The organism is Nostoc sp. CCY 9925, from assembly GCF_963920935.1.
GTDB lineage: Bacteria > Cyanobacteriota > Cyanobacteriia > Cyanobacteriales > Nostocaceae > Nostoc.
Window position 1 is genome coordinate 1 of record NZ_CAWUDO010000044.1, and the last position, 57,671, is coordinate 57,671.

47 protein-coding genes, 1 tRNA gene and 1 pseudogene (1 of these 49 running past the window's edge) are annotated in these 57,671 nt (G+C 40.6%); 20 read left to right on the plus strand and 29 right to left on the minus strand.

Annotated features, from left to right (window positions below):
- The coding region (locus tag ACM0OY_RS21270) for a leucine-rich repeat domain-containing protein (protein ID WP_414570834.1) at window positions 1–382 on the minus strand (382 nt) is incomplete at its 3' end.
- 252 nt (window positions 383–634) lie between these two features.
- On the opposite strand from ACM0OY_RS21270, the gene ACM0OY_RS21275 reads away from it, so the two are divergent.
- Window positions 635–970, plus strand: a complete 336-nt coding sequence (locus ACM0OY_RS21275; RefSeq protein ID WP_414570835.1) for a hypothetical protein — start codon at window positions 635–637, stop codon at window positions 968–970.
- A gap of 208 nt (window positions 971–1,178) precedes the next feature.
- A complete protein-coding gene (locus tag ACM0OY_RS21280; protein ID WP_414570836.1) occupies window positions 1,179–1,922 on the plus strand; it encodes a toll/interleukin-1 receptor domain-containing protein in 744 nt (247 codons plus the stop codon).
- A 25-nt stretch (window positions 1,923–1,947) separates the two neighbouring features.
- Here the strand turns inward: ACM0OY_RS21280 and ACM0OY_RS21285 are convergent.
- Both ACM0OY_RS21285 and ACM0OY_RS21290 read right to left on the minus strand, forming a co-directional pair.
- Window positions 1,948–2,019, minus strand: a tRNA-Gly gene (locus tag ACM0OY_RS21285).
- A 218-nt stretch (window positions 2,020–2,237) separates the two neighbouring features.
- Window positions 2,238–2,879: a sporulation/spore germination protein gene (locus ACM0OY_RS21290; protein ID WP_414570837.1), complete on the minus strand. Its 642-nt coding sequence runs from the start codon at window positions 2,877–2,879 to the stop codon at window positions 2,238–2,240.
- 414 nt (window positions 2,880–3,293) lie between these two features.
- On the opposite strand from ACM0OY_RS21290, the gene ACM0OY_RS21295 reads away from it, so the two are divergent.
- Window positions 3,294–3,491: a hypothetical protein gene (locus tag ACM0OY_RS21295; protein ID WP_414570838.1), complete on the plus strand. Its 198-nt coding sequence runs from the start codon at window positions 3,294–3,296 to the stop codon at window positions 3,489–3,491.
- A gap of 123 nt (window positions 3,492–3,614) precedes the next feature.
- Here ACM0OY_RS21295 and ACM0OY_RS21300 read toward each other — a convergent pair whose 3' ends face one another.
- On the minus strand, window positions 3,615–4,298 hold the full coding sequence (locus ACM0OY_RS21300) for a helix-turn-helix transcriptional regulator (RefSeq protein WP_414570839.1): 684 nt from the start codon (window positions 4,296–4,298) through the stop codon (window positions 3,615–3,617).
- Window positions 4,299–4,388: 90 nt separating this feature from the next.
- On the opposite strand from ACM0OY_RS21300, the gene ACM0OY_RS21305 reads away from it, so the two are divergent.
- The 7 genes from ACM0OY_RS21305 (at window position 4,389) to ACM0OY_RS21335 (ending at window position 12,514) form a co-directional block, all read left to right on the plus strand.
- Complete coding sequence (locus ACM0OY_RS21305) at window positions 4,389–5,219, plus strand: sulfurtransferase (protein ID WP_414570840.1); 831 nt, start codon at window positions 4,389–4,391, stop codon at window positions 5,217–5,219.
- 282 nt (window positions 5,220–5,501) lie between these two features.
- The gene (locus ACM0OY_RS21310; RefSeq protein WP_414570841.1) at window positions 5,502–7,676 is read left to right on the plus strand and encodes a PAS domain S-box protein; all 2,175 of its coding nucleotides are present in this window, start codon (window positions 5,502–5,504) and stop codon (window positions 7,674–7,676) included.
- Window positions 7,677–8,518: 842 nt separating this feature from the next.
- Complete coding sequence (locus tag ACM0OY_RS21315; protein WP_414570842.1) at window positions 8,519–8,929, plus strand: heavy metal-responsive transcriptional regulator; 411 nt, start codon at window positions 8,519–8,521, stop codon at window positions 8,927–8,929.
- Window positions 8,930–9,080: 151 nt separating this feature from the next.
- Complete coding sequence (locus ACM0OY_RS21320; RefSeq protein ID WP_414570843.1) at window positions 9,081–9,371, plus strand: hypothetical protein; 291 nt, start codon at window positions 9,081–9,083, stop codon at window positions 9,369–9,371.
- A 240-nt stretch (window positions 9,372–9,611) separates the two neighbouring features.
- A complete protein-coding gene (locus tag ACM0OY_RS21325) occupies window positions 9,612–10,697 on the plus strand; it encodes an ABC transporter substrate-binding protein (RefSeq protein WP_414570844.1) in 1,086 nt (361 codons plus the stop codon).
- Window positions 10,698–10,858: 161 nt separating this feature from the next.
- The gene (locus tag ACM0OY_RS21330) at window positions 10,859–11,755 is read left to right on the plus strand and encodes an ABC transporter permease (RefSeq protein WP_414570845.1); all 897 of its coding nucleotides are present in this window, start codon (window positions 10,859–10,861) and stop codon (window positions 11,753–11,755) included.
- A gap of 54 nt (window positions 11,756–11,809) precedes the next feature.
- A complete protein-coding gene (locus ACM0OY_RS21335; RefSeq protein ID WP_414570846.1) occupies window positions 11,810–12,514 on the plus strand; it encodes a Uma2 family endonuclease in 705 nt (234 codons plus the stop codon).
- 127 nt (window positions 12,515–12,641) lie between these two features.
- Here the strand turns inward: ACM0OY_RS21335 and ACM0OY_RS21340 are convergent, their stop codons facing one another.
- The 7 genes from ACM0OY_RS21340 to ACM0OY_RS21370 all read right to left on the minus strand — a co-directional run bounded on the left by ACM0OY_RS21340 (window position 12,642) and on the right by ACM0OY_RS21370 (window position 25,014).
- The gene (locus tag ACM0OY_RS21340) at window positions 12,642–16,247 is read right to left on the minus strand and encodes a response regulator (protein WP_414570847.1); all 3,606 of its coding nucleotides are present in this window, start codon (window positions 16,245–16,247) and stop codon (window positions 12,642–12,644) included.
- Between the two features lie 130 nt (window positions 16,248–16,377).
- Window positions 16,378–19,686: a GAF domain-containing protein gene (locus ACM0OY_RS21345; protein ID WP_414570848.1), complete on the minus strand. Its 3,309-nt coding sequence runs from the start codon at window positions 19,684–19,686 to the stop codon at window positions 16,378–16,380.
- A gap of 84 nt (window positions 19,687–19,770) precedes the next feature.
- Window positions 19,771–20,244 (minus strand): chemotaxis protein CheW, encoded by a 474-nt coding sequence (locus ACM0OY_RS21350; protein WP_414570849.1) that lies wholly within the window; start codon window positions 20,242–20,244, stop codon window positions 19,771–19,773.
- Window positions 20,245–20,362: 118 nt separating this feature from the next.
- Window positions 20,363–20,728, minus strand: coding sequence for a response regulator transcription factor (locus ACM0OY_RS21355; protein ID WP_414570850.1), 366 nt, complete (start codon window positions 20,726–20,728; stop codon window positions 20,363–20,365).
- Between the two features lie 1,009 nt (window positions 20,729–21,737).
- Window positions 21,738–22,961, minus strand: a complete 1,224-nt coding sequence (locus ACM0OY_RS21360; protein WP_414570851.1) for a response regulator — start codon at window positions 22,959–22,961, stop codon at window positions 21,738–21,740.
- A 636-nt stretch (window positions 22,962–23,597) separates the two neighbouring features.
- Complete coding sequence (murQ, locus tag ACM0OY_RS21365) at window positions 23,598–24,524, minus strand: N-acetylmuramic acid 6-phosphate etherase (protein WP_414570852.1); 927 nt, start codon at window positions 24,522–24,524, stop codon at window positions 23,598–23,600.
- 43 nt (window positions 24,525–24,567) lie between these two features.
- Window positions 24,568–25,014: a DUF3110 domain-containing protein gene (locus ACM0OY_RS21370; protein ID WP_414570883.1), complete on the minus strand. Its 447-nt coding sequence runs from the start codon at window positions 25,012–25,014 to the stop codon at window positions 24,568–24,570.
- Between the two features lie 267 nt (window positions 25,015–25,281).
- On the opposite strand from ACM0OY_RS21370, the gene ACM0OY_RS21375 reads away from it, so the two are divergent.
- Entirely contained in the window at window positions 25,282–31,290 is a 6,009-nt protein-coding gene (locus ACM0OY_RS21375; RefSeq protein ID WP_414570853.1) for a translocation/assembly module TamB domain-containing protein, read from the plus strand.
- Window positions 31,291–31,422: 132 nt separating this feature from the next.
- Here the strand turns inward: ACM0OY_RS21375 and ACM0OY_RS21380 are convergent, their stop codons facing one another.
- The gene (locus ACM0OY_RS21380) at window positions 31,423–32,352 is read right to left on the minus strand and encodes a carbohydrate ABC transporter permease (RefSeq protein WP_414570854.1); all 930 of its coding nucleotides are present in this window, start codon (window positions 32,350–32,352) and stop codon (window positions 31,423–31,425) included.
- Between the two features lie 476 nt (window positions 32,353–32,828).
- On the opposite strand from ACM0OY_RS21380, the gene ACM0OY_RS21385 reads away from it, so the two are divergent.
- A complete protein-coding gene (locus ACM0OY_RS21385) occupies window positions 32,829–32,972 on the plus strand; it encodes a hypothetical protein (RefSeq protein WP_414570855.1) in 144 nt (47 codons plus the stop codon).
- Window positions 32,973–33,567: 595 nt separating this feature from the next.
- On the opposite strand, the gene ACM0OY_RS21390 is transcribed toward ACM0OY_RS21385, so the two are convergent.
- The 3 genes from ACM0OY_RS21390 to ACM0OY_RS21400 form a co-directional block, all read right to left on the minus strand.
- Window positions 33,568–34,548, minus strand: coding sequence for an aldo/keto reductase (locus tag ACM0OY_RS21390; RefSeq protein ID WP_414570856.1), 981 nt, complete (start codon window positions 34,546–34,548; stop codon window positions 33,568–33,570).
- A gap of 102 nt (window positions 34,549–34,650) precedes the next feature.
- Window positions 34,651–34,836, minus strand: a complete 186-nt coding sequence (rpsU, locus tag ACM0OY_RS21395) for a 30S ribosomal protein S21 (protein WP_414570857.1) — start codon at window positions 34,834–34,836, stop codon at window positions 34,651–34,653.
- Window positions 34,837–34,950: 114 nt separating this feature from the next.
- Complete coding sequence (locus ACM0OY_RS21400; protein WP_414570858.1) at window positions 34,951–35,262, minus strand: RNA recognition motif domain-containing protein; 312 nt, start codon at window positions 35,260–35,262, stop codon at window positions 34,951–34,953.
- A gap of 373 nt (window positions 35,263–35,635) precedes the next feature.
- Between ACM0OY_RS21400 and ilvA the strand changes: the two genes are divergently transcribed.
- Window positions 35,636–37,147: a threonine ammonia-lyase, biosynthetic gene (gene ilvA / locus ACM0OY_RS21405; protein WP_414570859.1), complete on the plus strand. Its 1,512-nt coding sequence runs from the start codon at window positions 35,636–35,638 to the stop codon at window positions 37,145–37,147.
- A gap of 111 nt (window positions 37,148–37,258) precedes the next feature.
- Here ilvA and ACM0OY_RS21410 read toward each other — a convergent pair whose 3' ends face one another.
- The 5 genes and pseudogenes from ACM0OY_RS21410 to ACM0OY_RS21430 form a co-directional block, all read right to left on the minus strand.
- Window positions 37,259–38,296, minus strand: coding sequence for a hypothetical protein (locus ACM0OY_RS21410; RefSeq protein WP_414570860.1), 1,038 nt, complete (start codon window positions 38,294–38,296; stop codon window positions 37,259–37,261).
- 10 nt (window positions 38,297–38,306) lie between these two features.
- Window positions 38,307–38,552, minus strand: coding sequence for a hypothetical protein (locus ACM0OY_RS21415; protein WP_414570861.1), 246 nt, complete (start codon window positions 38,550–38,552; stop codon window positions 38,307–38,309).
- 824 nt (window positions 38,553–39,376) lie between these two features.
- Window positions 39,377–39,667, minus strand: a pseudogene (locus ACM0OY_RS21420) (Hsp70 family protein); the annotation flags it as partial.
- A 53-nt stretch (window positions 39,668–39,720) separates the two neighbouring features.
- Window positions 39,721–40,215, minus strand: a complete 495-nt coding sequence (locus ACM0OY_RS21425) for an Hsp20/alpha crystallin family protein (RefSeq protein WP_414570862.1) — start codon at window positions 40,213–40,215, stop codon at window positions 39,721–39,723.
- Between the two features lie 356 nt (window positions 40,216–40,571).
- On the minus strand, window positions 40,572–42,002 hold the full coding sequence (locus ACM0OY_RS21430) for an energy transducer TonB (protein WP_414570863.1): 1,431 nt from the start codon (window positions 42,000–42,002) through the stop codon (window positions 40,572–40,574).
- A 488-nt stretch (window positions 42,003–42,490) separates the two neighbouring features.
- Between ACM0OY_RS21430 and ACM0OY_RS21435 the strand changes: the two genes are divergently transcribed.
- Complete coding sequence (locus ACM0OY_RS21435; protein WP_414570864.1) at window positions 42,491–43,147, plus strand: MotA/TolQ/ExbB proton channel family protein; 657 nt, start codon at window positions 42,491–42,493, stop codon at window positions 43,145–43,147.
- Complete coding sequence (locus ACM0OY_RS21440) at window positions 43,131–43,535, plus strand: ExbD/TolR family protein (protein WP_414570865.1); 405 nt, start codon at window positions 43,131–43,133, stop codon at window positions 43,533–43,535. The genes ACM0OY_RS21435 and ACM0OY_RS21440 overlap by 17 nt, the downstream gene beginning before the upstream one ends.
- Before the next feature lie 64 nt (window positions 43,536–43,599).
- Here ACM0OY_RS21440 and ACM0OY_RS21445 read toward each other — a convergent pair whose 3' ends face one another.
- The 3 genes from ACM0OY_RS21445 to ACM0OY_RS21455 all read right to left on the minus strand — a co-directional run bounded on the left by ACM0OY_RS21445 (window position 43,600) and on the right by ACM0OY_RS21455 (window position 45,577).
- Window positions 43,600–44,346 carry a thioesterase II family protein gene (locus ACM0OY_RS21445; protein ID WP_414570866.1) on the minus strand — a complete coding sequence of 249 codons (747 nt, stop codon included), beginning with the start codon at window positions 44,344–44,346 and terminating at the stop codon, window positions 43,600–43,602.
- A 557-nt stretch (window positions 44,347–44,903) separates the two neighbouring features.
- Window positions 44,904–45,101: a hypothetical protein gene (locus ACM0OY_RS21450; RefSeq protein ID WP_414570867.1), complete on the minus strand. Its 198-nt coding sequence runs from the start codon at window positions 45,099–45,101 to the stop codon at window positions 44,904–44,906.
- Window positions 45,102–45,118: 17 nt separating this feature from the next.
- The gene (locus tag ACM0OY_RS21455; RefSeq protein ID WP_414570868.1) at window positions 45,119–45,577 is read right to left on the minus strand and encodes a globin domain-containing protein; all 459 of its coding nucleotides are present in this window, start codon (window positions 45,575–45,577) and stop codon (window positions 45,119–45,121) included.
- 193 nt (window positions 45,578–45,770) lie between these two features.
- Between ACM0OY_RS21455 and ACM0OY_RS21460 the strand changes: the two genes are divergently transcribed.
- From ACM0OY_RS21460 to ACM0OY_RS21470, 3 genes are all read left to right on the plus strand, one after another.
- The gene (locus ACM0OY_RS21460) at window positions 45,771–47,207 is read left to right on the plus strand and encodes a carotenoid oxygenase family protein (protein WP_414570869.1); all 1,437 of its coding nucleotides are present in this window, start codon (window positions 45,771–45,773) and stop codon (window positions 47,205–47,207) included.
- A 252-nt stretch (window positions 47,208–47,459) separates the two neighbouring features.
- Window positions 47,460–48,689 carry a DUF4336 domain-containing protein gene (locus tag ACM0OY_RS21465; protein ID WP_414570870.1) on the plus strand — a complete coding sequence of 410 codons (1,230 nt, stop codon included), beginning with the start codon at window positions 47,460–47,462 and terminating at the stop codon, window positions 48,687–48,689.
- A 167-nt stretch (window positions 48,690–48,856) separates the two neighbouring features.
- The gene (locus tag ACM0OY_RS21470) at window positions 48,857–50,464 is read left to right on the plus strand and encodes a B12-binding domain-containing radical SAM protein (RefSeq protein ID WP_414570871.1); all 1,608 of its coding nucleotides are present in this window, start codon (window positions 48,857–48,859) and stop codon (window positions 50,462–50,464) included.
- Between the two features lie 93 nt (window positions 50,465–50,557).
- Here ACM0OY_RS21470 and ACM0OY_RS21475 read toward each other — a convergent pair whose 3' ends face one another.
- From ACM0OY_RS21475 to ACM0OY_RS21500, 6 genes are all read right to left on the minus strand, one after another.
- The gene (locus ACM0OY_RS21475; RefSeq protein ID WP_414570872.1) at window positions 50,558–51,640 is read right to left on the minus strand and encodes a hypothetical protein; all 1,083 of its coding nucleotides are present in this window, start codon (window positions 51,638–51,640) and stop codon (window positions 50,558–50,560) included.
- Between the two features lie 189 nt (window positions 51,641–51,829).
- Complete coding sequence (locus ACM0OY_RS21480; RefSeq protein WP_414570873.1) at window positions 51,830–52,681, minus strand: 2-isopropylmalate synthase; 852 nt, start codon at window positions 52,679–52,681, stop codon at window positions 51,830–51,832.
- Window positions 52,682–52,736: 55 nt separating this feature from the next.
- Complete coding sequence (locus ACM0OY_RS21485; RefSeq protein WP_414570874.1) at window positions 52,737–54,797, minus strand: ribonuclease catalytic domain-containing protein; 2,061 nt, start codon at window positions 54,795–54,797, stop codon at window positions 52,737–52,739.
- A 223-nt stretch (window positions 54,798–55,020) separates the two neighbouring features.
- Window positions 55,021–55,236, minus strand: a complete 216-nt coding sequence (gene rpsR / locus ACM0OY_RS21490; protein ID WP_073639644.1) for a 30S ribosomal protein S18 — start codon at window positions 55,234–55,236, stop codon at window positions 55,021–55,023.
- A 2-nt stretch (window positions 55,237–55,238) separates the two neighbouring features.
- Complete coding sequence (gene rpmG, locus ACM0OY_RS21495; RefSeq protein ID WP_073639643.1) at window positions 55,239–55,433, minus strand: 50S ribosomal protein L33; 195 nt, start codon at window positions 55,431–55,433, stop codon at window positions 55,239–55,241.
- Window positions 55,434–55,476: 43 nt separating this feature from the next.
- Complete coding sequence (locus ACM0OY_RS21500) at window positions 55,477–56,034, minus strand: RDD family protein (protein WP_414570875.1); 558 nt, start codon at window positions 56,032–56,034, stop codon at window positions 55,477–55,479.
- A gap of 693 nt (window positions 56,035–56,727) precedes the next feature.
- On the opposite strand from ACM0OY_RS21500, the gene ACM0OY_RS21505 reads away from it, so the two are divergent.
- Together ACM0OY_RS21505 and ACM0OY_RS21510 are read left to right on the plus strand one after the other, a co-directional pair.
- On the plus strand, window positions 56,728–57,243 hold the full coding sequence (locus ACM0OY_RS21505) for a HugZ family protein (protein WP_414570876.1): 516 nt from the start codon (window positions 56,728–56,730) through the stop codon (window positions 57,241–57,243).
- Window positions 57,244–57,413: 170 nt separating this feature from the next.
- Window positions 57,414–57,671 carry the 5' end (the start) of an alpha/beta fold hydrolase gene (locus ACM0OY_RS21510; RefSeq protein WP_414570877.1) on the plus strand. Its footprint extends 630 nt past the window's final position, so only the first 258 of its 888 coding nucleotides appear in the window; the start codon lies at window positions 57,414–57,416; its stop codon lies beyond the right edge, outside the window.

Below are 57,671 nucleotides of genomic sequence, written 5' to 3' on the forward strand. Positions count from 1 at the left end.
CAATTTCCCCTGGCAGAGTGCTCAGTTGATTGAAGCTGAGGTCGAGGGATTGCAGGTTGGTGAGTTGTCCAATTTCCCCTGGCAGAGTGCTCAGTTGATTGAAGCTGAGGTCGAGGGATTGCAGGTTGGTGAGTTGTCCAATTTCCCCTGGCAGAGTGCTCAGTTGATTGAAGCTGAGGTCGAGGGATTGCAGGTTGGTGAGTTGTCCAATTTCCCCTGGCAGAGTGCTCAGTTGATTGTAGCTGAGGTCGAGGGATTGCAGGTTGGTGAGTTGTCCAATTTCCCCTGGCAGTGTGGTTAAGCCTTTGCCAAAAAGGTCTAATTTTGTTACCTTGTCTTTGGCAGCTTGTTTAATAATTTGCAGCAGTTCTTCGTTAGTCATTTGGGGTTTTACAGAGGTGATGCCTGACGACAAGTTGCAGCTTGGACGCGCAGCAGAGAAATTGAGTTAATTAATAATGTAGCCTGTATCAAGAATTGCATTGAGGCAATGTACGTTAGCGTACCTCGTCGTAGACATCGCCCCCTCCTGCTTCTCTAAACTCCACCTCAAAACCCGGCCATTCCGTCTCTAAACTCGAAGCTTGCACGTTTGAACGCCAACTGTTGAGTTAAAACAGCCACTGCTTGACCTTTGATCCTCGCGGTTGCACCTTTTATCCTCGCGGTTGCACCTTTTATCCTCGTGGTTGCACCTTTTATCCTCGCGGTTGCACCTTTTATCCTCGAAGTTGCACCTTTGATCCTCGCGGTTGCACCTTTTATCCTCGAAGTTGCACCTTTGATCCTCGCGATTGCACCTTTGATCCTCGTGGTTGCACCTTTGATCCTCGAAGTTGCACCTTTTATCCTCGCGGTTGCACCTTTTATCCTCGAAGTTGCACCTTTGAATGTCAATTGTCGAGTTCAAAAAGCAAAGGCGTATCCCGTCACAGAAATCGGTTTGTTTATTTTGAGAATTGGTGAATAGCGATGCCTGGGTTGGGCTGCGCCTACGCCTACTGTTGATGATGCAATACCACAAATTTCGTAATCATCTTATAGTAGTTGTAAAAATATAAAAAGTACTTAGTGATTATCTTCAACTTGATATTTTGGTAGTCTTTTGTTTAGGCTTTGATTTTCGGAAATTAACTTAATACTCCTATACAGCTATTTAATCAAGTAAATTCAAGAATATGTCTAATCCAGTTAAAGTATTTTTTTCCTACTCTCATAAAGATGAAGCATTGCGAGACGAGTTGGCAACTCATTTGATCCTGATGAAACGTCAAGGAATTATCGAAGCTTGGCACGATCGCGAAATTAGTGCTGGTACTGAATGGGCAAATGCGATCGATGACAATCTTGAAGTTGCAGACATCATTCTTTTACTGGTGAGTGCTAACTTTCTGGCTTCAGATTACTGCTATGACAAAGAAATGACACGAGCAATGGAGCGACACGAAACGCGACAAGCTCGTGTTATTCCTATTATTCTTAAGCCAACAGACTGGAATGGTGCGTCTTTTGGTAAGCTGCAAGCACTTCCTAAAAATGCTAAACCTGTGACAACCTGGCAAAACCAAGATGAGGCTTTTTTAAATGTCGCTCAAGGAATTCGCGCAGTAGTTGAAGAAATGGCGAAATCAAAAACTTCTTCCTCACCTGCTTCTCAAAATAGTACACCTACAACTTCCAACCCTCCTCAAACAAGTGGAGGATTAACAGATCGCCAACGTCGGAGATTGGAGCAAGAACGGGATTCAGTCCAAGAACAGTATGACCTTGTGAGCAAAAAATTAGGACTGCTGCGCCAAGCACGCGTCATTGAAACCGATGTCGCTACAAAATTCAAGCTAGAAGCGCAAATTCAGGAAAACGAAACAGAACAGAATAGATTAGATCGGCAGCTTGAGGAAATCGAGCAAAAGCTTTTGTAGTTTTCTTTTGTACAACATCGACAGAAGCGGGCGATGGGACTCGAACCCACGACGTTCACCTTGGGAAGGTGACATTCTACCACTGAATTACACCCGCGAGTACGTATTAGCAATCAACTTAATATTAACCTAGAGCATACCATTATTTATAGCTGTTTTCAATTGACTAAGATATACACTGTTTTCGCAACTGGCGATCGCTCTCAAAGCTCAGCAAAGCCGGAGACGCTTTGCCTCTGGTCGATGTCCAACGCCATACCGGAGTCATCAAAACCCTACACTGCGCCGATGAAAGTCAGTGTAGGATTCTCTGACCTAGAGAACAATGTCTTCACCTCGCTCAGTGAAACGAACCTCTTTAATATTCCATGCAGCATTACTTGTTAAGGTTTTGCGGACACTACCAAACAAAGCAAACTGTTCACAACTAGAAAGAGAAGCTATTTGGCGCTTAGACTCAGGAGATATCCGCAAATCAACTGTAGCAATGCCATTTTTGACGTTAACACGATACCCAGACAAGCTAAAGTCACTTGTATCTCGTTTTTCTATGATTTTACCCACTGCATTTGTTACTGGTTCCTCAGCTGGTACTGAAACCTTTTCTGGAATTAATTCTTGACATTGAACATCACTAGTGTAAATTGTGACGTTTGTAGTTTTGCTAACGGCAGTTTTAGAAGTTGATGAGGGAGGCGTATTTTCTCCAGTTGATTCTTGATTTGGAGATTTTTCTCTCAGTTGAGCAACACTAGGAATTTGGCTGGAAGTCCGAGATGATGGGCTGTTTGTGGGTGTTGGAATAGGTTCTGGGGATAATGTGCTGTTTGGTGTTGCGGTAGGGGATGGCGTTTGGCTATCAACATTATTAGTAGTGGGATTAGAATTACAGCTGCTCAGACCAAGAACAATTGTTACAGCGATCGCGGGTAAAAGATATCTCTTAGCTGTCTTCATAAATTTTGCTCAAAAGTTACATTACTGCTATGAACTTCAATATTGGTGGTATCAATTCCGTATAAATTTGTCAATTTTGAGCCAGTCTCTAAAGTGTCAACCTGGTATCTGTTAAGCTGCGATCGTGTCCCAAGGAACGAGGCCGATGGGACTAACGAGATCCCCGAACTTCTTAAGAAGTCGGGGATCTGAAACTTGCAATCTGAAAGATATCAAATACCATTGCTATAAAACCGTATAATAACTAAAATTACATCTTTCTGAAGGATCAACTTGGTAGCATCTCAATGGAGTTAGGTAGAATCCAAGAAGCTTAGACCGATGGATATTGTTCTTAAGAATGATGCAAATTAAGTATATTTCGGTAATTATTAGATAAAATAAACCAAATTTTAATACTTTTAAGGCAAAACAATGAATAGAGGCTCTCAACAAAAAACATTGAGAAGGCAAAACACAATTCTTGCTGCAAAAAATTTTTTAGCAGAAATGGCTAAAGATGCTAATTCAGAAGAATTGAGATTTATTGCTGATAATGTGGGTGAGATTGCACTATTTTGGCATTTGATTGAAAATCCAGAAGAAATTTCTTCGCTGGACTTGCAAGTATAGTCGAAGAGTTGTTTTGTCTGTTTCATCGGCTTAGCTTGAAAAAGGGAGTGCGGAGTGGCAAGTAGGTAATAGGGGTGAGGAGATTTTCATGCTTCTGAATTCAGAATTCTGAATTCTACCCTATTATCGAACTAAGCTAGTATTTGAGGAAAGCTGAGCTACCATCTCTGCGCGAGATGAAACATCAAGTTTGCGGAATATCCTCTTCAAAGCTTGCTTAACAGAATTTTCTGTAATCCAGAGAGTTGCACCAATTTCAGCATTAGTTAGTCCTTGTGCTACTAGTTCAGCAATTTGGATTTCACGTTGTGTTAAAGGATTAGTATTAAGAGAATTGAAGAGTGTTGATTGCAATTGTAATGTTGCACGCCAAGTTGAAATATGAAGACACAAGGCGTTCAAATCAGCTAATTCTTGTGCACTAAAGGCAGGAGTATTTCGAGTACGAGTCAGACCAATGGCGCCAATTAGGCGGCCATTACCAACAACTGGCCCAACCATCACATGATAGTGGTCAGAACGTGGGCAAATAATCTGCCATTCTCCAGGTGGTAACAATAATTCTTCGTGAACTACGGTGTGATGCTCAACTAAGTAGCGCAAAACTGGATTATGTTTCAAGGAAAACGCTAATCGTAGCACACGAGGAATATTTTTCTCAAATTGCCAAAGTTGATCGAAGAAAAATATACCCGAACGTTCAGCAGCGAAATAGTCACTAAATTTACTGATGACTTGCGATCGCAGTTCTTGTTCATCCCGAGCATGAGCGATCGCATCAAATAAAGATTGTAAAGAATTCACCATAATCTTAGCTGATAAGTGTACTCGTTCGAGGACTAGGCGCGGTCAGAATACAGACATTATTCTACCTGCATAACAATTGGAAGAATAAACATGTCCCAATACACACACAGCAATATACTTGTTGATACTCAGTGGGTCTTTGAACACCTGAATCACCCTAATATCCGTTTGATTCAAGCAGACATGAATCCAGAAACGTATAACACTGGACACATTCCCGGCGCTGTCTTTTGGAATATTACTACTGACATTCTACTACCTGATTACCGCATTAATTTTGACCCAGATATATGGCAAAAACTCTTGGAAAATTCTGGTATTACAAATCAGACCACTGTCATTACTTATGGTGATTTTGCTGCAACGGGCGGATTGTTATTTTGGCTTTTCAAAGTCTTTGGTCACAATGATGTGCGTGTTCTCAACGGTGGTTATCAAAAATGGCTGTCCGAAGGGCGTCCAGTAGCAATAGACTCACAACTTATTACACCAACTGAATATCAACCACAAACTCCTGATGCAAACTTGCGAGCATTTTTTGATGATGTACAGCAATCTATTGGCAAATCAGATACGGTTTTAGTCGATGTCCGCACACCTCAAGAATACAACGGTGAATGGTTTTTTATGCAGCCGCCTCAAGGAACAGAACGCGCAGGCCATATTCCTGGTGCAGTTTCTGTGTATTATGAGTTAGCTCTCAATGAAGATGGAACTTTTAAATCAGTTGAAGAATTGCAGACACTTTACAGCAGCAAAAATATCACTTCTGATAAAGAAGTAATTACTTATTGTGCTGTTGGCGGACGTTCAGCGCATACTTGGTTCGTTTTGAAATATTTACTTGGTTACTCAAAAGTCCGAAACTATGATGGCTCATGGAATGAATGGAGTCGGATTCCAAATATAGCTATTGAATAGTTATTAACATACAGTAGAATTCAGAAATCAGAATTAGAATATGCTCTGCTTAGCTACCAAACCTCAGGTGCTATTCCGCGCTGATTGATTCTGAATTTTGAATTCTTCGTCAACAAGAATAAAGCACATTTATATGTAGTATAAGAATTACGAATTAAAAAGCTTACAATTACGAACTATCTTAAGATTTTTTCTTTAGTCATGAACGTTGGTTGCTAGAGATTATTGGGAAATATAGAAATGAAGTCAACTTCAGATCCCTAGCTGGCAAATAATAAGACTATGGTTTGTAATCTGATTTCTGTAGATAAAGATACTTACGAATCACTGCAACAAGAATTAATAGAACTGCGTCAGGTAGTTGCCAGTTTAGAAGGCGCTAAGTCTTTAAATCCGCTAAAATCTAGCCAACAGCAGATTGATTTATTTATTGAATATATCCCTGCTGCAATCGCCATATTCGATCGGCAAATGCGCTATGTCCTGACGAGTCGCCGTTGGCGGGAAGATTATAATCTGAGCGATCGAGACATCATCGGTCGCTCTCATTGTGAAATCTTTCTAGATATTCCCCCGTATTGGCAGGAAATTTATCAACGTTGTTTGGCAGGAAGCATCCAGCAATCCGAAGAAAATATTTTCCCCCTTGGAGAGGGAACAATCCATTGGGTGAAATGGCAAATAAATCCTTGGTACAAAGACTCTGGTGAAATTGGGGGTATCATCATCTTCTCTGAAGTCATTACTGCTCATAAACAGCTAGAAGAAACTGCAATATGCGATCGTCAACAAGCCGCAGCTCAACTACAAGAGAAAGAGCAGTTCTTACGCGGTATTTATGATGGTGTCACTCAACCAATATTCGTGATCGATGTTCTAGATAACTATGAATTGCGTTATGCTGGCTGGAATTCAGCAACAGAAAAGATAATAGGAATTAGTAACGCAGAGGTCATTGGTAAAACTCCAGAATATGTGCATGGCAATGTTGAAGCTCTAGAAGTACGTCAGCGATTTCAAATCTGCATAGAAAGTGGTATTGGCATCAAGTATGAAGAATGTCTAACTTTCCAAGGTCAAGAAACTTGGTGGCTAACTACAATGAATCCTTTAAAAAATAGCGAAGGTCGAGTTTATCGACTGGTGGGAACAGCGTTAAATATTACAGAGCGGAAACGAGCCGAACAAGCACTCCAAGCTAGCCAGCACTTTATTCAACGCATTGCAGACTCTTCTCCTAATATTCTCTACATCTTCGATTTAGAACAACAGTGTAATGTTTATGCTAATCAAGAAATTGGCAAACTTCTTGGCTATTCTAATGAAGAAATTCAACAGATGGGAACGCAAATTTTACCCACAATTACTCATCTAGATGATTGGGAAAAAGTCGTAACTCACTTACAAAATTTTACTAAAGCCAAGGATGGTGAAATTTATGAATTTGAATTTCGGGTGAGACAAGCAAATGGAGAATGGTGCTGGCTATATACGAGAGAAACAGCGTTTAACCGTTCTGCTGATGGCAAAATCAACCAAATCCTTGGTGTTTCAACTGATATCACTGAGCGTAAACAAGCCGAAATACAATTACAACAACAAGCCCAAAATTTGGAAAACACCCTCCGCGAACTGCAACGTACCCAAAGCCAACTTATCCAAAGTGAGAAAATGTCTTCACTTGGGAATATGGTTGCGGGTGTTGCCCATGAAATTAACAATCCGGTTAATTTTATTCACGGTAATCTGATTCCAGCTAGTGAATACACTCAAGAATTGTTGCGTCTGCTAGAACTTTATCAACAACATTTTCCCTATCCTCCAGAAGAAATTCAAGCAGAAATCATAACTATTGACCTTGATTTTCTCAAAGAAGACCTTGTAAAACTCTTCCAGTCTATGACTGTAGGAACTCAAAGGATTCGTGAAATAGTTCTCTCGCTACGGAACTTTTCCCGCCTTGATGAAGCTGAATTTAAAGATGTAGATATCCATGAAGGTATCGAGAGTACTTTGATGATTCTGCACAACCGCTTGAAAGCTAAACCTAATCATCCAGAAATTTCTGTAATCAAAGAGTATGGGAAACTTCCTCTAATTGAATGTTATCCTGGTCAATTAAATCAAGTATTTATGAATCTTCTAGCTAATGCTATTGATTCCTTGGAACAATCATTTATCGGAGAACAAAGACAAATTCGTATTTGCACCGAAGTTTGTAATAACAAATGGGTAATAATCAGAATTGCAGATAATGGTTTAGGCATTTCCCAAGAAATACTTCCCAAACTTTTCGACCCTTTCTTTACTACTAAAGATGTCGGAAAAGGTACAGGACTAGGTTTATCCATCAGTTACCAAATTGTAGTAAACAAACATAGGGGAAATTTGTCTTGTAACTCAATACCTGGACAAGGAGCAGAATTTGTAATTAAAATTCCCATCAGTCAGTTATAAAACAAAATTCAAGACTCAGAATTCAGAATAAATAGATCGACGCAAATAAAGCTAACAAAAGCCTGATTGCCTATTCCCTACTGCCCACTCCCCACTCTTTGCCTATGTAGATTGGTTCAAAAATCAAACCGGATTGCTATAGTTAAGTTAACTCTAGAGGCAAGGAAGTAATGTTACTTGAACTCAACCAACTAATTGTACCTGTTGGTCATCAGTTGTTGATTAAAGGTATATCCTGGTCAGAATACAAAAATATTTTGGCATAATTGGGTGAAAATCGCAGTTTTCACATATTTTACAGTTAGAAATTAATATTCTAATTAATGAAAAATATATAAAATCTAATAATAGTCGTATTTTCCCTAGTTTAGCTATCACTCAAGTCATTCCTGAATATTTTAAGAGGTGTAAAACTGATGGGAAAAATGCAACTATGAAAGTATTTCGTGCTTGGGTGAAAAAGCAAACATGATTTATACACGCACAGATGTCAAGGCGCAAAGATGGAGATATTTTTATTCTCTAGTGCCTATTGCCTATTGCCTGTTCCCTGTTCCCCGCCTCTACGAGTAATATCATGTCCGCATAATTAATTATGATTCCCCCAGTCATTGCACCCCAAAGAGCCAAAGCTGCGCTTTGTCTCCCCTAAGAGCAAGCTCTTAGGGGATTAAGGGGTGGGGTTCTTCAGGTTTAATAAGTAATCAAGCAGACATGATATCATTCGTCCGTGAGATTGGTAATATGCTTAACAAAAGAATACTCTATCTACTTGACTTTCCACTTAACTGGAAAGTTTAGTATAAGTATAGAAGTTGTATTTACTATAAAAGTAGGTAAGTATGTTAGCTGAAGAACAACCAAAATTGATTGGTTCAGTTGCTAAGGAAAGCAGTGTACCAATTAAAACTATTCGCTACTATGAAGAACTTGGTCTACTGAAATCATCAGGTAGAACCGAAGGTGGATTTAGATTGTTTAATGCTGATATTTTAGCTCGCTTGCGCTTTATTAAACGCGCTCAAAGTCTGGGTTTAACCTTATCAGAAATTAAAGAATTTTTGGATGTTCATGATGGCGGTGAATTACCCTGTAAACACATAAAAACTAAGCTAGAAGATAAGGTAAAAGCTATTGATGAGCAAATTCAGCAATTGCTGATTTTAAGGCAAGATTTAGAAGGGCTACTTTCAGGTTGGGAAATAAAACCTGAAAATTCTTATCAAACAATTTGTCCTATTATTGAATTCTGAAACTGTTATTCCTCCTGTACTCTGTCTTGAAAAGTTCTGATGGCCGCAAGCCAGCGCACCCGCAGGGTGCGCTGAAAGCGTTCTCGCAGGGTAGACGCAGAAGCGTCTACAGGGACAATACGATCGATTACACATTAACCTCGATCTGAACGTGAACATATCGCCTGAAGGTCATGACCGCTCTGTTATACCTGGGATTATCCTGGGCTATTCTAGACCCCTTGGCTACCCACGCCGCTTTGACCATACTTTTGTCGCAGAAGTGGGAGGACGCGCTAGCGAGGAAACAGAAGAAGGAGCTATAGTTTCTGCGGGAGTTAGTTTGGGTCAGCAGGTAGGACACCAAAGTGTGCTGGTTCTTGGTTTAAAAGGTGATATTGGCGGTGGTGATGGTGAGCGCAGCCAATTGCGTTTAGTTGCTGGCTACTCCGTAGCTTTTTGATAACATTAACACAGTCATCAAAGCGATCGCTTTTTTTAAGTAGGTGGGTAGTAAAAACTGGAACTAATTGCCAGTTCTACTTTTAGATTAAAACAGCGATCGCCAAATACAAGACATATTGCCAGGTGACTAACCCTGAGTAACTGTTATACCCTATTTTAGGAGTATAAAATTTTATGAATCACCTAGTATTAACCCTAGTGGTTTTGTTTTAAATGGTAACTTTCTTCTAGAAGACGAATGACTAAGAGACGACAATTTTTAAAAGGAGTAGCAGCACTTTCTAGCTTGTCTTTAACAAGTTGCGGTTGGAGGCTAGCCCAAGTACGTGCTAATTCTACTACTTCCGGTCGAAGTGACCAACTTTATATCTATACTTGGACACAATATACTGACAAACAATTACTAAAAACTTTTAACACTCAAACTGGCATAAAAGTGCTGGCGGATGTGTATGATTCTAACGATGTGATGCTGGCTAAGTTGCAAGCTGGAGGTGGTAGCGCTTACAGCATTATCTACCCATCTGATTATATGGTACAGAAGATGGTAGATAAAGGTTTATTAATAGAAATCAATCACGATCGCCTCATCGGTCTAGAAAATTTATTTCCCCGCTTTTCTAATCCTATATATGACCCCGATAATCGTTATAGTATACCTTTTAATTGGGGCACAACAGGTTTTATTTATAATTCTGAAAAAATCAAAGAACCACCAGAAGACTGGGATTATCTTTGGCGAAACCAAGACAAGCTTACTAAGCGGATGACTTTGCTCAATGATGTCCGAGAGGTGATGGGTGCAGTATTGCGGATGCTAGGTTATTCTTATAATTCCAAAAATGAATTAGAACTCAAACAAGCTTATGATAAATTGAAGGTGCTAAAACCTGCGATCGCTGCTTTTGATACAGATGCTTGGCAAAATCAAATTCTTGGAGGAGATTTAGTTTTAGCAATGTGTTATTCAGCAGATGCTGTGAAAATCTCTAAAGAAAATCCCAAACTCAAATATGTGATTCCTCGCAGCGGTTCTTCATTATGGACAGACACTATTGTAATTCCTAAAACAGCCCCAAATTCAGATGGAGCCTATGCTTGGATTAATATGATTTTGCAACCAGAAGTAGCAGCCGAAATCAGTCAACGCCTCAATATTGCTACACCTAATAGTACTGGATTCGAGCAATTGCCAAAAACAATAAAGAACAATCCTAATTTGTTTCCCCCAGAGTCACTTTTAGCAAATTGTGAGCGTATCAGTCCTGTAGGAGAATTTGAAGAAGTTTACGATCGCTACTGGACTCAATTAACCAGCAGCTAATTCAATTTTGGATTTTAGACTTTCCTGCGGAAGGCTACGCTCAGTCGAAGGATTTTGGATTTTAGATTTTTTACTCAGTCCAAAATTAGTTTCTATTTAATTTAAAATTTTAGATTTTTTACCTATAGAAAATCCAAAATTACTACGATTAGGAGTTAGGAATGATCGATATTGAAACAAGTGATATTTATGAAAAAGAAGAATTGCATCGTCCGCCAGGAAGTTGGCTGCAACCTTTAGTGTTGCTTGCACCGTCGGGAATTTGGTTATTACTTTTGTTAGTACTGCCAAGTTTGATAATTTTCGAGTTAAGTTTGGTTGCAGACATTCGACCAGGAGATGTTGTTAATCCGGATGGATTTAAAAACTACATCCGAATATTCGACCCCCTTTACTTACAAGTAATCGTGCGATCGCTATTTTTAGCTTTTGGCACTACAATCATTTGTTTAATTTTAGGGTTTCCTGTAGCTTATTGGATTGCTGTGGTTGCACCGAAGCGTTGGCGAAATTTGCTACTATTAGGCTTTGTTTTGCCTTTGTGGACTTCTTCTTTACTTCGTTCTTATGCTTGGATTACAATTCTTCGTCCTAGTGGTTTATTGAATAGTTTGTTAAGTTATTTCGGCTTGCCTACTTTGGAATTACTTAATACAAGTCCGGCTGTATTAATTGGTATGAGCTACAGCTTGTTACCGTATATGGTTTTAATTTTATATGCCTCTCTCGAAAAGCTAGATCAGCGTTTGTTAGAAGCAGCAGCAGATTTAGGTGCAAATCCTGTGGAAGCTTTTTTCCAAGTAACTGTACCCCAAATTTTTCCGGGAATTGCTGCTGGTTCCATGCTTGTATTCATCACAGGCTTGGGGGATTTTATCGACCCAGAATTACTTGGTGGTGCTTCTAGTATGACGGCGGCGCGATTAGTTTACAATCAGTTTCTGGGAGCTACTCAAAATTGGGGATTTGGTTCAGCTTTGAGTATGACGTTAATTTTAATTGTGAGTGTTGCGATCGCTTTTTTAATTAAGTTTGGTGAAGCTATACCCAAACGCTAATCTTTTCATCAGTCACCTATAATAAGGGCATCGAACGCCAGCGAGACAAAGGTTATGCTTTCACCCGATCTCAAAAATGCGTTACCAACTACTGACGAACTTCCCTGTTCAGACGATACACCAGTGGATAACGAAGACCAAAATTTTTTGCCCAACATTTTACTTTTCTTACTCAACTCTATTTGGGCAAATCGTATGGATTGGTACTTTGGGGTAGATATGGGAGTCTATCACACTACAGGAGTACATCCTAGAGTTCCTGTAGTCCCAGATGCTTTTTTGAGCCTGGGAGTAGAACGAAAAAAAGGTGGTAAATCTCGCAAAAGTTACGCTGTTTGGGAAGAAAATTGGGTAGTTCCAATACTGACATTAGAAATGTTATCTCACACCCCAGGAGGTGAATACGACGAAAAGCTAGATATATATAAAAAACTCGGTGTATTGTACTACGTAATTTATAACCCTGAGTTTTGGCGGCGCGACCAACATCAACCATTTGAAGTGTATAAATTAATAGGTGCAAGCTACCAACTACAAATAGGTGAACCTTATTTCATGCCAGAAATTGGGTTAGGTATTGGACGACACCAAGCTGTAATTGCCGGGATACAACAAGAGTTCTTATCTTGGTATGATGAGCGAGGAAATCGGTATTTGACAGACGCAGAACAAGCACAACAAGAACGAATCAGGGCTGAACAGTTAGCCGAGTATTTACGTTCTCTAGGTGTAGATCCAAATAATCTACCTGGTAATTAAGGCGATCGCGTCTCAAGGGTTGATACACTTGGTAGGTAGATAATTCTTGTCTCTTCAATCTTATATCACTTAACTTCAACTCTCACTGATAACTGACTGCTAGCACCCAATTAAAATAAGATTAATTTTAATGATTTGCTACCAGAAGTAAATGGTTTGAATTATCTGTACTACTGTTAATCAAATTATTAATTTTTGAGAGAAACTCATGCTCTAAATAAGGCTTAGTTAAGTAACCATTTGCACCCAATTCTTTCGCTAGTTGGCGATGTTTTTCAGCACTGCGAGAAGTGAGAATCACCACAGGCATTTTTGCAAAATTTGGATGTTGACGTAAATTAGTTAAAAACTCAAAACCATTCATTCTTGGCATCTCTAAATCAGAGATGACAACTTGAATTTCTGGATGTAACTGCAACTTTTCTAAAGCTTCTACCCCATTTTGGGCTTGTATTACTTGATAACCAGATTTTTGCAGAGTTAGAGAAATAGTTTGCCGCAGACTAATGGCATCATCAACTACTAAAATAACTTTTGGTGTTTGATTATTTGACTCTAAAGAATAGCTAGATTGGGTTTCTATAGTATCTGCGTCAGTAGATGGAGCTAGTAATGGTGTAGAAGAAAAGGTTTGTGTTGATGATATCGGCAAAGATTTTTTATTTGAGGAAGAAGCTGTTGGTAGCCCCGTGATATCAAGTGTTGTTTGTTGTATATCGCCAGACTCTATCAGCAATAAAGCATCAATTACTAAAATGAGGTTACCACTAGCTAAGCTACTACAACCATAAATATATTTTGGCGGTGCGATCGCATTTCCTAAAGGTCTGATTACCAGTTCTTGTTCACCAATTATTTGCTCAACTTCTAAAGCAAACATTCCTTGATTTCGCCGCAGCAAAAGTACTGGATTTTTAGTGATATTTGCATCATGATTATTTGATGTATTGTATGGAGTAGCACCATTAAATAATGAACCATGATAAGAAATTAACTCTGAAAGTTGCCGCAGGCTGACCATAGTTTCATCCTGGTCTACATTCCAATGCAAAACTTTTTTACCTTCAATTTCTTTAATCTGGTCATCAGAGGGAATCAATATTTTTTCGATGCTGTTCAAAAGTAAGGCATAAACAACGCCTTTAGCTTGAACTAGCATTAGTTTTTCAGTAGTCATAGAAAAAGGAATTTTAAGTAGGAATGTTGTTCCTTGGTTGGGTAAAGATTCAACTGAAACTGAACCATTGAGTGCATTCATCTGAGTACGCACAATATCTAATCCCATACCGCGTCCAGAGATTTCACTCACTTTCTTAGCAGTGGAAAATCCCGGTGAAAATATCAAATCTAAAAGTTCGGGTTCTGTGAGATTATAAGCATAGCTTCTGGCTTTATCTTCACTTTGGATGTGATAAAGTTCAACAGCTTTTCTGCGAATGCTTTCTAAATTCAAACCTTGTCCGTCATCCCGAATTTCGATAACAGTTTGGCTACCTTGATGATACGCGCAGATTTCAATTAATCCTCGTTCTGGTTTACCAAACTCCCGCCGAATGTGTGGAGGTTCAATACCGTGGTCAAAAGCATTACGTACTAAGTGCAACAAGGGATCGTAGAGTTTTTCGGCGATCGCTTTATCAACTAGTACTTCTGTTCCACAAAGTTTCAATTCTACAAGTTTGGCATAAACATTCCCCAATTGATTTACCATATGGGGGAAGCGGTTCAGGATATTGCCCAAAGGCAACATTCGTGCTTCTACTAAGTTATCTATAATATTCAGAGTTAAATTTTCTTTACTACCACTGATTTGAGCAGCTTGAGTTACAAGCAAGTCAAGAGATTCTGTGGTTTCTTGTAGTTGGAGTGTCTCTTCTATTGCTTCATGCAATGTCATCTGAAATTCTGTATATACATCCATTTCCAGAGAGTCAAACTTCACTGCAAAATTTGGCGTTTGTTGTGAAGCAAAATTTTGCATTTGTAATGGTAAATCACGTAATTCATTTAAAATTGTTTGTTGTTTAGCAAGTCGCTGCATTAATCGCTCAATTATTTCTTGGATTTGTTCATCTTGCAAAGCCCGCTGCTTTTGAGAAATCAGCAATTCTCCTGCTAAATAATTCAGGTTTTGCAATTTATCTGTATCTACTCGAATAAAAGAAGGTTGACGAGAATTTTTATTTTGAAAATGATGTGATTTATCTTCTATTTCCTGGTGATTAGGATTAAGTTGAGATGAATCAGCAATAGTTTCAATAATTGCTTGTGGAATATCTATCTGTTTTAAAGAGTCTCCAGTCTGGGTAACCACAACTTCAGTAGCAACGTCTTGAGCAGGTTCTTCTCCCCATATTACTTCTAAAAGGTTATCGCTGGTTTCAGAAGATGCAAATTTAGATACTTCTTTAAGAACTAGCAACGTTTGTAACTTGGGACTATCAAGCCAATTTTTTTCTTTGCTAGTGACAGGGGGATAGTTTTTATATTTTTTTGCTAATGTATAAATCTTGTTTTGCAAGATTTTAATTACAGAAAGGTAATTGTCAGATTTTTCAATATAATTTTGAAATTTGGCAACTGCAAACAAAATGATTAAAATGATACCATTCCGATAGATACAAAGGCTTTGGCTATCTTCTTCCTCTTGGACAAAAGCTAGGAATTTTGTGAGCCAATTGTCAATATAATCGAGCAGGTTTTTTCTGGATGATGTAGGAATGAGTAAGGACAAACTAACTTCTGATGCTGGTATTCGCATCTGATGATTAAACCAACCAAAAATGTAACGAATTACTTTTAAATAAAACTTGGCAGTTGTTGGTTTTACAGATTCATTGTTATTATTTTCTGATGTGGTTAAAAACTGATAGAATTGTTCTTCATTAAAGATAATCGTCTCAGAACATGAATAGTTTTCTAATTCTTCAGATACTTGATTATTTGCTACTATTGTGATTTTTTGTAAACTAGGAGAAGCTTGTCCACCAGAAGTGCGATCACCAGCTAATACCAATTGTTGTGCTTGTTGCAAATCTCCAAGGGCGATTTCTGCTATTTGCTGCACCTGAGTGGGGTTTGCTTGCAGCGCTGACAGAATTGTTTGGGAAATTTCACCCAAGCCAGGTAAATTTAGAGATTCTGCTAAGCCGATAAATACCTCAGCTTGAGATTGTAAAAATTCAATAAATTCGGCATTATTTGGTGGATTATTAATAGCTTCAGCAATACTGTTTAGACGTTGCTGTACTCCTACTTCAAAAACAGACTGTACAATATCAAATCCCAATTCTTCAGAAGTGGGAATATGAGTTTCAGCACCAAACGCATCACCCAGTTTTTCTTGCAGTTGTGCAAAAACTGAACTCGAACGTTGGAGTAGTTCTTCATCATTAACAGTACTTCCGATTAGCTCGGTATTTAATGCTATGCTCAGACATTCATAAGCTTGGATTAAAAGTGTTTGTAATTCAGCATCAACTACCACACTTGGGTTATATAAAGCCTTAAATACATCTTCTAAAAAATGAGCGATCGTTTTAATAAGTTCCAGCCCAACATTAGCAGCGCCACCTTTAAGTGTATGAGTAGCTCGCATTAAATTATGAATTTTTGCAGTGCTATATCCTTCCGATAAGCTAAATAATTCTTGCTCAATAATCTGTACTAGTTCCGGGGCTTCTGCTAGAAAATATATGTATCCTTGTTCGCGAATTGAAGTGTCAGTAATCATAATGAGGGAGTGGGGAATGGGGAGTGGAGACATGGGATTGGGGGTGAGGAGTGGGGACATGAGATTGGGGAGTGGCTAATATTCAAATTCCCTACTCCCTATTCCCTATTCCCTATTCCCTATTCCCTATTTAACTTACTTTGAATTTACTTGCGGTCGTTAATAACTCTTGCGCCATCCCTGATAATTCTTGAAAGACAGTAGCAATTTCTTGAGATTCAGCAAAAGTTTTATTGGCAATCTCGGCGACATCTTGCATTGATGCGGTTACTGTTACAGATTGCGTCATTTGTTGTTGAGTTGCTGCGGTAATTCGCTCGATTAACTGACTAATTTCAGCAGTTGCAGAAACGATCGCATTTAAGTTTTGGCGAGTTTCACTTACGAGATTTGTGCCTTCCACTACCTGCTGAATACCAGTTTCCATCGCGACTGCAACTTCCCCGGTTTCTGTTTGAATCTCCTGGACTAATTTTTCAATTTCGATGGTTGCTGCTGCTGACTGGCGAGATAGAGAACGCACTTCATCAGCTACAACTGCAAATCCTTTGCCATATTCACCCGCACGGGTGGCTTCAATGGCTGCATTCAAAGCCAGGACGTTTGTCTGGGTGGCAAAATTACCAATCAAATTCACGACTTTGGAGATTTTTTGGGAGGATTCACTCAGACGTTTAATCTTTTTGCTGGTTTGGGCGACGGTTTCACGAATTCCTTGAATAGCTTTGACAGTCAAGTTCATCGCCGTATCGCCAGACTCTACAGTTTGATTGGCTTGTTGTACCGCTACTTGCACTAACTGGGCGTTGGCCACCACAGCTTGAGTAGAGTCCACCATCTGTTTAATCTCGCCCAAAGCTGCGGTCATTTCTTCAGATTGAAGTTGCGCTGAATTGGTCAGTCCCGTCAGTGAAGCATCGCTATTGCTGGAAGTTTGGGCAACTTTTTGGGCTGCTGCCTGTACTTGAATAACTATTTGCCGTAGTGCTTGTAGAGTATTATTGTAGGCGTCTGCGATGGTGCCTAATTCATCTTCTGTAATTGGTGCGCGTACTGTTAAATCGCCGTTGAGTGCTGGTCTAAGAGCTGTTAAAAGTTGAATCGATCTTTGTTGGAGTAATTCCTTAGCTGCTTTGTCGCGTGCTGCTGCTTCTGCTAATTTTGTTGACTGCGTTTGTAGCTGTTGCAAGTATTCAGTTTGTTGTAATGCTAGCCCAAACTGGCTACCAATGCGTGCTAACAAAGTGACTTCCGATTGTTCCCAATCACGAGTTCCAGAATTTTGATAAGCTGCTAGCAAACCCCACAATTTTTCTCCAGCAAATACAGGCACAATCACATAAGCTTTAACTTCAAACTGTTCTAAAATTTCAATATGGCAAGGAGAATGACCTACTTTATAGATATCATTGACGATAAAGTTTTCACCTTGGGCATATCGACCCCCCTGAGTTTCTTGTAAATGGGTATCTTCCCAAACAGTTTTGATATCAGGGCCTACAAGTTTTACCCAATTATGACCCACCGACTCAGCTACAAATTCGCCACTCCAGTTGGTATTAAAGCGATAGACACCGACGCGATCGCATCGTAGCAATTGGCGTACTTCATGAGTAGCTATTTTAAATATTTCTTCTACTTCTAAAGATTGTCGAATGCGGTTGACTATCTTTGTAACTGATTTTTCTTGTTCGGCGAACTGAGTTAGTTGTTGAGATTTCACTCGCAGTTGTTCCATATATTCTGCTTGTGATATTGCTACACCAAATTGCAAGCCAATCTGAATTAAAAAGTTAACTTCCCAAGGCTGCCAATCACGAGAACCGGAATTTTGATAAGCTGCTAACAATCCCCACAATTTTTCTCCAGAAAATACAGGGACAATCACATAAGCTCTAACTTCAAATTGCTCTAACATCTCAACATGGCAAGGAGAATGACCCACTTGATAGATGTCATGAGCAACAAAGCTTTCACCTCTGGTATATCGTCCGCCCTGGTTTTCTTGCATGTAAGTATCTGCCCAGATAGTTCTAATACCAGGTCCTACTAATTTTGTCCATGCATTACCTACTGACTCGGCAACAAATTCACCACTCCAGTCGGGATTGAAACGAAAAACCACAACGCGATCGCATTTTAATAATTGCCGTACTTCTTGAGTAGTTGTTTTGAAAACGCTTTCTATATCTAAGGATTGTCGAATGCGGTTGACTGTCTTAGTTACAGTTTTCTCTTGTTCAACTATCTGAGAGAGTTGCTCAGATTTTGTCTGTACTTGTTCGAGGTATTCTCCTTGGGTGATAGCCACACCAAATTGCAAACCAATTTGATTCAAAAAGCTTTCTTCCCAAGGTTGCCAATCACGAGGGCCAGAATTTTGATAAGCTGCCAGCAAGCCCCATAATTTTTCTCCAGAAAATATGGGCGCAATGATGTAAGCCATCATTTGAAATTGCTCTAAAATATCAATGTGACATTGAGCATGTCCAGTTTGATAAATGTCTTTGACTACAAAAGTTTCACCTTTGGCGTAACGTCCTCCTTGGGTTTCTTGCAAGTGGGTATCTTCCCAAACCATTTTAAAATCAGGCCCTACCATTCTTACCCAACCATTGCCCACTGATTCCGAGACAAACTCGCCACTCCAGTCAGGTTTAAAGCGATAAACACCCACGCGATCGCATTTTAATAGTTGGCGGATTTCTTGAGTGGTTGCTTGGAAAAGTTTATCGACATTTGGTATCCGCAGAATCTTATCGATAACCTTAGCTGCTGATTTCTTGGCTTGTGTCTGCTGTTGCAGTTCTTTTTCAAATTCAAAGTTGTGCAATCTGTAGGTTAATTCCCTGGCAATTTGATACAGTAAGCTAATTTCACCCTCTTGCCATTGCCTGGGAGATGAGCAATTATTTACTGCTAATAATCCCCAAACTTTACCTTCTACTAAAATTGGTAAACTCAAACTAGCTTTGATTTGAAATTTTTCTAGCAGTTGCTTTTGATGGGGTGTAAGTTGTATTTTATTGGTATCATCAATAGCAACAGACTCTAAATAATCTTGATTTGTATATAAACCAAAAACAATCCCAGGAATATTTTCGCCTAGAGTCGGTGTCCAACCTAGTGTTCGAGATTCTGCTAATACATTACCTGATTCTAGGGAAGTAAACTGATAAATTAAAGCGCGATCGCAGTTAATTTTTTCTCTAATTTGTGTTACAGTAATCTTAAGTAGACTATTAAAATCCGTAGCTTGTCGCATGTGAATTGCGATATCGTGCAACTGTCGGCGCCAAGTTTTAAATTCTTGAGCGATCGCATTTAATAAAGAAATTTCATCACTAGGAATATTGGCTACACTAGGATTACCATTCTGATTTTCTACTTCAGAAATTAAATGCTCGTTCTCAGAGTTATTGTGATACAAAAATGTCATTGAATCTACCTCACAACTTGTTATGAATAATAATTGGATAATTGGAATTTAAAATCGATTTGGTATTTTGTTGTTACCAAGTTTTTAATTTTGAACTCCCCAAATAGGAGCTTGGATAATCGTTATTGCATCCAAATTAAACATCATGTTCTTTGCTTCATTAATAAAGTAACCCTGCAAAAAAGGTGAAATTTTAGGATAAAATAATTCCGCACTTGGGGGTTTTATTTGGTTAGTATCCAGCCATTCAATATCGATAAGTTGTCGTACCAATAGCCCCAAATACTTACTTTCATTTTCTAGAACAATCGCCATCATTTTTGAGAGTAAATTTGAGCCTTGAGAAATCGGGGGATAACCTAACATTGCGTCTAAATCTACTAACCAAAGCATCTCACCACGCCAGTTATAGATACCCAAGACGCAACTCGGCATCTGAGGAACCCCACATATTTCTGGCAATGATACTTGCACAACTTCTGTGATATGTTCTAATGAAATTACAGCTGTATCCTTTACTCCCAAATTAAAACTTAAAAACTTTTTCTTGGTTTCCAACGTTAGCAATCCTTTGTTATTGATAATTTTTGTTCAACCACGATTTGCACATACAGTTTTAGATTATATGGGTGGTAAATTAAAACTAGTGACTTTTATTATGATTGGGTTTAAAAAATTAATTATTAATTAATCGCTTAAGAGTTACTAGTAATTCATCTCGATCAATTGGTTTGGATAAATATCCTTCAGCACCCAACATATTACCCCAAATTTTATCGACATCGCTATTTTTAGTAGAACAAAAAACCACAGGAATTTTACTGGTATTGGGGTTATTTTTTAGTTCACGGCAAATTTCAAAGCCACTTTTACCAGGTAAAATGACATCAAGAAATATTAAATCAGGCTTATTTTTATTGATTTTATCTTGAGCTTCTTCACTACTTGTGGCACTAATTACAGAATAACCTGCCTGTTGTAAGTAACGGCTGATTATTTCCATATCAGTTAAGCCATCTTCAACAACTAAAACAGTATTCATGGCAACTACCTATTAGATCTTTCTCAGAATGTAAACACAACTGAACAATAAAGCCAAACAATTTTGAATTTTAGATTTGCAATTTTAGATTTACTGTACCTATTTTTAGGACACAAATTAGGGATTTTATATTTTTAAGTGAATCCAAAATCTAAAATTGACACGCTTAAATTAGACATCCAAATCCTATAGTATTTGTGGACAAAGATATGGAAGGGCCTAGATACGGGCATACTAAACCCTTTGACGCAACCAATATTTCACAACTCAAATAGAATTGCTATAAATACAAAAACTTGTATTGATCTAATTTTGATTCAAGCTTTATATATCAACCTCAGAAAAAGTACGTAACAAACATAACTTATACGATTTATTTGTGAGGCTGCGCCAAACTATTTTAACTTATTTATTTGTGTTCTTCTCTAACAAGACGCTGCGCGAATGCGTCCTTTACGGTTCGTTTTTCTTTGTTGTACTTATGGTTTAGCGCATCTTCATACAGAATTAGTATTAATACTTTTTTGGCAATATAAAATAGGTTACATTATTAATGATTCAGAAATTAAAACTCACATTATGTATGGCTATTAAATGAAGAAATTAGTTAAAGTCTCTATCAAATTTTTGATGCAGAAGAATACAGAATCCAAAAGTAAAACAGAGTTAATATCTGGTTTTGGGATTTAAATTGTGTATTTAATTAACTTGAAATCTGTTGTATCGTGTTTGCCTAAGCAGTTCTAATAAAAATTTTTGTGCTTTCGAGCATAAATATCAAGAAGAAGTTTTTAAATACAATTAGATACAGTTTGAAACCGCATCTAATTGTATTTTTAAATTGTAGATTCTGACTTTTTATTCATCAACTCAGGAAAATTATTCTCACTGAGGGTGGTAAATCTGTAGCTGGTAAGAAATTTTGTTATGGATAGTCCTAATTAACGTTATAATCTTGATAAATCGAATTTAGAATTTCATCAAATCATCTTTAGATGAAGATTAATCATCAAGAAAAATTACTAATTTGCTGATTAAAAACCTCTACATTCGATTTACTTTTGTCAATGGATACACTCGGTGTCGGTAAATATTTTCGTACTATACCTATTACCTTATCAGCCACTACAGGTTTAGTGAGAAAATCTGTAGAACCGACTACTTTGGCACGAACTCTATCTAAAAGACCATCACTGCCTGTTAATATAATTACTGGCGTATTGGCAAAAGCGGATATTCGTCGCAACTGAGTGCAGATTTCGTAACCACTAGCGACTGGCATAATCAAATCCAAGAAAATCAAATCTGGTTTATCTTGAATCAGGGTTGGTAGAGCTTGTACTGCATCTTCAATTTTGACAAATCTTAGTCCATGAGAAGTAATAATTTCCTCTAGCATTTTACAAACCTGCGGACTATCATCCACACAGGCTACTAATGGAATATTGGGCTTTTTTGGCTGTGGGGTGACAGCCTTATTGTTAACCTCACTCACTACTAAAGGCAAGTCAGGTACTTCCACCAATTCAATGATTCCCTTAAGAATATAAGGAAGCAGCGAACGACTCAGCGGTAGTACACTTTGCTTCATTTTCACGGCTAAATCTCGCAGAGTGAATTTACCGTTGATTAAATTGACAAAGTTTTTGTAAACAGATGGACTTACTATTTGCTGGAGTTGTTCTGGTCTTCGGAGAACGGGTGCTAAATCAGGAGAAAAATTTGCTAAACCTGCTTCTGACCAACTTTTCCACGAGTCTTGCATATGTTTGACAGACATTTCTGCACTCGTGAAGTTCATTGGTGTTTCTAAGATAACTTCTTGGCTACGATTGCAACTGATAGAAGCAAAATTTGCTTGCAGAGCTAGGTCAAATAATAGTTCTGCTATGGTGTTTTCAGCAATAGATTGAATCTGTTCCCTCTGGATTTTCTGTTTTTTATGTAAGATTTCTATTAGGCGATAATCCCAGTAATCTATTGATACGTCTTGGGATCGCAACTGCAATTTATCAATTTCAATCTGGGGACAATTTTGAGCCATGTGTCTACGCCAGCGTCGAAAGGGATGAGTTCCTCCTGTTGCCCAAACTATGCGTCCCAAGCGATAGTAAAAAGTCCATTGGCTGCCCTTTGAACTTTTAATATTTAATTTGCCATTGTATTGCAGTTGAGTACAAGTTTTAAATTCATTCACTAAGTTATTTGAAACTATCACTTCCGGGTGGGCCATATTTTGTTCCTTTTATTAAAAAGCTAGCTCTTGAAAAACCCACACTAGCTATATAGTGGTCAGCAGATATGTCAATAAATGCAAATATATTTATTACATAGCAGACTAAATCAAAATTATTAAAAACAAGGTAAATGAAGAGTATAGTAACAGTTTTGGTAGTAAATAATTTATTTAGCAGAGGTTTACGATCGCCATACTTAATTTTTCTGCTGATATTTCATCACTCAACTAGGTTGCTATAGTCTACATCACTAAAATCCATTCAGTATTAATAGATCATTGTAAGGATTTTCATACAAATCTCTATCCGTACAAGTTCTGAATTATTTTTGAAAAAAATTGCAGTTTCTATTCCAGACATTTTTCATATTGATTCTGAATCTCAATAAATATAATAAGAAATATTGATAATAATAAATAAATATTAATTTATTATTAAGAGTCTACGATCGCTGTTGGTTTATAGCTCATATTTTGCAGCTATTCTAACAATTAGAAATAGCAATCGAGCAATTGTTATGGTGTGGGCACTGCCTACCGTTCGCTACAACTCTGATTTTTATTTTGTAAACAGTGCCCGCTCTGGGGATTATTAGGAATAATGCAAGATGTATGTAGAGTATGCAGCAATTGTTAGGGTTGGTTGTGGTTTTTATAGCTGACAACAGCTGCCCTAAGATTACCTTGGTACTGAGAAAGAAGCCGATCGCCCTCGTCTTTTTCTAAACCAGTCCAGTGCATTAATAGGGCTAGCTTCACCCATTTGCCACTACGTTCTAATAAAAAACCAGCAGCTTCCCGACTTAAACCTGTGAGGTCTTGCAAAATTCGCAAAGCGCGATCACGTAACTTTTGATTTGTCACCGCCACATCCACCATGCGATTGCCGTAAACTTTGCCCAGCTTGACCATCACTCCAGTGGAAAGGATATTTAAAGCCAACTTCGTAGCTGTACCAGCTTTGAGGCGAGTTGAGCCAGCGACGATTTCTGGCCCTGTTAATAGGCGAATGTCAATATCGGCATCGAAGCTAACTTGTTCAGCTGGAACACAGGCGATAAAAATAGTAGCGGCTCCCCGCTGACGAGCTGCATTCAAAGCACCGTGGACATATGGCGTTGTCCCACCAGCGGTGATGCCAACTACCACATCTAGCTGTGTAATGTGGCGCCCTGCGATCGCAGTTTCACCATCTTCGATGCTGTCTTCTAAATCCTCAGAACTGCGTAGCAGCGCACCAGCACCACCAGCGATAATTCCCTGTACCAACTCTGGAGGCGTACAAAAAGTAGGGGGACACTCCGCAGCATCTAATACCCCTAACCTACCACTTGTACCCGCACCAATATAAAACAAGCGTCCTCCGTGATGCAAACGCTCTGCGGTACATTCAATTGCTCGTGCTAACTCAACTTTCGCCGCTGCAACTGCGGCGACTGCCTTTTGGTCTTCGTTATTAAACAGCTCTACCAATTCCAAAGAACTCAACTGGTCTAAGTTGAGACTGTTAGGATTTACTAGCTCGGTTAAAAGATGCCCGCGTTCCTGTAAGTTTGTCATTTGTCCTTTGTCATTAGTGATTAGTCCAATGCCCCATGCCCAATTACAATAATCCTTCCAATTGGCGACGAATTTTGTCTAGTTCAGAGTTAGATAATTCTGGTTCTTCTGGTGGCAGTTGGTTGGTATCTAAGGAGTTCTCAGGAGTATCCTCTTTGTGGGCATCTGGTTGCCAGTCGGTTTCTTCAACGTTAACTTCTGGGGGAGTGACAACTGAATTGCTGTTTTCTGGGATGATTTCCCAGTCATATCCGGCACTTTCGCAAAATTCCTGGATTTCCTCAGCATCAATCGCCTCTGGTGTAGGTGCGGGGAAATCTTGAGCTTCCAGCATCAGGGCGTAGCGCGTGGCGTCGTCTTCTGACTCGAACATCAGAATTGTATTGCGTAGCTCGCCGCCGTGGGCATCGCCCTTCCGAATCGTGTGAATCCCCTCATTTTCTGTTCGAGCATTAAACATTAACACAAAAACACGCATAAACGTAATTATCTATTATTTTCAGATCTACGATCTATTTATATTAAAGTTCTAGGTTGTGCATCAGGGAAAGTCACACTTACAATTTTCACTTTATTCAGATTTTCCTGAAAGCGCCAACATCATTCAGCATAAGTATTGGATCGAGTAAATGCCGTAACTTAACCCATGAGGTCTTGGGTTTAGTTAACGTATCCTGGAAATGGCATACTGAATCAATGTGCCAGTTAATGCTTGTGTGTCCTCGCTGCATCCGGCAATTAATACAGTGATAAGGAAATGACTAAATCTCCCAATCAAGATCGTTACTCCCCTTCCCCTATTTATAAGCGTCTGTGGTTGCTGGTATTGAGTCGCGGTGGCATTGCTTTGGGGGGAATTTTGCTGATTGGAATTGTCGGTGGTATTTGGCGGTTGTGGATTTTTGTCCAAAAAGAGTTAACGCCCTTGGCACAACAAAGTTTGACTACAACACTCAACCGTCCAGTCCAACTCGGAAAAGTCACACAATTTTCCTTGACGGGAGTGGAGTTTGGTGCATCAGCTATCCCTGCGACACCCACAGATCCAGATCGAGCCACAGTTGAAGCTGTGGAGGTGACTTTTGACCTCTTACAGTTAATTTTTAACCGCCACCTGAAGCTAGATGTCACCTTAGTCAATCCAGATATTTACATTGAACAGGATGACCAAGGGCGCTGGGTTGCCACTAACATCGCATCCTCAGGTGAAGCCGGCGTTATTAAAACTGATTTAGACAAGCTGCGGTTTCGCAATGCCAAGCTGGCTTTAATGCCGCAGAATAGGGATGGGGAGCAGGGGAGCAGAGGAGCAGAGGAGCAGAGGAGCAGAGGGGTAGAGGGGCAGGGGGGCAGAGGGGAAACTTCTAAGTCAGAACTCAGCGCTCAGAACTCTCCCGTATCATTTTCCCAACTCAACGGATCTGCTCAACTCTTAGCAAACAACCAGTTGATCGAGTTGGAAGTCGGGGGTCAAGCAGACAATGGTGGTAGTATTTCGATTCAGGGACAGACGCGTTCTAAGGTATTAGCAGGGAATTTACGGTTGCGAGTACAAGATTTCCTGGCTGCGGATATTACTCGCCTAATTGAGTTGCCAGTTAATTTACAAGCGGGTCGAGTCAATGGTGACTTGTTGGTGCAATTGACACCAAAACAGCCGACTTTATTGTTTGGCAGTGCTGCTGTACAAGGGGTAACGGTTGAATTGCCGAAAGTGCCGCAACTGTTGAGCAATAGCCAAGGAAACCTCCGCTTCCAGGGAACCCAATTGCAGTTAGATGATGTTACTAGTAACTATGGCAAAATTCCCCTGATAGCTAGGGGAATCATTGACACTCAAGCAGGGTTCAACTTGGCAGCGCGTGTAAATGCGGTGAGTTTGGCGAATGCACTAAGTACTCTCAAGGTAAAACTACCTGTCCCGGTAGCTGGACAAATACAAGCAGATTTGCAGATTACTGGATCGACTAAAGAACCAATTCTCTCAGGCAAAGTTACCACGATCCAAACTGCCCGGATTGATAAACTGGACTTTAATAGTATTAGTAGTAAATTTGAGCTTGTTACTAGTTCTTCTTTAATTACTCTCAAAGATATTCAAGGGTTCGCAAAAGTCGGTGGTCAGATTACAGGCGGTGGCACAATTGCAATTGGTAAAAATCCGCGACTGGATTTGAATTTCGCTGCTTCGAATGTTCCAGGGGATGCGATCGCTAAAGTTTACGAAACAACACCCAATTTCCAAATTGGTAATCTCTTTGCTACAGCCCAACTATTCGGGGCTGCTACCAATGTCCAAACTGTGGTAAAATTTCAAGCCCCCAACGGAACTTATCCCGGAACTGGCGAAGTGGCGTTCTCCTCTGGAGTTGCCGCAGGCATCGCTCCAAACCGTACCGTCTCTTTCCGCAATGTAGCTCTGAATGTAGGTGGTGGTAAAGTCCGGGCAACTGGTAGTTACGCCAATGAGCGTTGGCAAGCTGTTGCTGTGGCCTCTGGGGTGCAGGTGCAACGTTTTGTAGATGCAAATCAACTGCAAAATGTCTCTTTGGCAGGCGCACAGTTCAATGGCCGTCTCATCCTCTCAGGCAGCACAGCACCATTTGAAATTGCTACAATTCGCACTCAGGGTGCAGGAGTGACAATTGGTGGCGGCACAGTTGCAGTTTCTAATATACGACTCCAAGACCAAAATTTCTCTGCTCAACTTGTAGCTAATAATGTGCGTTTGGGACAAATATTGAAACAGTCTCCGCCAGCATTAAATAATCCTTTGGCGGGTACGTTCCAAATCGCAGGCAACAGAGATAATTTCAGCCTGAAAACTCTCCGTGGCAGTGGTGAAGGTCGTCTTGCCATTGGCGGTGGTACAGTTACAGCCAAAAATATCCAACTTGTTAATGGTTTATATCAGGCGCAAGTCCAAGCAAAGAATGTGCCTGTGCAGCAGTTGGCAGCAGTACCAAAGCAGTTTCAAGGTGCATTAACTGGTCAAGTGGATGTGGCAGGTTCTGTCGAGTCTTTCCAACTGCAAGCCATCCAAGCCAGCGGTCAAGCACGGATAAATGTTGGGCGGGGAACAATCACAGCCTCTAGTATCCAACTTGTTAATGGCGCATATCAGGCGCAAATCCAGGCCAAGAATGTACCTGTGCGGCAGTTGGCAGCAGTACCACCGCAGTTTCAAGGAGCCTTAACTGGTCAGTTCAACGTCGCCGGATTAGTTGATTCTTTTGAACCAAAAGCAATTCAAGCCAACGGTCAGGCGCTGATAAATGTTGGCGGTGGGACGATCGCAGCTTCTAATATCCAAGTCGGTAATGGTCTATACCAGACACAAGTTCAGGCAAATAACGTACCGTTGCAGCAGTTGGCAGCAGTACCACCGCAGTTTCGAGGAACGTTAACTGGTCAAGTCAACGTGGCGGGGTCTGTTGAGTCATTCCAACCACAAACAATCCAAGCCGTTGGTCAGGGACGAATAAATCTTGCAGGTGGAACGATCGCAGCTTCTAATATTCAACTAGCCAATGGTCGCTATCAAGGAATTATTGATGCTTCCGGTGTGGAACTAAATCGGTTAAATCAGCAATTGCGGGGTCAATTTGGCGGCAAGTTGCAATTAGCTGGCACACTGGCGTCGTCTCAATTAGCTGATGTACGTGCTGCTGGACAGGTGCAATTATCCCAAGGTATTCCTGGGTTTGAGCGACCACTGACAGCTGCGATCGCTTGGAATGGTCAAAGGCTGACCATTGAGCAAGCAACTGCCCCTGGTTTAAATGTTACTGGTAACATATTAGCCAATGCCAAACAACCAGGGATACCGGAAATTACTGCCCTAAATCTCAACGTCCAAGCCGAGAATTACGACTTAAAACAGTTACCAATCAATCTTCCAAATCAGGTTGCGGTAGCGGGGAGAGTCGATTTTAACGGACAAATTACTGGCAAGCTACCTTTGCCAAATGTAGTCGGGCAAATTAATTTACGAGACTTTGTTGTTCAAGATATTGCTTTTGAGCCGCTGTTAACTGGGAATATTAACTCAGGACAGGGACGTGGGTTGAATTTAAATTTGGCAGGAAATAGGGATCGCTTTGCTTTTAATTTAGATGCCAATAATCGCCCGAAATCCTTTTTAGTAAAATGGCAGGAAGCATCGGCATCAGGTAATGTTCAAGGAAATGATTGGACACTTAAAGTCGCAAACTTCCCCTTACAAATATTGAATTTGACTCCGCCAGCAATTACTCGCTTGGGTACTGGAAAAATAACTGGATTGTTAACAGGGGATTTGCTGTTTAATCAGCAGACATTTGCAACAACCGGAAATTTAGCGATCGCCAACCCAGAAATTGGCCGGGTAAAAGGCGATCGTTTAGCAGCTCAATTCCGTTACAGCAATGGTAAAGCTACACTTACTAGTAGCCAATTTATCAAAGGTAACAGTAGTTATGCTGCTGTTGGTACTTTTGCTCAAACTCCTCAAGGGCCACAACTACAAGGTAGACTCAATGTCAACCAGGGCAAAATTGAAGATGTTCTCGCTGTAGCACAGGTATTTGATTTACAGGATTTGCAAGGTGGTTCAGACCAAAGCTACGGCACAGCAGCGGATCTGACCACGAGTTCCCAAGGCTGGCCAAGTCAGCCGTTATTGACCCAACTCCAGCGATTTTCTGAAATTGAAGCCTTGGTAGCAGAAGAGGAACAACAGCGACTCGATTCCAGTCCCATACCAGATTTAGCTGACTTAAAAGGCACTTTCAACGGAGAAGTGGCTCTAAATACAGGCGACAGCAATGGATTGGCAGTGCAATTTAATTTGAATGGAGAAAACTTTGCCTGGGGTAAAAAGGAAGAACGCAGTCGTTATTATACTGCCGAAAAATTGATTGCCGAAGGCAACTTTGAAAACGGTGTTTTGAGTTTGCGACCTTTAAGAATCGAGTCTCAGAACAGGCTGATTGCCTTCACAGGTAATATTGGCGGTGATGAACAATCTGGTCAGTTGCGGGTGAATAATTTTCCGGTACAAGTATTGAATAATTTTGTCAAATTGCCAGTTGGCATTACAGGTAATGTCAACGCCACAGCAGCTTTAGCAGGCAGTATTGCTAATCCTCAAGCCAGAGGGGAATTGCAAATCACAGAAGGAACACTAAATCAGAACCCAATACAGTTAGCAACGGCAAGTTTCAGCTATGCCAACGGACGCTTAAACTTTGGTAGTACTGTTGCAGTTACCGGGCCACAACCTGTGGATATTACTGGTAGCATACCTTATAAATTACCTTTTGCAACGGTGGCACCAGACAGCGACCAAATCAGTTTGGATATGAAGTTAGAAAACGAAGGATTAGGACTGTTAAACGCATTGACTAATCAAGTGGTGTTTGAGAAAGGTGAAGGACAAGTAGACCTGAAGGTGCGCGGAACATTGCAACAACCAGAGGTAGATGGAATTGCCACTGTTAACAATGCTACTTTTTCAGCCCAAGCTTTGCCGGGTAAGCTCAGACGTGTTACAGGTAAAGTGCTATTTAATTTTGACCGCATCTTAGTAGAAAATCTTCAGGGTAGATTTAGCCGAGGGAAGGTGGAAGTTGCTGGAGAAATTCCTATCTTTAATAATGAAAAAGTGACTATCAACAATCCTCTGACGATTAATCTCGAACAGTTAGCACTGAATCTCAAAGGACTTTACCAAGGAGGCGCTAGCGGTAATTTGCAGATTACTGGTTCTGCCCTCAACCCTCTAATAGGCGGTAGAGTAGATTTATTTGACGGTCAGGTATTGCTGGCAGAATCTACTGACACCACTACATCTGCAAATGATAGTGGTCTTGGTTTATCATCCACAAAAGCCAATAAGCAGAATCAAGCGCAAATTGGCAATGGGATGGGAAATGCATCGGCTCAACCCTTGCCGTTAGGCATCGCCAGATTTAATAATCTAGATTTAGAACTAGGTAAAAACGTCCAAATTACACGTCCACCTATTCTTAGCTTCCGCGCCAGTGGTAATCTCATAGTCAACGGCTCAATCAATCAGCCGGTACCCGACGGTACCATCCAATTAGAAAAAGGTGGTGTAAATTTATTTACTACTCAATTTAACCTTGTTCGTGGCTATAAACACACTGCAACTTTTAGCCCCTCCCAACCCCGCGATCCTAACTTGGATATTCGGCTATTTGCTAAGGTACTAGACGTAACTCAAAATAATGATTTCACCCGAATAAATTCCACAGGTTTATCAGCCTTAGAAAGTGTTCGAGTTGAAGCTACTATTAACGGTCTCGCCAGCAAACTAAATGAAAATTTAGAACTCACAAGCAGTCCGTCACGTAGCCAAACCGAAATTGTCGCTCTTTTAGGAGGTGGGTTTGTAGACACCCAAGGACGTGCCGACAGCACTTTAGGTCTAATTAACATCGCAGGCTCAGCTGTGTTTAACAATTTTCAGTCAACTTTTAACCAAATTGGTAGTACCTTTGGGTTAAGTGAACTGCGGATATTTCCTACCATTATTTCTGAGAATCCTGAAGCCGGAAGGAGCAATTCAACTTTGGAATTAGCAGCCGAAGCCGGAGTTGATATTACTTCTAAAATATCCGTTTCTAGCATCAAAATTTTAACAACAAACGATCCCTTTCAATGGGGTGTTAATTACCGGATAAATGACGAATTTCGTGTCCGTGCTTCCACTAATTTAACCGATGATAGTCGTGCAGTAGTAGAATATCAAACACGGTTTTAAGCAAGTATTCCTATTACCTATTATCTGCTAGGCTGAAATTTATCGAAGTATTTAGCTTCTAGAAGTTTCATTAGCCTTTCAAGCGAAACTGATACATAAAATTTGTATTGTGTAATCAAGCATTGACTCATATCAGACACTAATATTCTCTCCTCCCTGATGATTAACTGCTAACCGCAAAATTGACAGCCCTAAAATTATCAAAAATAGGACTAGTCCAATTGTGCAAGCATAACTAATTTCCAAATTATTGAAGGCTTGTTCATACAGATAGTAAACAATCGTTTTCGAGCTATTGAGTGGGCCTCCTTGAGTCATAATGTATACTTCTTCAAAGACTTTAGTGGCAGAAATAGCTGAAATGACTGCAACTAAAGCTAGATACGGCTTCATCAAAGGTATGGTAATATCCCAATGTTTCCTAATACCATCAGAGCCATCAATTGCTGCGGCTTCGTAGACATCACTAGGAATTGATTGTAATCCTGCTAAATAAATCACCATGTAGTAGCCTAGCCCCTTCCATACAGTAACCGCCATAACGCTGGCAAGGGAAATTGGTATAATGCCAAAAACTTTAGCTGAGCTAGTTAGCCAAGGAATACCTTCTGAAATAATACCCAAAGCTTTAAAGAACTGGTTGAGTAATCCATTTTCTGCATATAACCATTTCCAAGCTATCCCCGCAACTACCATCGAAATTACTACTGGTGTGTAGTATGCAGACCTAAACCAATTCATCCCTCGTAGTTTTTGATTTACCAAAATTGCTAGCCCCAAGGGAGCAATTACCAAAATTGGTACCACACCCACAAGATATAAAAAAGTGTTTTCCAGTGTTTTCCAAAAAACTGCATCTTTCCAAAGCTTGAGAAAGTTGTTAAGACCTATCCATTGTGGCGGTTGGGCAATATCTTCGTAGCTGGTAAAGCTGAGGTAAAAAGCTTGCAGTGCAGGCCAAAAGACGGTTAAACCCAAAATAATCAAGGCAGGTAGTAAAAACAAATAAGGAGTCAGTCGCTGTTTGATTAATATCCAACTTTTAAGTGTCAATTGATTCATCAGAGGTTTAATAGTTGTTTTTGCTTTGTGAGAATTTGTCAGAACTAAGATTTGGAAATGTAAGTCTATTTAAACTTCAATATTTTAAAGGTATACGTTTACTTACGTCAGCAAAAATATTCGTAGACATCCCCAATCAATAGTTCTAAAATAAACTGCAATGGAAACTTAGCACAATAGGTAAATTGAACATTTTAATGTTCCCACAAATCATCGTGGAATAGATAATTTTTTGTATAGTTCAGATGATGGACACGCCACCACCGAGGTGAGTATAACTCATGAACGTTTATCTTCTTTCGTTTAAGATTAGTCGAAAACAAGAGGGGCGGCAATTAATTTATCGATAACTTTTTGGTATTAAACAAATGTTAGCATTTGTTTGTCAATGATACGTAAATATGGTCGCCTGCAAACAACGTGCCAACTTTGTCGCCAAACTTGCTAGAGTCTTCGGACATAGATAGTTAAGTTAAATGTCTAATCTTGTGCGTGAACATCTATCTTGTCCGCGTTTGGTTCTGGGTGAATTGGAGTTGCATTTAACTACGGCAAAGACAGTCATGAATATGAGATGGCGGATGGCATCTGTAAAAGCGTTCGCATGGAACAAAGCTTAGTCAGCAGCTTAAAATCTGCTAAAAATCAAGTATCTAATAACAATACTCAAAGGACATAAATAAGTAAGCAAGAATAGCTCATGAATTCTTACTCAAACTTCAGGCTACATACAAAAAGTCCGCTTTCGCGGACTGTGGACATTGGATAAGGTTAAGTTGTCACCAAGAGTGTCTACAAGATGTTAGACTCAATATTCATTCTTTCTTAATTAACGTGAAAAATCAAGTTTATCCACCAAAAAATTAAGACATAAACCCTGGATTTATGTCTTTTTTAAAACTATAAAAACTTAGATTTAAAGCTCAATCGCTTATATAGGAACGATCTTTGATTATTACAGAAGCTAGATACAACTCAAAAAGACTGCTTCCTAGTTACTTATTTGCTTAAGCAAATAATTTCAGAAATCAAACAGAATTCCTATATATGATAAATTTACAAGCTTTTTCATCTATTTTAACTGCATCTATTGTGAGCAATATTTTTTTTCAGCGTGGTTGAATTACTGAAAATAGCTGTAATCATCTATTAAAAGATGCCATTGCTCATAAATATAAATTTTGAGCAAATCATACAGATTAATATTCAAAAATTTCACTTAGTCTGAAAAACATTTTGCACCATTTTTTTGTCTGCACTCGCCGCTGCTTTATCTAAGTCTGCAATTTCACCTGCATCTAGTTGCCAACCCAACGCACTAATATTTTCTCTAGCTTGTTCCACAGTCTTTGCTCCAGGGATGGGAATGGTTCCTTTACAGATGCACCAGTTAATTGCTACCTGTGACATAGTTTTGTTTCTAGACTGTGCCACTTCTTGCAAACATGCTAAAAGCGATCGCACTCCTGGTAAAATCTGTCTAAACAGTAGACCTCGGATACCTCTGGGAAAAGAACCTGCAACAGAGTATTTTCCTGTCAACAGCCCCAAAGCCAGAGGACTGTAAGCAATCAATTTGATTCCTAACTCATCACAAGCATCTTTGAGTTGGAGTTGGGTAACAGGATATGTAGACAGCAGAGAATATTGAACTTGCAGAGTACTAATTGGAACGCCTCGCTGGGCAAACTTTTTTTGCACTTGCTTGAGACGTTTCGGGCCGTAATTGGATAATCCTACTCCCTTAACCAACCCTTGTTCATAAACATCGGCCAGACCATCCAACAGCCGCCCCTCTTGCCAGGGAGCATAGTTCGCTGTAGACCAATGCATTTGTACTAGATCGACATTTCTTCCCAGACGTTGAGCAGATGACTGGCAAGCCCTGACCATTGACTGGCGTGTCCATCTCCACGGGTAAGCAGCAAGCTTAGTCGCAATACAAATATTTTCTTGATTGGAACCTACATATTCTCGGTTGAATCTTCCCAATAGTAGCTCACTTCGACCATTCAATCTCCCAGTTCCGTAAGAATCACCTGTATCAAATAAAGTTACACCGTTGCTGACACAAAGGTTAAAGACGGCTTGCAACTGGTCATCCATGCTTTCGTCATATCCCCAAAGCAATTGGTTGCCCCAGGCCCAAGTCCCACAGCCCATGTTTGGGAGATAGAGTTTTTGGAGAGTCTGCATTTTTGCTCTCTGTAAATTGCCTTAATAATTATCAGGCAATTCATTGAGACTCGGCTAAAACACATTCCAATCTATTAACAAAGCGATCGCACCAACTTATAATCAATTATGGAAACTTTTACGCTGCTTATGCTTAGCGATCGCTAAGCATTTACGCTTTTGCAGAGCCGTTTCAAAGTGACGGTGCTTCCTGATATCTGGAAAAATTCCGGACTTAGAGACTTCTCGCTTAAATCTACGTAACGCTGATTCGATCCCTTCATTTTCGCCTACGATGATTTGGGTCATAGTATATTCCTACTAAGTTTGCTCAATGAATGTGCTTGGTCAGCAGGAACGCAAAAAAAAGCAGACGCCTTGTCTGCCCTCAAGATCTGAGAGTTAAATCATTGGTCGGAGACCTTAATAGCGTCGGGAGTATCCACCACCACCACTATTGTTTCCTCGTCTACCACCAGAAGAACCTCCATCTGTCTTAGGTCTAGCTTTATTAACTTTTAAGCTCCGACCCATCCACTCAGCACTATCAAGGGCTTCAATGGCTGCTGCTTCTTCAGCGTCTGATTCCATTTGTACAAAACCAAAACCTCTTACCCTTCCTGTTTCTCGGTCAATAGGCAATTGAATATCCTTTACAGTTCCATATTCTGAAAATACTTGTCTGAGGTCATCTTCTTTAACCTCATAAGATAGATTACCAACATAAATTGACATAAAATGTCTCCAGAAGCATGGGAGTGTAGAGATTTGTATCCGGAGAGGTCTGTAATACAAGTATATATAAAAACAAACTACACAGCCGAATTCAATCTTCCTTTGACACTTTAACATAAATTTAAAGGTGAATGTTCTTAAGCAACACTTACGTATAGGGCATTGGGCATTGGGCATTGGGCATTGGGCATTGGGCATTGGGCATTGGGCATTGGTTATTCTTTCTCCCCCTGCCCCCCTGCCTCTCCACACTCCCTCATCCCCACACTCCCCACACTTACTTCCCCATCTCCTGTGTTCCCCACTCCCCTCACAGGTACATCTGTAGCGTAAAATTAATCTCCATCTGGTATTTGCTAACCCGTTGACGCCCATGTATTGTGACTACCTCATCCAAATCCTGACTGCCCGTGTATATGATGTTGCTCAGGAAACACCACTAGAATATGCCCCAAATCTGTCTGCACGGCTGAATAATCAACTCCTGCTGAAACGTGAGGATATGCAGTCAGTATTTTCCTTTAAATTGCGGGGTGCTTATAACAAGATGGTGCAACTGCCGCCAGATATATTGGCACAGGGTGTAATCGCTGCGTCTGCGGGGAACCATGCTCAGGGGGTCGCCTTGGCAGCTAACCGTCTGGGAACGAGAGCAATTATCGTCATGCCGATAACCACACCCCAAGTTAAGGTAGATGCGGTTAGAAGTAGGGGCGGAGTAGTTGTATTACATGGAAATACTTACGACGATGCTTATGCTTATGCTCGTCAATTAGAAGCTGAAAAAGGGTTGACCTTTATTCATCCTTTTGACGATCCCCATGTGATTGCTGGACAGGGAACAATCGGGATGGAAATTTTACGGCAATATCAGCAGCCCATCCATGCAATTTTTGTAGCCATTGGTGGGGGCGGATTAATTTCTGGAATTGGAGCTTATGTGAAACGGTTGTGTCCGGAAATTAAAGTCATTGGTGTTGAACCAGTGGATGCTGATGCTATGTCTCAATCTTTAAAAGCGGGACATCGGGTGCGCTTGTCCCAAGTGGGGTTATTTGCCGATGGGGTAGCGGTACGGGAAGTAGGTGAAGAAACCTTCCGTTTGTGTCAGCAGTATGTAGATGAGATTATTTTAGTGGATACTGATGATACTTGTGCAGCGATTAAAGACGTGTTTGAAGATACGCGATCGATTTTAGAGCCAGCTGGTGCATTGGCGATCGCAGCTGCCAAAGCCTACGCAGAACGAGAAAAAATCGAGGGACAAACCTTAATTGCTGTAGCTTGCGGTGCAAATATGAACTTTGATCGCCTGCGATTTGTGGCAGAACGGGCAGAGTTTGGCGAACGCCGCGAAGCGATCTTTGCAGTTACAATTCCTGAGGAGCGGGGCAGTCTGCGTCAATTTTGTGAACTGATTGGCAAGCGCAATCTCACCGAGTTTAATTATCGCATTGCCGATGCCAAAACAGCCCATATTTTTGTCGGCGTGCAAATTCAAAACCGTGCTGATGCTTCAAAGATGGTAGAAACCTTTGAAGCTCACGGATTTGAAACCCTAGATTTAACAGACGACGAACTCACTAAATTACATCTGCGCCACATGGTGGGTGGGCACTCTCCCCTTGCTCACAATGAATTGCTCTACCGTTTTGAGTTTCCCGAACGTCCTGGTGCATTGATGAAGTTTGTTGGTTCCATGAGTCCCGACTGGAATATCAGTCTTTTTCACTACCGCAACAACGGTGCAGACTACGGCCGAATCGTTGTCGGTATCCAGGTTCCTCCCCACGAAATGGAAGAGTGGCAAGCGTTTCTGGATACCCTTGGCTATCGGTATTGGGATGAAAACAAGAATCCTGCATACAAGCTGTTTTTGGGGTAAGTGGGGAGTATGGAGTCACAAGTGAGGAGTCAGAAGTGAGAAGTTAAGAGTGCTGAGTTAGCAGTGAGGAGTTATTCTCCCCCTGCCTCCCCTGCCCCTCTGCCCCAATCCCTAATTCCGATAACTACCTTGCAATATCATATTGGAGTCCCAGGTGTACAAGCCAATTTGCTCAGGAACCTTAGAGAATCTGCCTGTCCGATAGCCTCTAGATAATTCATTCAGCACCTTATTTTTGATCTCTCGAAGTTCCTGAGAAGTTATTTCTCCGTAAATTCCGGCGATTACTTCAGCAACGGTGAAAACTTTACCTGGATTTTGTTCAAAAAGAGAAGTGAGGGCATCAATTAAGAATTGACCTTCAAAGGCTTTGAGCATTGGTACTGTTTTTGGATTCGGAGCTATGAAAGGTTTCTTCTTTTTGTTTTTGATACTCTTAGAAGCACCATTGCCATTTTTTGGGGCGACTAAACTTAAGTCCAGAGTATAACAACCTGGTTCTTCGGGAATAATTACCCAGTAATTCCTTTCTCTGCCTTGGGTGAGGGAAGATTGAACTCTACCTTTAACTACTCTAAACAGATTAGAATCTAATTCTCCATAAAGCGATCGCACGATGAAATCAATATGACACACAGTACCTGCTTGCTCTTGCAATAGCTGTTTTATTGCTTCCATTCGAGACAGAGATTGATACTTGGACAGCATGGGGATTTCCGGTACCTTGGCTGAGTTATCGTTGTTCTCTGGAGGTGTCTCTATATCTGGGGTTGTAGTTGGAAGTTGAGTTGCTTTTGTATCAACAGCACCAGAATTATCTATTTCAATGTCGTCTGAATCTGTAAGTTCTGAATCTATAGACTCAACCAAGTTGATTTGCGAGATATCATCATGGGCTGATAAAAACCGCAGAGACGCTTCTGAGGAAGAATTTGAGGTTTCATCAACTGCTTTGAGTCTTGATATCTGCTTATTACCATCAGAAAAAGACCAGGTAGATAACAACGCTTCTACATGATCGAGTTGCGATCGCGCCTGCACGAATAGGCGTTCATACTCTTCTGTGAGGCGAGCATAATAGTCTCGTAATTCCAAAAGTGGCGAGACAAATGTGCCTGGAGGTGGTTCTAATTGTCCTTTTGAATTCATAATGGTTCAATCAATTTAAATCAGTGTCACTTGTGTAAGACATTGGCCTGGGTTTAGCTTTGCGAGATGCTGGTTGGGATTTCTTCGGCGGTTGGGGAGGGCGACATCTCTCACAATATAAAGGTCGGGGCCCATAAGTCTCACGCTTTGTCACATCGTTACACTCTTTACAGACAAACTGGAAAACACGAGTGTGAATCTGCCTTTTGTGGGCCCTGACAGTATATTCCTTAACATCAATCAATTTACTTGCCATAATTAGCAATCTTGAATTTCCTTCGTATCAATGTCCTATCAATATAGCTATTCAAGCAAATCAAACTGCATCAGTGTGTGTTTATGTAGAACTTTTATTCAAATCAGTGAATTTGATGCCTAGGAAAAGGTACGAATATTGCTTAGCAGCAAATTTAGAGTTAGCCTTGACTATCCCCTGAACATACACTTGGTGATGAGCAAACACTATCACCATTCCTATAGTGCTTGATTTGAAAAACAATTCCTACTGCCTATAACTAGCTGATTTTGCCTGACGTGATGCACTTGCGATGCAGAATATGTAGTCTTCAACTAAAGTATAATCCGTCTGAACAATGCTAGTGCTGTAAATCAACCACTAGATAATCAGGTAATCTCGCCAACAAACGGCAAGCACGGACTCGTTTGGTTTGATAAGACTAGTCTTCCACAACAGTGTCTTAAAGGCCTCTTGGAGCTGCTTGAACAAACTGTAGAAATCTTACCAAAGTATTCGCACCTGAATTTTATTCGTAGAGATATAGACACAGGAGATTTTTGTAGGTTTCATCAGGTAAATTTAGATAGATTGACAAATCAAGTGATTAACAGTGTATCTAAATTGCCCATCTCATTTATAACCCTTCTTCCTTCTAGTAGAGAAATATTAATCGACAAAGCCATTCCTGTATAACAAACAACCGCCTCCTCAAAATAAGAAGGCGGTGATTATCGTTTGTCAAGCCATGAGCAAAGGTGTAATACCTGTGAATATTTAGTAGTCAATTTCCTTGCCTGTGCGTCAAAGTGTAGTAGTTGCCTTTATTTTTGGTTGAGAGAACATTACTTGTTCTCAACAAAATCGGCATCAATCACATCTTCAGTGCCTTGACCTTGTTGTTCGCTACTTGTTCTACTTGCTGCTTGAGCGTAGACAGCGCTACCCATTTGCATTAAGGCTTGCTGTAACTCACTAGATAAAGATTTAATGCGATCGCTATTATCTTGGTTAATAGCCTGCCGTAAATCATTTACTAGTGCTTCAATGCGAGAGCGGCCGCTTGCACTCACCTTATCACCCAAGTCTTGCAGCTGTTTCTCGGCTTGATATATTGAAGATTTCGGATTTTTTGACAGGAATGGTAGTATTGCGGGTAATAATCTTGGTCATTACGCAGTCCCTAAAATCAACCAATATTAACTTTGACGGCTTTGCCTTTTTCTGATTCGGCTTTTGGCAAAGTTAAGTGGAGAACACCATTTTTGTATTCAGCTTGCACTTTGTCGTTTTGAACTTGGGAAGGTAACGGAATTACTCGATGGAATTTGCCATAACGGAACTCAGAGCGAGTGACGCCGTTTTCTTCAGTCCTAGTTTCAGTCTTACGCTCACCACTAATCGAAATTGATTCGGGAGTGGCTTCTAGGTTTATATCTTTCGCCTCTAAACCAGGTACTTCTAGTCTTAATTTGATGGCATCATCAGTTTCTTCTATTTCTGCGGCAGGAATAAAGGTGAATCCAGTTCTTTCACCACCATCACCGGGTATTAATCTATCAAACAAGCGATTCATTTGCCGCTGTAAGGTGTCGATTTCTCGGAATGGTTCCCAACGTTCACTATCCCGGAATGGCTGTAAGCGTTCGATATCCCGCAATGGGTCCCAACGAATGAGTGCCATAACTATCACCTCTAAGATGAACTATCTAGTCTTAGGAGGCTCAATATCAAGCTTTTTAGCCTGCAAACAACTGATATGATACGTTTGTTAAGCAATCCTCAAATTCCACTAAGCTCAATCTCAAGCTTCCTACTTATGAGGCTAGATCAACATTCAAGTTGAGTAGGTTCGGTTTTATAGTTATGAGCGATCGCAATAACCGTACCTTTTAGCAGTTCACAAAAAATCCGACTTACCCATCAGCAACAAAAAATAAAAAGTTGTTAGTAGTCAATGGTAATCAGAAAAACACTGAATCAATGACAACTAACAACTAAATGACAAAACGATTTTATATCGCAGCCAGTTTTCTAGCTCTACTGTTGGCTGGGTGCAGCAGGTTGCGATTGAGGTTGGCGTAAACGGCGCAAAGAGTTCCGCAACTTATTTTGGCTTGTATTTTCTCTCCGCCGCCGTCGATTTGTGCTTGCTTGTGGCTTTTGTGATGAATTAGTAGTTGTTCGTTCACTGCGGATGCGCCGTAGAGTTTCTCTAGCACTTCCTTGAGAGTTAGTTGTCCTCCTTTGGGATGATGAGCTTGCGCTAGTAGTTTCCACTCTCTGACGACGCAGCCGCCGATTAATTCCAGATTCTGCTGCTCTTGTAGCTGTAGCTTCATTAGTTGACGGTGTAAATTCTCGCCGCCTACGTCTTGAAGTTCCCTCTGTGGTATTGGAGTTGGATGCTGTGGCTTGCTGGGTTTTCTCTTGTGTTTCTCTTTTTCTTTCTTGTTGGTATTGACGGTATCGCTGTGAATCTTCTTTAAAAGCCGCAGAGTTGACTCGCACCCCTTGTCTACCACCTTGTGCTGGGTTGAATTTCCACTCACGCGCTTGTCTCAAGTGTTCTTCATCCAATTCACGGTTTCCACTAGATTTGGCTATCCGCACATTAACAACGTTACCTTTTTCGTCAGTATCAAAAGCCAAACCTGTACGCCCTTCGATGCCTCGCCGTTTAAATGATTCTGGATATTTAAAATCACATTTGCGGCAAGCTGCACGACCATTACTATTACCTGTACTATTACCTGAATTGTTTATTTTTGGAGGTGTGGGGACTGTTGGCGCTACTGCTACTGGACGGTTTACTGGTTCATTACCAATTCCACTGCCAGTGCCACTACCAATTCCACTGCCAATACCGCTACCAATGCCGCTACCAGTACCAGTACCAGTTCCACTGCCAATGCCACCGCCGGTGCCAGTGCCAGTTCCTCCGCCAGGGCCAGTTCCGGTGCTTGTACCGACAGCGATACCACTACCGGAACCTAAACCAACACCAGAGCCTCCACCGCCTCCACCACCATCAGATGAACTTGCTTTAGAATCTTCAGATGAAGCTGTTCGTGCAATGGGAGCAGATTTCACAGGAACTTGTCGTGTATTTGGCAGCGTATTTGTTGGCTGTGGTTTCTGAGCGACTGTTGTAATTTGTTCAAATTGCTGCTGAATTTTTTCTACTGGTGGAGTTTCTATAGGTTGTTTTTGTACAATCTGTGGTTCTTTTTTTGGTTCTTCTGGAATTTCTTCAAGTGGCTTTTCTGGTTCCGTAGTCGGAGAATCAACGATCGCCACCTCTATTGATTCATCATTCTCTTCAGGCATTCTTGTTAAATAGTTACCTATACCTGAGGACAATACACCGATATGCAGCACCAGTGAGCCTATTAGACTGTAAGCCAGAAAAGACTTGAGAGCTACAACTTCTTTAGAACGTTGCTCGACATTAATGCTAGAAAATGTCATAGCTATTGCTACCTATTCTCACTAATTTAGTCATCTTAGAATGCAAGGTTACAAATATCAAGTAAAAAATTAAAGTTATTTGGGGTACTGTTACGTAACCCCGACATTAGTGACAACATCTTCAAAAACTCTCAATATCACAGTTTCTAAATAAAATAAATTTTTGTTTTAATTAAATTAACTTATACAAAGTGAGCAAATTATCTACATAAATTACAAAAAAACATGACTTTGGATAAGTTATTAAACTGGAAATAAAGTAAAATTTATTACAATTACTGAGAGTTAAATTTGAAGGGGAAGCTTGAATTGTCATTACTTCTCCTTTATTTTTGTGTAATAAATTCTGCACCAGTACTTATATCTAAGTCCTGAGAATTTCATTTGAAAAAATTATCATTGTATTTTAAATTTTATTGAGAAAAAGTTTCAGCTTTTCTCTAGATTCTGCTAGTCTTACTGTGTATTGTTGATGACGTTTAGAGAAAATGGGAATTCAGAATTTGTTTGCAGCAGGCGGTGTGGTCATGTGGCCGCTGCTGGGGTTTTCGGTGTTGGGTGTGGCGCTGATCATTGAGCGTATTAGGTTTTGGGTAAAGATTAACAAGCGTCAAAACCGCGTGGTGCGAGATGTTTTGCATCTCTATCGCCTCGATAATATCGTCGGTGCAATGGATAAACTCCGGCAAAATGCAGATTTGCCACTCGCCCGGATTTTTCTTGCAGCTTTAGAATTAGAAGAGCCAAATCCAGAAGAATTTCGTTTGGCATTGGAAAGCGAAGCGCAGGCTGAAATCCCAGTACTCAAACGCTTCCAAAATTTTTTCGAGACAATTATTAGTTTGGCGCCACTGTTGGGTCTTTTGGGTACAGTGTTAGGATTGATCACCTCTTTTGCCTCTTTAAATCTTGGTGACGTAGGAGGTAGCAAAACGGCAGGTGTTACCTCTGGGATTAGTGAAGCGTTGGTATCTACAGCGTCAGGATTGATTGTTGCGATCTTCATACTGTTGTTTGCCAATACTTTCCGGGGGTTGTACCAGCGGCAAATCGCACTAATTCAGGAGTATGGTGGACAGCTAGAATTACTCTACCGCCGTCGTTATGAAAGAGGAGGAGAAAAGACCTATGCGGCTACAAGATGAACCAGATTTGCCAGCACAGATTAATATTGTGCCGATGATTGACGTGATTTTTGCAATTTTGACATTTTTTATCATGTCAACTCTGTTTTTAACGCGTTCAGAAGGCTTGCCTGTAAATTTACCAAAGGCAGCCACGGCAAAACAACAGCAAGTTCCCTCCAAAATTACCATCACGGTAAATGAACAAGGAGTAGTAAGCTTGAACAAAAAACAAGTTGCAGTTGATGATTTGACACAGCAAGTGCGGGGTTTAATTGGTTCTAACTCAGAAATGTTAGTGATTATTAATGCTGATGAAAAAGTTGGTCACGGTAAAGTAGTGGCTGTGATGGATCGGGTACGTGAGGTTCCGGGGGCAAAATTAGCGATCGCTACTCAAAGGCGATAGAAAAAGGGAGCAGGGGGAGCAGGGGAGGCAGGGGAGGCAGGGGGAGAATAATAACTCCTAACTTCTAGCTCCTAACTCCCAATTCTTGAGATATAAGTTTAAGTAATGAATTTTGATTAGAGTGTATAAAAAAGTGGTCGCCGTCAAACATTTGTAAAGAGAAAGTAGACATTGCCTGCTCTCGCCATGCTTGCAGAGCTTCATGGCTAACTTCTTTGTCTTGCCAACCACCAAATATAGTAATGGGACAGTCTAGTGGCTGTTGTGGAGTGTGAGTGTAAGTTTCTAGAACTGCGAAATCTGCCCGCAAAACCGGGAGGAAGATTTGCATCAGTTCTGGATTTTCGAGTACTGCTTTGGGTGTACCGTTGAGAGTGCGTAGTTCTTCGAGTAACTCTGCGTCTGGTAAGACGTGGATGGGTGGTTTTGTGGCCGGGATTTGTGGGGCGCGGCGAGCAGAGATGAAAAGATGAAACGGTTTAAAATTATACTCCAAGCGTAGTAGACGAGTTAACTCGAAGCTAACCAATGCACCCATACTGTGCCCGAAAAAGGCGAATGGTTTGTCTAAATATGGTATCAGAGATGGAGCGATCGCTTTTACAAGAGTTTCCAATCGCGCGATCGGTGCTGACTTCATTTGTCTTCCTCGTCCGGGATATTCCACAGCACAGACTTCAACATTACGAGGTAGGCTATTAGGCCATGTGCGAAAAATCATGGAGCTACCACCAGCATAAGGGAAGCAGAATAAACGCAGATTTGCTTGAGGATTTGGTTGAGGACAGTTAATCCAAGAATTGAACGTCATTTTTCTACTAGTAATTTATTGTTTATAGTAGTCATTCATGAGAAAGTGAAATCTTTCTTACATACAGGCTGTTGACTGCCATATCTAGTTAAATAACAGCTAATACTGATATTTTTTACAACTGAAATAAAATTGGTATATAGTTTTTTGTATATTGATTATACCAAATAAAAATATGAATATAACTTTTACACAAGTCATGATTTCCAAATAATTTATTAGCTAATTTTCGAGTAGATTGCTATTGTGAAAAAGTAATGATTATCTGAATATCCAATTTTATGATAGTAAATGAATCTTTAATTACAAAATTTATGATCGCTGTAACTATTAAACTGGGCAGAAGAAATTACAGCTGGATCTGAAGGGAATTATACACCTGTTGGTAAACGTGCTGCCGCGATCGCTTACGCTTATGCGATCGTTAACACGTACGCTATTGCCTACGAGCTCGCTTATGGTATTGGTTATGCTCATACTCAAGCTAAGACCTATGAGAAAGTCTACGCTAATGCCAGTGCGATCGCAAATACTTACATTGACATTTCTTTCAACTCCTACCACAAAATCTCCCACATTCGTGAAGCGTGTATTAACGCTAACAACAGTAACTTGATTAAAGATGCGATCGCCAACACAATCTCACACTTTAGACATTTAGAAAGATAGCGCGGATGTTGTTGCCTCCAAACAATTGATGTACATAAATTTGTAGGGTAGCACAGCTGTGCTACCTTACGTTGTACTGTTGTCATGACACAAATTTTTGTAGTTAGGAATAGACAAACTGTTGTTTTTCCTCTTCTACATATATATCCTGTTCTCTATTAATAAAAACCTCAGATAATGCCTGATAAGCTTCAGTCCAGGCTGTCATCACTTCTTCTGTAGCTGCTTCTCCTAAAACATCTTTCATCGCTTGCAATAAACTTTCTCCAACAATAGGATATTGTTCTGGTGTCACATGGGTCTGCACGTGACGATGGGCAATCTTTTCTACCATCAATTTTAAAGCAGGTAAGTTATCAATTTGATTAGCATAACTATAAACTGCTGTAGCTAATCTCGAAGGCTGAGAACCATCTGCTTGAGCAGACATATCAAATTGTTCTCTGATTTCTGGATGGTTTTGAAACATAATTTCATACATCCGAGTTGTAATTTGCTGGCCGTTTTTTTTCAAGACAGGTGCTGTAGATTTAACGATATCTATTGTTTGTTGGCTAATCATAGTTTTTTCAACCACTTAGAATATTCATTGACTTCAATTTAGTGGTTATTTCTAGCAGTTACTATGAGCTAGCTCATATATAGCAAAATTCAGAAGTCAGCCATTAGGAGTATGAATTTAGCCTAACCAACCAATACACAACAATGTAGAATGCAGCTGTGTAGATTAATAATTTGTTAGATGTGAATTTAAGATGCACACAATTACTGAAAAGTCAACAAAAAGAGCTTGGGCAGGTGCGATCGCCAAACCAGCAACAGAATTCCCCCCTACCCAATTGCCAATTCTCTCTGGGAAAGTCCCAGATGGCTTGCGTGGTAGTCTTTATCGCAATGGCCCGGCGCGGCTAGAACGCGGTGGTATGCGCGTGGGACACTGGTTTGATGGAGATGGCGCGATTCTTGGCGTGCATTTCACCGATGCAGGGGTGACGGGAGTTTATCGCTACGTGCAAACAGCAGAATATCAAGCTGAAAGTAAAGCAGATAAATTCCTTTATGGTGTTTATGGTATGCATACGCCGGGGCCGATTTGGAAGCGGTGGAATCAGCAAATCAAGAATGCAGCTAATACTTCAGTGTTGGCTTTACCGGATAAACTGTTGGCTTTGTGGGAAGCAACTCAGCCTTATGCCCTTGATTTAGAAACTTTAGAAACAAAGGGATTAGATGATTTGGGTGGTTTGGATAATGGATTACCTTATTCTGCTCATTACAAACGCGATCCACACACAGACGAAATTTATAATTTTGGCATCAGTTTAGGAAGTTCTGTACAACTGAATCTCTATAAAAGCGATGCATCTGGCAAAATTATTCAAAAATCTGCTTTCAAATTAGACCGCTATTCAATAATACATGATTTTGTTTTAACTCAAAAGTATTTGGTGTTTTTTATGCCACCAATACGGATGAAAATGCTGCCATTTCTACTAGGTTTAACTACTTTTAGTGACTCTTTATCATGGGAACCGCAGTTAGCAACTCAGGTGTTAATTTTTGACAGGGAAAACTTATCTTTAGTGAGTCGTGGTGAAACCGATCCTTGGTTTAATTGGCATTTCGGTAATGGCTATGAAAATCAAGATGGTTCGGTGATTTTGGATATGGTGAGATATTCAGATTTTCAACAAAGTAATGAATATCTCAGAGAATTTGCAACTGGTGAGACGCACACAGTTTCGAGAGGAACATTATGGCAAGTGCATCTCAATCCTCAAACTGCCAAAGTGACAGCAACCCACAAAGTTATCAACCGCGTTTGTGAGTTTCCTGTAGTGCCGCGATTACAAGTTGGGCAACCTTGGCGTTATACTTATGTGGCATTGCTTCCACAAAGAATGAATCCAGGTCAAGAATGGTTGAGTTCGATCGCTCGTTTTGATTACAAAACTGAAACTCTCACCGAAGTAGACTTAGGAGAAAATATTTATACCTCTGAACCCATCCACGCCCAAGATAGCCAAAACGCCGAACGAGGTTGGGTATTAATCGTAGTTTATGATGGCAATTCTGATAAAAGTGAAGTTTGGATATTTGATAGCGATCGCCTAGATGCAGAACCAGTTTGTAAACTAGGATTACCTAGCGTGATTCCTCACAGTTTCCACGGTACTTGGAACCCATCTTAACATATGGATTTTCTCAGAATATGAAGATGACGATAGCGCTTTAATTTTATCCTCTATTGAATTTCAAATTTCTCTATCAGATATTTACGATAAAGTTGACTTTGACATTAAAGAATAATCTTATTGTGCTTTCTGGGTCATTATCATTAGCCATTAAGGACAAATGACAGCTAATAAAAAATATTTCACAAATTATTTAGAACTGCTATATCCTATTAAAATTTGAGCAGGGAATTTTAAGGGGGTCACAGAGTGGCTGATGAACGCATAGTCAATGCAGAACAGATTCATCCAAGGGACTTTTCCTGGCGATTATGGCCTGTTGTGCCACTCTACCCATATGGTAGGCGGCGGACAATCCGCAAAGAAGTCCTGAAGGATACAATCTGGAATTTTGACCAACTTCAGGGCATTTTTTACGTTGTTGTACCGATTCGCATGACTGTGGTTAAGCTACAAGCAGGCGGTCTTTTGGTTTATGCCCCTGTTGCGCCTACCCTAGAGTGCATCCGGCTTGTCAATGAGTTGGTGGCTGAACATGGTAATGTGAAGTACATCATCCTGCCAACTGTCTCCGGTTTAGAACACAAGGTTTTCGTTGGTCCCTTCGCCAGATACTTCCCGACTGCACAGGTATTTGTAGCCCCGAATCAATGGAGTTTCCCGCTAAATCTCCCCCTTAGTTGGCTTGGCTTACCTGCAAAACGCACTCAGCTACTTCCAGAAGATACCAGCAAAACACCCTTTGCTGATGAGTTTGATTATGCCATGCTTGGCCCCATCTACCTTGGGACTGGTCGGTTTGCGGAAGTTGCTTTTTTTCACAAGCGATCACATTCTTTGTTGGTAACAGATTCAGTACTTTCGATTCCAGAAGATCCGCCTGCGATCGTCCAATTAGATCCATATCCGTTGCTATTCCATGCCAAGGATAATGCCTGTGACATTGTTGCAGACATTCAAGCTAATCGCCGCAAAGGATGGCAGCGCATCTGTTTGTTCGCTTTATACTTTCAACCAAGCGGTTTAGAAATCCGCCCTTGGGGTAAGGTGTTCCAAGATGCCCTCAAAGCACCAGAACGCTCAAAAAAAGCTTATTTTGGATTGTATCCCTTTAAATGGCAGAGTGATTGGGAGCGATCGTTTGATGCCTTACGGGGTAATGGTCGATTGTTCGTAGCACCAATTTTACAGACGCTAATTCTCAACCGCGCACCCAAAGAAACCATCCATTGGGCTGATAAAGTTGCAAGTTGGAACTTCGAGTGGATTATTCCTTGCCACTTTGATGCACCGATTAAAGCCCAGCCATATCAGTTTCGTCAAGCTTTCTCTTTCTTAGAAAAGCAGCCTGCTTTCAGCGCAGGTTTGTTTAACAGTAACAGCTATCCCTTACCAGAAGAGGATTTTAAAACACTTAAGGAAATCGACGCAAGTTTAAATAAATTTAGCATCGTCCCGCCAGCAAAAGAGAAAGTGTAGGAAAAAAGCCAAAATAGTTCCGAGTTGAGAGTAAAGAATTCCCCACTTCCAACTCACCACTCGCCGTCTAATATCAGTGGTAAACTAAAACAACTTTCATAAAAAGTCAATAAGTCTTTATTTTCGTTAGAGTTGGGATAATAATCAAAGTGTGAGGATTGATACTAATGCGAGTATTGCTGGTGTATCCAATATTTCCCAAAACCTTTTGGTCATATGAAAAAATTTTGGAATTAGTCGATCGCAAGGTTTTATTACCACCTCTGGGTTTAGTAACAGTAGCAGCAATTCTGCCCCAAGAATGGGAATTTAAGCTAGTAGATCGCAACATTCGTCCAGTCACAGAAGAAGAGTGGACGTGGGCAGATGTAGTCATATTTTCGGCGATGATTGTCCAAAAACAAGATTTACTCGACCAAATTCAAGAAGCAAAGCAGCGTGGCAAGTTGGTTGCAGTCGGCGGCCCTTACCCGACTTCTGTACCTCACGAAGTCCAAAACGTGGGTGCAGATTTCCTGATTTTGGATGAAGGCGAAATCACTTTGCCGATGTTTATTGAGGCAATTCAACGGGGAGAAACTTCTGGAACTTTCCGCGCCACAGAAAAACCAGATGTCACAAGTACACCAATACCCCGCTTTGATTTATTAGAATTGGATGCCTATGACATGATGTCCGTGCAGTTTTCGCGCGGGTGTCCTTTTCAGTGTGAATTTTGTGACATCATTGTTCTCTACGGTCGCAAACCACGTACCAAAACCCCAGCCCAACTTTTAGCAGAGTTAGATTACCTCTATGAACTGGGTTGGCGGCGGGGTGTGTTCATGGTGGATGATAACTTCATTGGCAACAAACGCAATGTGAAATTGTTGCTTAAAGAGTTAAAAGTCTGGATGGCAGAACATCAATATCCCTTCCGCTTCGACACTGAAGCTTCAATTGACTTAGCACAAGATCCAGAATTGTTAGAGTTGATGGTTGAATCAGGTTTTGCTGCGGTGTTTTTGGGCATTGAAACACCAGATGAAGACAGTTTGCAAATGACCAAAAAATTCCAAAATACTCGCAACTCTTTAACTGATGCCGTGCAAACCATCATCAAAGCTGGATTGCGTCCGATGGCTGGGTTTATTATTGGATTTGATGGCGAAAAAGCAGGTGCAGGCGATCGCATTGTCCGCTTTGCAGAAGAAGCAGCAATTCCCTCTACTACCTTTGCCATGTTGCAAGCGTTACCCAATACCGCCCTTTGGCATCGCCTGAAAAAAGAAGGACGACTCCGGGAAAATCAAGATACCAAGATTGCCAACATCAACCAAACAACATTGATGAACTTTCTTCCCACCCGTCCCTTAGAAGAACTTGCCAGAGAATATATTGAAGCATTTTGTACTTTGTATGACCCAGTACAATACTTAGATCGCACCTACCGCTGTTTCTTGATGATGGGTTTACCCAGTTGGAAAGCACCAGCCAAAATGCCAGAGTGGGTAGTTATCAAAGCCTTATTCATTGTGATTTGGCGACAAGGAATCAAACGCGAAACCCGTTGGAAATTCTGGCATCATTTATTTAGCATTCTCAAACGTAACCCCGGAGTTTTTGACCATTACCTCTCCGCTTGTGCCCACAACGAACACTTTCTAGAATATCGCCAAATTGTCCGCGATCAAATTGAAAGTCAGCTAGCAGAATATCTAGCGCAGGGTGCAGAAAAGCCCTATGTGCTAGTGAAGGAAAAAGTAGAGGAAAAAGCTGAAGCGGCAGTCAGTTAAATGTAGTAACAGTTAATAGGTAAAAGTGAAAAAATTACTTATTAGCTGTTACCAAAACCAGTATGCTATTCAAATCCCTGCTATAAGTTGAAACTACTTTACAATCAAGCGCTTAAAATAATATTCTCCTAACTTGAGTAGCACGGGAACAAGTGGTGTAACTACAGAAAGCAAGTATTGACGAAAGGTTGTAACATCAAAGGGCCACACAGGAAATTCATTAGTCAATGTGTAGAGAGAACGCAATTCTTGAAGTTTAGCAGTTTCTTTCTTCAAAGCTTCTACATCGCTACTCAAGCTTTTTTGAATCTGCACATAATCTGCTTGAAACTGCTTGGCAATGTCACCTAGTAATTCTTCTTTAGCTTTTCTCATGCCTTTGCGGGCTGCAAGGAGAGGGCCAAAAAAGCATATTAACGATATGGGAATATAGAGCAGAATTATAAAATTAAAATACCAGTACTCCTGCGCTATTCCTTGACTAATAAATTGATACTTACTTAGTGTTATCATCGAGCCAATTATAGCCGCGAGGTAAGCTGTATTTAGGGAATATTGACTTAACTGACTCAACCCACCACAGCGATCGGGATGGAGTGGATTGATCTTAAGTTGCTTATTACCCAAAAGTTCATGAAGTAACCAAACATTAGTCGTTAGATTCAGCACCAGTACAGCGCCTGCATAAAATATTGCCACAGCATTAATCGCACCTGTGAGGGCAGGAATTCCTCCATCAGATCCTGTCCAGTTGTAAACATCTTTCTGTACAGAGAAATACCAGATTCCAAAAGCGATCGCTGTTCCTAACGCCAAAAATTGACGCCACGACTTTTGGTAGGACAACAATACTAATTTAATTTCTGCTTCGGTAGTATCAACAATATCTGATTTTTCAAGGTACTGAATTAGCCGATAGAATGCCTTAAATGACCACAGGTAATAGCCAAAGATCACTGGATTAAGCAAGCATATCCACACCCAGGCAAACCAATCCTGTAGTAATCCTAAGTGTTTCTCATGCAATATCAACGTCTTGGTTACCGTAGCAGCAATTAAATAAACGCCAGATGTAATGAGAATTGAGAGGATTCCTAAACCGACAGGTGTTAATTGGCGTTTGTCAATTAACCAACGAACTACAGGATCGGCCCGATATAAGTCTTGCTCTTGCATACTGTTTATTAAAACGAATATGCTATATTCTCATCCTTTTTTCTAATTATTATTCAAAATTATACTTATAGCAGGAGGCAGAAGGCAGAAGGCAGGAGGCAGGAGGTAAAAGTATTACTATTCCTAGCTTCCATGCTTTCAAAATGTCCTAACCTGTGTGACTACGGCTATATGTTTATTTATATCTACTTATATTAGCGATTTTGCCTTTCCAATCCCAGTTACTTTAAAAATAAGCTCTGCTGCTTTACTCATTAGCCAAGTATTAATTTCAAGTTGATACTTGCTTTGTTTTAAAACCTCTGTTACAACTTTCGCCAAATCTGCGTTACCTTTTCTTGCACCCAAACCATTAATTGCACATTCAATTTGCCTCACGCCACAATTTAAAGCAATGAGTGAATTATCTACCGCCATGCCCAAATCATCATGACAGTGTACTGAAACTACAACTTCATTAATATTGGGAACTCGATTAAAAATCATTTGCAGAAGTTGGGAAAACTCTTCTGGTGATGCCAAACCTAAACTATCAGGAATGCTAACAGTTGTGGCATCACTGTTGATTGCAGTTTCAATAGATTTACACAAAAAATCTGGCTCACTTCGAGGAGCGTCAAAAGCACTCCATTCTACATCATCACAGTAATTGCGTGCTAGAGATACACTATCTTTGATTGTTGCTAATACTTCTTCTTTGCTTAATTTAGATTGAGTTTTCAGATTTACCGGAGTATAAGTGTGAATTCTACCTCTGATAGCTGGTTTAATTGCTTCAGCAAGAGCCATTATTTCATTTGGATTGGAACTCGCTAGCCCACAAATAGTAGAATTTTTAATTATTTGAGAAACCTGAAAAACTTCATCAAAATCTTTTTGAGAACTTCCTGGATAACCAACTTCAATAATATCTACTCCCATTTCTTCGAGCAATTGGGAGATTGTAATTTTTTCTTGCAAATTCATTTTGACGCCAAGCGTTAATTCTCCATCACGCATAGTGGTATCAAAAATGATTATTTTATTATTATTATTTGACATTTTGGGTAGAGAAAGCGGATCGCTAACATGAAATGCACATGGAGTTAGAGCCAGGTTAATTTGTTGCCGACTGGGCTTCTTGATAAATTATTTCCTGAAACTGGATCATATCTTTTTGCGGGTCAGCGTGGGCAACTTTCACTAATATCTGTTCGCCCAAATTCACAGAACGTTTGAAAGACATTGGTAACTGCAAGCCCAAATCTTCTAACAAAATTAGGGCTAAGTTGCTGTCTTCCCGCAGCCACATTAATACTGTCACATCCCAAATTTGTTCTGGATGACGGCGCAAATATTCTAAAGCATAATATCTATTAGTTTGCCGTTCTACCATCGTCACTTCTTGGGTGATGGTAGTGACTGTCATCATTACTTCTTTGAGTTGTTCGGCGGAAAATGGCAAAACTTCACCCCGCAAGTGGGCTTTGAGTTGGAAGTGAGTCAGCAAGTCGCTGTAGCGGCGGATGGGAGAAGTTGCTTGGGTGTAGGTATCCAAACCCAAACCAGCATGACGCAAAGGCGTAATGCTCATTTCACTTTTGGGCATACAACGCCGCATGGCGCAGGCGCGGACGAATCCGGCTGGTAGCTGGAGCAATTCTTCGTCTGGAGGTAATTCCGGTTGGGGCTGACCGCGAAAGGGTAAGGGGATGTTATGTCTTTGACCGTAACGGGCAGCAACTTCACCAGCAAGAATCATCATTTCTGCTACGAGTTGACGAGAAGGGGAATCGTCCAAAATGTCAATATTGATTTCGTCACCTTTGACTTTGATCGTCGCCTCAGGCATTGTGATGCTAATTGCTCCTTGGGCATAACGCCAAGTTTTGCGTCGGGTTGCCCAAGTGGCGATCGCTTCAATTTCTGGTTCTGCTTGTACCCCTAATTGCAGCATTTCATCTACATCTTCGTAGGTGAGGCGATAAGTCGGCTTAATTAAGCTGGTATGAATGCTGTAATCTTCTACTGCTCCAGTTGTCCCTAAAACAACTCCGAAACTGAGGGCGCAACAAACCCGCCCCTGTACCAGACTCATTGGCCCCGTTGCCAAGATTTCTGGAAACATGGGAATCATCCCCGTAGGTAAATAGACTGTACTACCTCGTTTTCTGGCTTCTAAATCTAATTCATCTTCCGGAACTAACCATCTCGTGGGATCGGCGATATGTACCCACAGGCGTTCTCGTCCATCGGAGAGTACTTCCCAACTCAAACCGTCGTCGATTTCTGTGGTAGTTTCATCATCAATGGTGTATACCTTCAGGTGAGTCAGATCTAAGCGGTTGGTATCTGAGTCAATTGGTGGGAAATCCAAACGTTGTTGCGCCACTTCTAATACCTTATGAGGAAACTGAATCGGAATTGAAGAACGACGCAGGAACAAGTTTTCATGAGGACTCCACCAAGCCAAATCTACCAATAGTTGAAAGGCTCCTTGGGGTGTTGTGGGGCGTCCCAGCAAGGTCATGGTTTCTAATACTGGGGCTGAGGGAGGATAGGCACGACCCAGGGTGTCATAATTTACCCCCATCCGCACGGTGTCAGCAAGCAGCGCTGCGTATTTTTCTATTCCTTCCAAGCGCTGGCGATCGTGTCGCTGCCACTCTACTGCTTCACCTTTGAGCGCCTGCTCTACACGAGCTAAAAATTCCTGCTGTCCCTTAGCTTTGAGTGCCTCTACTTCTATCTGGTGCTTGCGTTCTGCAACCTGAGCAGCAGTTCGGGCTTCGTAAGCGTCTCCTTTTTGCTTGAAATACAGTTTGTCGTCTGATAACAGGCAATGGGCAGCGTAGCAATGGGGCGCACCCGATTGAGAAAATAGCAGATTCGCCATTTCCTGCGGAGTGATTGTTTCCCCACCTTCAACCAATAATTCCCAAGCTACTTCTAAGCTAGATGGATCTAAATAAGGCTTGACCTCCTCTAGAAACCTGGGAATATCCGAGGGCTTATAAGTCTCTTTGTTAACTGTATAGGTTACTTGTCTAGGCGCGAGGCTGTGGGATTGACCGCGTTCGTCTACCACAAACCAGCGGGTTTTACCGTCTGGACGTTCTACGACGCCCAGACGGCGATCGCCTTGAACCCTAAATTCAACTAGCGTCCCCTTATCCACAACTCTCGCACTCTAGTAATTTTAGATTTTGAATTTTCGATTTTGGATTTTGGATTTTATAACCGAGAGTTATTAAATCCTAAACCCAATAACTTTTCATGCAGCAATTTATTTTACACTCTCTTTTTCAGATTGGAGATTTTGGACTCACACAAGACTAAGCTAAATATTTCTTGAGATACAGCTTTTCTCGATAATCCAAAATCTAAAATCCAAAATTGTTTTAGCCTTCCGCGTTGATAAATGGCAACAAAGCCACAATCCGCGATCGCTTAATTGCTAATGTCAACTCTCGCTGTTGCTGAGACGTAAGCCCTGTAATCCGCCGTGGCAGTATCTTGCCCCGCTCGGTGATAAACTTACGCAACAAATCAACATCTTTATAATCTATTGGTTCTCCTGGCTTGATCGGAGAAAGGCGACGACGGAAATAGCTCATTTCTACTTAATTTCCTTGTGAACAGTATGTTTATTACAGTGAGTGCAGAACTTTTTCAGTTCTAGCCTGTTGGTGGTGTTGCGGCGATTCTTTGTACTGGTATAACGGGATACACCAGCAGAACGCTTTTCTGGATTTGTCCGACACTCGGTACATTCTAATGTCACGATGATGCGGGCACCTTTACTCTTAGCCATAATCTTACAAACAGTAAAGCCTGAAGAGAATTAACACAAATGACTATCTTCTCACATTCCGGCGGATATTTTCAACTAATTTTTTGATTTTGATATCCAGCGAGTAGCCACGACGGGAAGAGACGATAAAAGTTCCGCAAAAGCGATCGTGTAAAGTCTGCCGCATCTGGGCATCAGATAAGGCAGTACCACAATCAATTGCTAAAGGAAACATTAGCAGTATAGCAGTGGGATTGGCTCTAATATTGCCTAAGGCAATTGACACGAAAAGCGCACCCAATCCAAGAATTGCTTCTCGCTTCACTAGCGCTTGTAAATCTGGGATTCTGCCGATTATTTCCCCATTTTTGACTTCCAGTACCTTTAAATCGAACGCCCAACGCCCTAAACTTTGTCCTTGATTGTTGTATGCCACCGCCACCCGCAAAATCAGCCAAAACATCACAAAAACTAGTATTTGAGCAAATTGAATACCAATATTGCCGCTTCCTAGCAAAGAACTGATTAACCAGACAACAAAGAAATCTAACCCCAATGCCATACCTCGTCGGCCAATATCAGCCTTGGGATAGTGTTTTTGCCGAACGCGTTCGATGGTCATACAAAACAAGTATTTTTATTTAAGGGTTGGGAAATAGCGATCGCTGCTGTTTTTAATATTAAGATGATGGCTTAGCTTCTTGCTGCCGTGTAAATCTTGACTATCGACGGCGATCCCTTTGCTTGAGTCTTGAAAACTCCATGGAACGCCACAAGTAATTTTTTGTCAGATGTTACAAGACTATAAAAAAAGATTTTGCTCTTTTGTGTAAAAAAATTAGGTGTAAATTTACACCTAACGCTTTCCTTGAATTACAAAGGAGGATGAAGCATTCAGCAAGAAACTTTGTTCAGCCTACTTGCGCGGTTGAGGTTGTTACTACGAGTAATAGACCTCTTGCATTAATCAAAAATATAAGAACCCCACCCCGCCAAAGCTACGCTTTGTCTCCCCTCCCCGCAGGCGGGTTGGCAGGGTGGTTTCATACAAACAGAGAAAAAACTTTTTGGAGTTGGTTGGATAAGGCACGTTGTGCTTGAGGAATAGTTCGGAAACCGAGTTGGCGGGCGGCGGGGTGGGGTTCTTTATTTTTGATTTATGCAAGAGGTCTATTAATTAACCCTATAACTTTGGGACTAGCTACAATTAAGCCAAATATTTGGCATTCCACCCGTAGGCGTAGCCCGTCGTAGACATGCATCAAGCACGTTAGAATACAGAATTAATTGTTACTCATTAAACGGTAATTTACTTATGAGTCAACTAGAAAACATTCAAGCTGAGTACGAAAAGTTTCCCGAACAATTTGAAAGTATAATTATTAGCACCATTAGCGCAGAGGGAATACCTAATGCTAGTTATGCTCCCTTTGTGATGGATGATGCTAAGAATATCTACATTTATGTCAGTGGTCTGGCGACTCATACCAAAAATCTCCATGCCAATCCTCATGTTTGTGTTTTGTTTATTGAGGATGAAACCAAAAGTAACCAAATTTTTGCTCGTAGCCGTTTGAATTTTGATTGTACGGCAACTTTAATAGAGCGTGAAACTGACAAGTGGAATCAAATTGTTGACCAATTTCAAGGGCGATTTGGTCAAATTATAGAAGTTTTGCGAGGCTTGTCTGATTTTCGGATTTTCCAGCTAACTCCCTGCGAAGGTCGTTTTGTAGTTGGTTTTGGGGCAGCTTATCGCATTAACGGTGATCACCTACATCAACTTGTTCAAATTACAGGAGATAGTGGACAAAAGCAAGAAGAAATCTAAGAATTCAGCAGTCATAATTCCCCAGCCAAAATCATTAAAAAATCAGAATAATATTTGATTAATCAATATACCAATCATACCAAGTTCTAATTTTTGATTATTGGGTGCTAAATTGTGATTTATGAATTATGAATTATCAACGAACCCATAAAACTCAATTTTTTAATTTTATGCTTAAGTTTCAACCTCCTGGCTTTGGACATAAAGTCATCCATACATCCTTGGGGGCAATGGTTTATTACACCCAAACGAATGCACCTTGGGGACTTGCTGACACTGAGAATTTACCGCCACTTCTATTTATGCATAACTTTGGTGGTGGCGCATCTGCATATGAATGGTCTAAAGTTTACCCGGCTTTTGCCTCGAATTATCAAATTTTAGCGCCCGATTTAATCGGCTGGGGAGAATCGGCTCATCCTATCAGA

Coding starts and splice junctions, on each gene's coding strand:
- ACM0OY_RS21280 (WP_414570836.1), top strand. CDS start 1,179: ATGTCTAATCCAGTTAAAGTATTTTTTTCCTACTCTCATAAAGATGAA.
- ACM0OY_RS21290 (WP_414570837.1), bottom strand. CDS start 2,879: ATGAAGACAGCTAAGAGATATCTTTTACCCGCGATCGCTGTAACAATT.
- ACM0OY_RS21295 (WP_414570838.1), top strand. CDS start 3,294: ATGAATAGAGGCTCTCAACAAAAAACATTGAGAAGGCAAAACACAATT.
- ACM0OY_RS21300 (WP_414570839.1), bottom strand. CDS start 4,298: ATGGTGAATTCTTTACAATCTTTATTTGATGCGATCGCTCATGCTCGG.
- ACM0OY_RS21305 (WP_414570840.1), top strand. CDS start 4,389: ATGTCCCAATACACACACAGCAATATACTTGTTGATACTCAGTGGGTC.
- ACM0OY_RS21310 (WP_414570841.1), top strand. CDS start 5,502: ATGGTTTGTAATCTGATTTCTGTAGATAAAGATACTTACGAATCACTG.
- ACM0OY_RS21315 (WP_414570842.1), top strand. CDS start 8,519: ATGTTAGCTGAAGAACAACCAAAATTGATTGGTTCAGTTGCTAAGGAA.
- ACM0OY_RS21325 (WP_414570844.1), top strand. CDS start 9,612: ATGACTAAGAGACGACAATTTTTAAAAGGAGTAGCAGCACTTTCTAGC.
- ACM0OY_RS21330 (WP_414570845.1), top strand. CDS start 10,859: ATGATCGATATTGAAACAAGTGATATTTATGAAAAAGAAGAATTGCAT.
- ACM0OY_RS21335 (WP_414570846.1), top strand. CDS start 11,810: ATGCTTTCACCCGATCTCAAAAATGCGTTACCAACTACTGACGAACTT.
- ACM0OY_RS21340 (WP_414570847.1), bottom strand. CDS start 16,247: ATGATTACTGACACTTCAATTCGCGAACAAGGATACATATATTTTCTA.
- ACM0OY_RS21345 (WP_414570848.1), bottom strand. CDS start 19,686: ATGACATTTTTGTATCACAATAACTCTGAGAACGAGCATTTAATTTCT.
- ACM0OY_RS21355 (WP_414570850.1), bottom strand. CDS start 20,728: ATGAATACTGTTTTAGTTGTTGAAGATGGCTTAACTGATATGGAAATA.
- ACM0OY_RS21360 (WP_414570851.1), bottom strand. CDS start 22,961: ATGGCCCACCCGGAAGTGATAGTTTCAAATAACTTAGTGAATGAATTT.
- murQ (WP_414570852.1), bottom strand. CDS start 24,524: ATGACAAACTTACAGGAACGCGGGCATCTTTTAACCGAGCTAGTAAAT.
- ACM0OY_RS21375 (WP_414570853.1), top strand. CDS start 25,282: ATGACTAAATCTCCCAATCAAGATCGTTACTCCCCTTCCCCTATTTAT.
- ACM0OY_RS21380 (WP_414570854.1), bottom strand. CDS start 32,352: ATGAATCAATTGACACTTAAAAGTTGGATATTAATCAAACAGCGACTG.
- ACM0OY_RS21385 (WP_414570855.1), top strand. CDS start 32,829: ATGTCTAATCTTGTGCGTGAACATCTATCTTGTCCGCGTTTGGTTCTG.
- ACM0OY_RS21390 (WP_414570856.1), bottom strand. CDS start 34,548: ATGCAGACTCTCCAAAAACTCTATCTCCCAAACATGGGCTGTGGGACT.
- rpsU (WP_414570857.1), bottom strand. CDS start 34,836: ATGACCCAAATCATCGTAGGCGAAAATGAAGGGATCGAATCAGCGTTA.
- ACM0OY_RS21400 (WP_414570858.1), bottom strand. CDS start 35,262: ATGTCAATTTATGTTGGTAATCTATCTTATGAGGTTAAAGAAGATGAC.
- ilvA (WP_414570859.1), top strand. CDS start 35,636: ATGTATTGTGACTACCTCATCCAAATCCTGACTGCCCGTGTATATGAT.
- ACM0OY_RS21410 (WP_414570860.1), bottom strand. CDS start 38,296: ATGAATTCAAAAGGACAATTAGAACCACCTCCAGGCACATTTGTCTCG.
- ACM0OY_RS21415 (WP_414570861.1), bottom strand. CDS start 38,552: ATGGCAAGTAAATTGATTGATGTTAAGGAATATACTGTCAGGGCCCAC.
- ACM0OY_RS21425 (WP_414570862.1), bottom strand. CDS start 40,215: ATGGCACTCATTCGTTGGGACCCATTGCGGGATATCGAACGCTTACAG.
- ACM0OY_RS21430 (WP_414570863.1), bottom strand. CDS start 42,002: ATGACATTTTCTAGCATTAATGTCGAGCAACGTTCTAAAGAAGTTGTA.
- ACM0OY_RS21435 (WP_414570864.1), top strand. CDS start 42,491: ATGGGAATTCAGAATTTGTTTGCAGCAGGCGGTGTGGTCATGTGGCCG.
- ACM0OY_RS21440 (WP_414570865.1), top strand. CDS start 43,131: ATGCGGCTACAAGATGAACCAGATTTGCCAGCACAGATTAATATTGTG.
- ACM0OY_RS21445 (WP_414570866.1), bottom strand. CDS start 44,346: ATGACGTTCAATTCTTGGATTAACTGTCCTCAACCAAATCCTCAAGCA.
- ACM0OY_RS21450 (WP_414570867.1), bottom strand. CDS start 45,101: ATGACAACAGTACAACGTAAGGTAGCACAGCTGTGCTACCCTACAAAT.
- ACM0OY_RS21455 (WP_414570868.1), bottom strand. CDS start 45,577: ATGATTAGCCAACAAACAATAGATATCGTTAAATCTACAGCACCTGTC.
- ACM0OY_RS21460 (WP_414570869.1), top strand. CDS start 45,771: ATGCACACAATTACTGAAAAGTCAACAAAAAGAGCTTGGGCAGGTGCG.
- ACM0OY_RS21470 (WP_414570871.1), top strand. CDS start 48,857: ATGCGAGTATTGCTGGTGTATCCAATATTTCCCAAAACCTTTTGGTCA.
- ACM0OY_RS21475 (WP_414570872.1), bottom strand. CDS start 51,640: ATGCAAGAGCAAGACTTATATCGGGCCGATCCTGTAGTTCGTTGGTTA.
- ACM0OY_RS21480 (WP_414570873.1), bottom strand. CDS start 52,681: ATGTCAAATAATAATAATAAAATAATCATTTTTGATACCACTATGCGT.
- rpsR (WP_073639644.1), bottom strand. CDS start 55,236: ATGAGCTATTTCCGTCGTCGCCTTTCTCCGATCAAGCCAGGAGAACCA.
- rpmG (WP_073639643.1), bottom strand. CDS start 55,433: ATGGCTAAGAGTAAAGGTGCCCGCATCATCGTGACATTAGAATGTACC.
- ACM0OY_RS21500 (WP_414570875.1), bottom strand. CDS start 56,034: ATGACCATCGAACGCGTTCGGCAAAAACACTATCCCAAGGCTGATATT.
- ACM0OY_RS21505 (WP_414570876.1), top strand. CDS start 56,728: ATGAGTCAACTAGAAAACATTCAAGCTGAGTACGAAAAGTTTCCCGAA.